Origin of the sequence: Polaribacter vadi (assembly GCF_018861005.1) — a bacterium.
GTDB lineage: Bacteria > Bacteroidota > Bacteroidia > Flavobacteriales > Flavobacteriaceae > Polaribacter > Polaribacter vadi_A.
Genome location: NZ_JAHKQL010000022.1, coordinates 96,978 through 154,648 on the forward strand (window position 1 = coordinate 96,978; position 57,671 = coordinate 154,648).

A 57,671-nucleotide genomic window follows, 5' to 3' on the forward strand; every position below is an offset into this window, starting at 1 on the left:
GGAGATATGCCTATTTATTTAAACAAAACTACATTAACGAGTTTAGAGAAACGTTTTGACTATATTTTTAGTAAAGAAAACAGATATCCAGGAGCACCAAGTGTAACTCCATTTTTAGTAGATAGCAAAAGTTTTTTGGTTGATGGATTAGAAGTTACTCCAATAAATGTAAAGCATGGTAAATTACCAATTACAGCTTTTAGGTTTCAAGATTTTGCTTATTTAACAGATGTAAAAACTATTGATGAAACTGAAAAACAAAAATTAAAAAACTTAGATGTTTTAGTCGTTAATGCTTTAAGAATTCAAGAACACCCAACTCATTTTAACTTAAAAGAAGCTTTAGATTTTGTTGATGAAATACAACCTAAAAAAACTTATTTTACCCATATAAGTCATAAACTAGGTTTTCATAAGGAGATTTCTAAGAAATTGCCTGAAAATGTATTTTTAGCTTTTGATGGTTTAAAAATAACAGTATAGGTTTTTATAATTTGTTTTTTAGTGTATATTTGTCTACAAGGCTATTGTTTTCAGAACTTTAGTCATCAACATTAAAAAGATTTAATAGTTATAAAAAACTAAATAATAGCATGGCTAAAACTCCCGAACAAAATAATGAAACAGCACCTAATCAACAAGTTGATACTAGGATTGCAGCAGTAAGAGACTTAATTTTTGGAGAGAATATTCAAAGATATGATTCAGAATTTGCAGACGTTTATGAAAAAATTGAAGCATTAAAAAAACAAAGTAACAATAGCTTAGCTGATGCTGTAACTAACTTAGAAAATAAATTATCTGATTTAGAAAGTTTAGTAGATCATAAATTTCAAGATTTAAATGATGATTTAGATAAGAAGTTAGCAGATTTAGATGATGAAAAAACAGATAGAAGAAAATTAGGGAAAGCTTTAGAGAAGATTGCACAGATGTTGCAAGAGTAGATGAGAAAAACGACTGTAAATCATAATACTGACAACCGTTTTGAAGTACTAAAAGAACTTTTATTAACAGATGATAGGAAAGAATTTGAAGCTTTAAGTGCCAAATTTTTAGAAAAAACTGAAGTTAAAAAAGAAGTAGCCCCAGTAATAGACCAAAAAATAGATGATTTTAAAGATAATTTTTCAGATCATTTTGGTGGCCATATTACAGAAGCTATAAAAGTACAAATTAGAGATTCTCAAGACGAAGTTGTAGAAGCACTTTACCCAATTATAGGTAAATTGATTAAGAAGTTTATTGTCGCAGAAATAGCTAAACTTACAGATACTATTAACGAAACTATTAATGATAAGTTTTCGATTACTCAAATTATAAAACGTTTATTTAAAGGTAAAAGAACAGATGCAGATGATGTGTTACAAGAAGTTTTTGAACCTATAATAGAAGAGATTTTTGTTATAGAAAAAGATTCTGGTTTATTAAGAGGTAGTTTTTCTAGAGGTAGTATTGCAGATAAAGATATGGTTTCTGGTATGTTAACTGCTATAAAATCTTTTGCTGAAGATGCTTTTTCTAAAGAAGGGCAAGATTTAGAAGATATAAAATTCGAAACTTTTCAATTATCTATCCAAAATTTTAAATCTATCTATATTGCAACTGCAGCTTCTGGTATTATAAATAGTGAATTTAAAGAAGAACTTTTAGACGATATTAATATACTAGCAGAAAAAGTTTTAATGGATAGAAGTTTTTTAGCAGAAGAAGAAAGATTAAATGTTTTAATAATGGATATTTTTATAAATAAAGATTAAGTTTTAAATGATAGCAAAAAAAGTTTTACTTGTTGGTAATTTTGGTGTTGGTAAAACCTCACTAATTAGAAGGTTTGTTTTAAATGAATTTTCTGAAGATTACATCAGTACAATTGGTGTAAGAGTTAGTACTAAAATAGTAGAATTAAATTCAGAAAAAATTAAGCTATTAATTTGGGATGTTGCTGGTACTAAAGATGATGAAAAAGTACCAAAAGCTTATTTTTTAGGAGCAAGTGCAGCTATGTATGTTTTTGATATGTCTAGAGATGAAACTTATTTAAATTTAAGCAGTCAAATAGATACAATTAAAGAATTGTCTGGTTTAGAGGATATTACAATTGTAGGTAATAAAAAAGATTTATTAACTAGTTTAGAGATAAATCAAGTAAAAAAAACTGTAAATATTCATATAGATTTAATTACCAGTGCAAAAGATAATGAAAATGTAGAAGATGCTTTTGTATTGTTAGCAAACCAATCTTTAAAATAAAATTTCATTGATACCTCCAAATATAGAAAATGCTTTTATTGAAATTGTAACCAATAAGCAAGGAATTATTACTGCAATTAATGCAGGTAAATTTGCTAAAAAAGAATTTGATTTAAACACTTCAATATTTAATCCTTGCCCTTTTCTTTTTGGTACGTTAGATTTTTTAACAGAAAATGAAACAATTCCTATAAACGGAATGGTTATTTGTTCTGATGAAAAAGAGTACAATGTAGATTTAGAATTGCTAAATAAAAATAATGTAATAACAATTCTTATACAAGAAAGAACCGAGATTTACAAAACTATCACTAAATTAAATCAAAGTAGAAATGATTTGTATTTTTTGAAAAGAGAAATTTCAAAAAAAAATAAAGAACTAATTGTTTTAAGAAAAGCTTCTGATAAAGCTAATGAAGAAAAATCTCGCTTTTTAGCAATGATGAGTCATGAAATAAGGAATCCTTTAAATACCATTTTAGGATATACACAAATGATTTCTGAAGAAGATTTATCGAAAAAAGTAGAAGATTATATAAAATATCTTTCAATAGCTGGTAGAAATTTAAAAGTTATTGTTGATGATATTTTAGATTTATCGAGAATTGAAGCAGGTAAGCTTAAATTGGCTGTTGAGCAGATAAATATTAATGATATAATTGAGGGTATTTATATTAACTACAAGAATCAGAATAGTAATGATAAAGTTAATATAGAACTTTCAAAGTCTGATCTTATACCAGATGTTTTATATGGAGATGGTGTAAGAGTTACTCAAATTATTACTAATTTAATGAGTAATGCTTTAAAGTTTACTAAAAAAGGAATGGTTTCTTTACAAGCAAATCTTATTTTAGACAGTCCAGAAACTACAGAAATACGTTTTAAAATTATTGATACTGGTAGAGGAATGACACCAGAACAAACTGTACTAATATTTGAAGAATATGGTCAAACAGAGTTAGATGATAATAGAATTCATGGTGGTGCAGGTTTAGGGTTGGCAATTGTAAAACGCCTGGTATCTGCAATGCAAGGAACTATATCTGTAGAAAGTGCTATTGATAAAGGAACTGTTTTTTCTGTAGAAATTCCGTTTAAAAAAGTAGATTCTTATATAGAAAACAAAATACAAGAGGTCCCAGAAACAAAAATTATAAGTTTAAATGGTAAAAAAGTTTTACTGGCAGATGATGATCATTTAAATCAAAAAATAACCATTCATTTTTTAGAAAAAGAAGGGGTTAAAGTTACTGTTGTAGACAATGGATTAATGGCTTATAATGTTTTAAATAAAGAAACTTTCGATATTGTTCTTTTAGATATAAATATGCCAGAACTTACAGGAGTAGAGTTGGTTAAAAGAAAAGAACATCTCGATTTTAATACAAAAACACCTTTTTTAGCCTTAACAGGTTTTGCAACTGAAGAAGATAAAAGTCACTATTTAAGTGTAGGTTTTAAAGATGTTATATTTAAGCCTTACAAGCCAGTAGAATTAATAGGAAAGCTTCAAAAATCACTCATAAATATAGATTAAGAGCTCCTTGATATTTAGTTCTATTTTACAACCTATTTTCTATCCAAGATTTAAAACTATAGAAGTTTTGTGGAGCTACTCCATGACCAACAGGGTATTCAGAAAAAACATTTTCTAATCCTAAATTATCTAAAAAGGGTTTACTTTTTCTTGCCCAATCAATAGGTAAAACTTGATCTACAGTTCCATGAGAACAATAATAGTCCGTTTTTACATCCTTAGAAATTGTTGATGGTAATAATTTTGTTTCAATATAACCACTTAATGCAATAATATAATTTACTTTATTTGGGTAAAAGAAACTTAAAGAATAACTTAAAATAGCACCTTGACTAAAGCCTAACAAAAAAGTATTGTTAGTACTTGTGTTGTATTTTGTTTTAATATCATCAATAAAAACTGCAATTTTATCAATAGATTCTTTAGCTTGTTTTAAATCAGAAAATTTACCATTTACTTCATCAAAATTAATTGCATACCAAGCATAACCACCATAACCCATTTCGTAAGGTGCTTGTACACTTACAATAAGTAATTCTTCAGGTAACTCTTCTGCAAACGAAAATAAATCTTGTTCATTACTTCCATAGCCATGTAATAAAATTAATAAAGGCGGATTTTCAGTTTTTTTAGTAGGTTCTTTTACTATGTAATTTAGACTCATAAGTGTTTTTTAGACTGATAATAGTTTAATTTTTTTATTAAATTCCTCTAAACCAATTTTGAAAATGCTCACCAACTACTGGTACTTCTTTTTCCTCTCCTTTAAAAGCTCCTATTATAGAAATAATCCATAGAATAAAAGTTAATGCTCCAATAATATAACTAGCAGAACTACCAAAAAATTTAAGAATAATTGCTCCGTTTAAAAATTGAATAATATTTAAACCAATCATTTGTCTTATATAAAAACTAGCAAAATAATTCTTTTTATTCATGTTCATTACAAATGCAATTACAAGGCCTATAATCCAAAAATGACTTATAATTGCAGCTGTTTTTCCTTCACTTACAGAGGTGTTTTCCATAATATTTATTTTAATATTAATTGATTGTTTGCATAAACTCCGTAAACTTTACCTTTTAACTTTTTGTTGATGAAAGGACTGTTTTTAGAAGTTGATAATATTTGTTGTTTTGTAAAAATAATTTCTTCTTTTGGATTAAATAAAGTGATATCAGCTTTATTACCTTCGTTAATTGTGTAATTTTCTAACCCAAAAATAGCTTTAGGTTTTGTAGTTAATTTCTCTATAAAATCTTCTAATTCTAATACAGAATTGATTGCTCCAAAAGCAGTTTCTAAGCCAATTACACCATCTTTAGCTTCACTGAATTCAACTTTTTTATGTTCTATGTCAATAGGATTATGATCTGAGGTAATAATGTCAATAACATTATTTTTAATCGCTTTTTGTAAAGCTTTAGTATCTGCTTTGGTTCTTAAAGGCGGATTCGTTTTAAAGTTACTATCAAAACCATGTAATTCATCATCAGTCAAAGTTAAATGATGTATAGAAACACTACAAGTAACTTGCAATCCTTTTTTCTTAGCTTCTTTAATTAGGTCAATAGATTTTACTGTAGAAATTGTTGGTATGTGTAATTTACCACCTGTATATTCTAATAAAAATAAATCTCTCGAAATTTGTATATGCTCAGCTAAAGCAGGACTTCCTTTTAAACCTAATTTAGTGCTATTAATACCTTCGTTAGCAATTCCTTCTCCTGCAATCGCATTATTTTTAGGGAAACTCAACACTAAGCCGTCAAAATTTTGAGCATATAAAAGTGCAACTTTCATTAAGTTGTCATTTTCAATTGGTTTGTTGTAATCACCAAAAGCAATGGCTCCAGATTGTTGCATATCATATAATTCAGCCATTTCAATTCCATTGCTTTTTTGTGTTAAAGCAGCAATAGGAAATAATTTTGTTGCAGAATTATTGGCTTTGTTAATTAGGTATTCAACATCAGATTTAGAATCTATTATTGGGTTTGTATTTGCGTTTACAGCAATTGCAGTAAAACCACTTTTGGCAGCAACTTGCAAACCATTTTGTATTGTTTCTCTTTCTTCAAAGCCAGGTTCTCCTAAAGAAACACTAGTATCAAACCAACCACAAGAAACGTGCAAGTCTTCTAAATCTACTAAATTTGTGTTTTCTTTAAGTTGAATGGTGTCTGCAATCTTTTTAATTTTTCCATTACTAATTAAAATGTCCTTTTTTTGAAGATGATAAGGACTTGATGCATCTATAATTGTTGCGTTTCTAAGAAGCGTACTCATGGTTTATAGAACTTTAAAATAAAAATTTCTAAAAGCAAAGATACAATTGCCAAGGCTAAAAACCATTTCCAAAGCCATTGAACTTCATTTTTTTTGTTTAAATCGTTAAAAACCTCTGCAATAGAAGAATTAAAATTGATGTTTTTATTTTCTTTTCTTAAAGAATTTAAATCTAAAAAGTTTAATGAACTCTCTTCTTTTGGGTTATTAAAAGCAATAGTTTGTAACGTGTCTTTTTTACTGATGATATTATAGAAACCAACTTTTGTAGGATTGTCTTTTGTAGAAATACTTACTTTATTTTGATAAGTTTGTTGAGATGGAATAAAAGATGAATTTTGATTAACAATGGTTAAAATTTCATCTTTTTCTAAATTGGTTTCTACATCAATTTTATTTTCTTTATTTAGATAATAATATAATTTTTGATGTTGAAAACTTAGTTTTCCAAAATTGTAAAATGTAGGTACAACTAGAGGTGAATTTAAAAAATTGCTATTGTTTTTTGATAAAGAACTAGAGACCCAATACACTTTATTTTTCGAAGAATTAATCTCACTTATAAAACTTGAATTGTTCTCAAAAGAGATGATGTTACTTTTGTTTTTAGATAAAATAGGGTAGTAGCTTTTAACAACTGGATATTGAAAATTCAATACTTTTTTAGAGAAAACATTTTTAAATAAAGGGTGATTAAAATTGATGTTTGTAATTTTTAAAGTATCAGAAATTTTAGATTTTATTTTTGATCCCGCAATTTTATTTAAGAATAAATTATAAGATTGTACTTCAGATTTTATATTTGGTATAATTACAATTGTGCCTCCTTTTTTAGAAAAATTAACGATACTTTTTGATAGCGTTTCAGGGATTTTTTTTAATTCATTTAAGATGATAATTTGCTGTTTTGGAATGGCATTATAATTTATGTTTTGTAGGGTAGAAGTAGAGAAGTTAAATTCGTCTTTTGTGTAGATTTTAGATAAGAAATTTGTGTCATTACCAATACTTAGAATATTGATTTTTTTACTAGTGTTTATGCTAAAATAAAAACTATTGTCAAACAAAAAAGTGTCGCTAAAAGTAATGTCTAATTTCCCTAAGAATTCAGTAACATTTTGTAATGTAAAAGTTATTGTTTTATTTTCATTTTCGTTAATAGAGAAAGACTGTTTACTTACTAGTTTTTCTTTATTATAAATGGCTATTGGAATGTTGTTTTTTGCATCACCTTGATTTTTAACTACTACATTTACAGTTAAGTTTGTTGTATTAGTGGTGGTAGTAAAAACACTGTCTATAGAAATGTTGTTTTTTTTGCTGCTCTCTAGTTTTATACCTGAAAAACCTTTGGTTACATTTGTAAACTCGTTGTTGTAAGTATTCTGAAAATCAGAAATAAAAATACTTTTATATAAAGTATTAGTTTTATTTTTTTGAGAGCTGTTTATTTTAAGAAAAATGTTCTTAATTTCTACTTTTTTAGCAGAATTCTCTATGTTTAGTAAGTTGTTTTTTAAATCTTGGTAAGAAATATCTTTGTAAAAATCTGTATTTGTTTGTAAAGAATATCTATCATTTCTAGAAGTATTTTCAATAATTTCTTGTGCTGCAATTTTTAATAAATTTCCTTTTTCTCCTGTACTATTTGTACTTAAAGAATTGTCTAAATAAATAAATGTATGCTGTTTTGTTTCTGTTTTTTTACTGCTAAAATAAGGTTGAGAAAAAGCAATAATTATCGCTGAAAGTAAAAGTAGTCTTGTTGCTAAAATTAACCACTTTTTTATACGAGAACTCTTACGTGTTTGTTGTACTAATTTCTGTAAAAAAGCAACGTTAGTAAATGGTGTTTTTACAAATTTTTGTAATTGAAAAAGATGCACTAAAATGGGTATAATGAGTAGTGCTAAAAAGTATAAAATTTCAGGATTTTGAAATTGCATTTTTGTGATTAAAGTTCTCTCAAAAATAGGGAAATTAATCCATATTATAGCACTGAGTTTTTAATAGAAATCACAAAGTTTTATAAACATGTATTCTTTAAAATTTTTCAAAAACACCTAATCCAAAAAGGGAAAAATCATATTTTACAGGATCGTTTTTATCTAGTTTTCTTAAACTTTTGTCTAACTCAGAAAGTGCTTTCCAGTCGTTTTGTTTTCTGTTTAACAGTTTTAATTTTCTTGCAACATTACCAGAATGTACATCTAATGGACAAGATAAATTTGTAGGATTATGAGTTTGCCAAATTCCAAAATCTACACCAGAATTATCGTTTCTAACCATCCAACGTAAAAACATATTTATACGTTTTGCAGCCGAATTTTTAAGAGGATCAGAAACGTGCTTTTGTGTTCTTTGTTGATGGTCAACTTCAAAAAATATAGTTTTAAATTGATGTATTGCTGTTTTGTAATTTTTAGAATTGTCTTTTATGTTTAGTACGTTTTCTAACCCAAAATGGTTTTTATATATGTGTTGTAAAGACTTTATAAATTGTTGAAAATCGATGTAATTAAAAGTTCTATGGACAAAGTTTTCGAATGTTTTTAAGTCTTTTTCTTGATGGTTTAAGACAAAATCATAAGGAGAATTGTCTAGTAATTCCATCATCCTATATGCATTTTTGATAATCATTTTTCGATTACCCCAAGAAATGGTTGCTGTTAAAAAAGCAGCAATTTCTATATCTTCTTTTAAAGTAAATATATGTGGAATTTGAATAGGATCTGATTCAATAAATTTTGGATTATTGTATAAGATAACTTTCTCGTCCAAAAATTCTTTAAGTTCAGTTTTATTCATCTATCAACTAAAGAATTTTACCATCTTTCATTGTTAATTTTCTGTCTGCCATATCTGCTAACTCTAAATTATGGGTAACCAAAACAAAAGTTTGACCAAATTCATCACGCAGTTTAAAAAATAATTCGTGCAGATTTTTAGCAGATTCACTATCTAAATTTCCACTAGGTTCATCTGCAAGAATAACAGATGGGTTGTTAATTAAAGCTCTAGCAACTGCAACTCTTTGTTGTTCACCACCAGAAAGTTCGCTTGGTCTATGATTTATTCTATGAGATAATCCTAAAAATTCAAGTAATTCTTTGGCCTTTTTCTCGGATTCTTTTTTAGATTTCTTTGCAATAAATGCAGGGATACAAACATTTTCTAACGCTGTAAATTCTGGTAGTAATTGATGAAACTGAAAAATAAAACCAATATGTTTATTTCTAAATTCTGATAATTGTTTGTCAGTTAAGTTTTTAAGAGATTTATTGTTGATGTTAATTTCGAAATCTTGCTCTTTTAAAGGTTTGTCTAACGTACCTAGTATTTGTAAAAGTGTAGTTTTTCCAGCCCCAGAAGGACCAACAATAGCTACAATTTCTCCTTTTTTTATTTCTAAATCTAACCCTTTTAAAACTTCTACATCACCATAATATTTATGGATATTTTTTGTAACAATCATAGTTTTTATATCTGATTACGAATGTATAAAAAAACGGATATACTTTTTAAATATATCCGTTATTATTAAAAGTTGGGAGAGTTCTAAACTTAAAAAATGTTCTTAATCTTATTGTAATCTATAAAATATACAAACCTTACAGAAAATGTATGACTATGAGATTGGGCGAATAAATTATCCAAATTTTTGAAAAAATTCAAATTCGAGTTTGTGTCAGAGTTGTAGATTGAATTTCTATAAAATGCAATTAATTGGCTTCCAGGCGCAAATTGCCAAATATAATTTAAGTCTAAATTCCAGCTATTAAAATTCACGTTTTCTCCTTCATAGGTATCATTTTTATTTAATCCACCATCAGAAGTTAGATTATAATAGTCATTATAATTTACTGCACCCCAATAATGCCTAAAAGTTAAGGAAAGTGAAGATTTTGTACTAAAACTATATTTTCCAGATATAGAATTGGTGTAATTTTTACGATCTCTCATACCAAAAATAATGTTGGTGTCATCTTCATCTACATAACCTTGATCATCATAAAATTGATTGTAATTTAAGCTGTATTGTAAAGAAAATTGATTTGTAAATCGATAACGAGGTGAAATGCTAAATCCGTAACCAACTTTCGGATTGTTAGAATAGGCAGTATGCCAAATATCTGCATTTACTTGAAACTTTTTTTGTGAGTTTGTAGATATCCAAGCATTGATGTTTTTTCTTTCGGGTTGTAAAAAGTAAACGCCACTAGTTGTACCTTGTCTTGGTTCAAAAAAATCTTTGTTTTCTGTTTCATAATTTAAGTTACCACCAAAATAGAAGCGTTTTCTTGTTTGTGCACTTGCTCCAAAACTGGCTGAATAACCTGTAAATATTCCAGAAAAATGTTGGAATTCTGCATTGTTGTAAAAATAGAAATTGTAAGAATTAAATTTTTTGGTAGGTTGTAAAGTTCGCCAACCAGCACTACCATAAATTGTTTGTTGGTTATTGCTAAAAAGAATCCCCAAATCATTTGGATCAAAATCTTTGTTTTCGAAGTTATAACCCAACTCCCAGTTCCAATGGCCAGAATTATAACCAAAACTATTATCAAAATAATAACCTAAACCATTGTTATTTACATCATCTGTAATTGAACTCATTTTTACAGAACCATCTGCATTATACTTGCTGTCTTTGGTTTCTATATGCCAATCTAAAGCTGTAACATTTGCATCTCTAAATCTGCCATCTCTGGTAACATTTGTGTTTATAAGAGATATGGTTGAATTTTGATTAAATTGTTGATCTAGAACTAAAATATTATAGTTTGTAAAAGGATCAATTACTTCTTTTCTTTCAGTATTTGTTAGATTATTTTTTATAGTAGCTTCAGTTTTTTCTGTAATAGCGTTAAAAAAACCAATTCCTAAACCCTTTTGGGTTCTTCCAGAAATTTTAACAGCATTTAGCATGGTTACTTTTCCTGGGTAATCAGTAATTTCTTCATCTTCGGATATAGAACTTTCAACATCAAATTGATCTATAGGTTGTGCGCCTATTCTTCTAGAATAAAATAAATTGGCAATATTAAACAATTCTGTACCTTCTGTAAAAAACTGTCTTTGCTCTGTGAATTGTTGCTCAAAAGGGCCTAAATTTAATTCTACGTCATCGAAACCAACTTGACTAAAGTCAGGAATTAAAGTAGCATCCAAAGTAAAATTTTCTGTTAAACCATATTTAATATCCATACCAAGACTGTAGTTAAAATCGGTATTGCCTTCAAAAGTTGTAGTTGTTGCTGAAGCGTAAGGATATAAGTTTAATCTTGTTGGTGGTTTTATATCTCTAAAATCGGTGATTAAACCATCATATTGCGTCCATCTTCCTACAGTATTATCAATATGTGTCCAAGTGTGTTGTTGGTTTAATTTTTCTAATCTTCTATGAAAATTAAAACCCCAAGATTGTACAGGTCTATTTGCAAAACGTAATGCTCTATATGGTATTTCCATTTCTACATTCCATCCTTTATCAGTAATTTTTGCAGCACTATCCCAAACAGCGCTCCAATTAAAATCTTCATTTCCATTAGATACTTTTGCATCACCTTGGTTTCCTGTAGATTGTACAATAAATTCAAATGGGTTTTGGCCATCATCATTTGGGTTTATGGTAACTAAAAAGAAATCTGCAATACCAAAATTATCTCTTACAGCAAATTCTTGAGGAATTCCTTCAGGATCTGGATCTAACATTTCTGCTGATATGTAAATAGCATCATCATTATAAATTACCTTAACAGTAGTTTGATATTCTTTAGATACTGGCTTACCATTGTCTGGTCTAAGAATAACAAAATCAGAACAAATTTCTGCATCTTTCCAAGCTTCATCATTTAAAATACCATCAATTTTTGGTGTTTTTGATATACGGGTTGTTTTAATTGTTTTTCTATTCTCTTGGTTTTGTGAAGATGAATGGTGAATGCCTAAAAAAGCAATCATTATCATTGAGATTTTTTTTAACATTTGGTTTTGGTTGATTTTTTGTTAAAACAATTTACGAATATATTTGACTCCTTACAGTAGCAATCATAAAATGTTGTTAATTCATATGAAAGACACCATATTTTTTAATGCGTTACAGTAATCAAGTGTTAATTAAATCTTAAAAAAGATTTAATTAAAATTAAAGTAAGTTTTACTGTAAAAAATAAGCCTTAAGAACTTAAGATGTTTTTTAGTAGGTCATTTTTTTGTTTAGCTATAATTTTTATAAAAAAAATATCAAAAATCATCATTGAATTTGTATTTTTGTTTCCGTTTTAAAATCACGACACAGATGAACTTACACGAATATCAAGGAAAAGAAATTTTAAACAGTTTTGGAGTTAGAATTCAACGAGGAATTGTTGCAAGCACTCCAGCTGAAGCTGTAGAAGCTGCAAAAAAACTAACGGAAGATACTGGTACAGGTTGGCACGTAATAAAAGCCCAAGTTCACGCAGGTGGTCGTGGAAAAGGTGGTGGAGTTAAGTTAGCTAAAAACTTAGACGAAGTTCAGTCTATTTCTGATGATATTTTAGGTATGATGTTAATTACACCTCAAACATCTGCAGAAGGTAAATTAGTAAACCAAGTTTTAGTTGCAGAAGATGTTTATTATCCTGGAGATGAAGAACCAGATGAATACTATATGTCTGTTTTATTAAACAGAGCAACAGGTAAAAATATGATTATGTATTCTACTGAAGGTGGTATGGATATAGAAACTGTTGCAGAAGAAACTCCGCACTTAATATTTACAGAAGAAGTAGATCCATTATTAGGTTTAATGCCTTTTCAAGCACGTAAAGTAGCATTTAACTTAGGCTTATCTGGTGTTGCATTTAAAGAAATGACAAAATTTGTTTCAGCTCTTTATACTGCATACATTAAGTCTGATTCTTCTATGTTTGAAATTAACCCAGTGTTAAAAACATCAGACTCTAAGATAATGGCTGTAGATGCAAAAGTGTCTTTAGATGAAAATGCTTTATATAGACATAAAGATTATGCAGCAATGCGTGATTTAAGAGAAGAAAACCCAATTGAAGTTGAAGCTAAAGCTGCTGGTTTAAACTATGTAGACTTAGATGGAAACGTTGGTTGTATGGTAAACGGAGCTGGTTTAGCAATGGGAACAATGGATTTAATAAAAGAATCTGGTGGTGAACCAGCTAACTTTTTAGATGTTGGTGGTACTGCAGATGCTGCAAGAGTAGAAACTGCTTTTGGTATTATTTTAAAAGACCCTAATGTAAAAGCTATTTTAGTAAATATTTTTGGAGGTATTGTACGTTGTGACAGAGTTGCACAAGGTGTAGTTGATGCTTACCAAAGTATGGGAGATAAAATTACAGTACCAATTATTTGTAGATTACAAGGTACAAATGCAGTAGAAGCTAAAGAATTAATTGATAATTCTGGGATGGAAATTATTTCTGCTACAGAATTTCAAGAAGCAGCAGATAAGGTTGCAGAAGTTTTAGGAGCTTAAGCTTTTAGTTTAAATATATTTTTAAAAAGCCTCACAAGAAATTGTGAGGCTTTTTTATTTTCTTAATTTATTAAAATAGCATTGTTTAAATAATTTCAAACTTGTAAATTATCTTATATCCTTAAAATTCTGTTAAACAGTTTAAAATAATGTAACTTAATTACAAATGATGCGTCTAACGTTATATAGCTAATGTCTTAAAAAGATATTTAGTAAATGTTAGTTAGTTTTTAATAGTTGATTAGAGTCAAAAGCTGTAAAACGTTTTTGACTCTTTTTTTGTTGATATGTTTTAGTTTTTAGAAGGAATTTTATCACGCTCTATTTTACCATTTTTAATGGCTTTGTAGTTTTCGTAACAACTAAGAACAGCTTCAATCATTTGTAAATCAGATGCTTTTTTAATAAAATATTCAGAATAATTACAGTCTGTTAATAGTTCAGTTAACTCTTGTCTATCCATTTGTAAGTATTCCATCATTACTTCTCTATCAAATTTACCTGCTAACATTTTACGTAAGTCATCTTCTTTTTTTAGCTTTTGTAATTTCTTTAGTTGTTTCGGTTTTTTACCAAACAAGTTGTATAAGAAATCTACTGGCTGAAATAAAGCAGCAACAGGAGAAGAGAAGTCTCTTTTATTAGCTTTACCAACTTCGTAAGTCTGTGGTAATCCATTAATATGAATTCTAGTAAATTTATCTTTAGGTACTTGTTTTACATCAATTTCTAAAACTCCAATTAATTTGGTAGATTTTATAATAACTTCTCTAATTTCTTCAGGCTTTTCGTACAAAGCAATCTCTAATTCATTTCCTTTCAATAAATCATTTGTAACTTTTACTTTTATTGATGAAAACCCTAAATAAGAAACTAAAATTGTATCGTTAGCTTGAGTTGGTATTTCAAAAAAACCTTTATCGTTAGTAATGGTACCTTGTACAGTGTTTAAATTTAAAATGTGTGCAGCACTTAAAGCTTGCTTATTTACAGCGTGAATAATTTGTCCTTTTAAAGTTGTATTCGGAATACTGTCTTGCTGAGAAAATGCGCCTAAACTTAAAAATAAGCACAGAATAATTAGAGTTTTTTGCATAAAAACAAAATTAATGATAAAAGTGATTAGAATGGTTAATATTTTGTGAAGATGTAAAATATTTCAATAAAAAGTGCGCACGAGAAGATTCGAACTTCCACTTTCTTGCGAAAACAGCCCCCTCAACTATATAAGTTAAAAATTTGTTATTGTAAATCATTGATATTTAGTTATTTGTGTTTTTGTGTTATTCTCATTTAGATACAAAACTGGTACGAAAAACGGTACGAGTTATTAATAATTTAGTTTAAAAATTAAATCCAAATAATGTACCAGATTCATCTTTATCATTAAGATTAAGTATAATTTCTTGATCAGAAAAATTTATAGGTTTTTCGGTTTTTTCATCAACTGGTAAATCATCTTTAATAACAGAAAAAATATACTGAAAATTTTTAATAGAAGTTAATTGATAAATTTGATTTAAAAATCTATGTTTTACACCATTGTCTTCGTTTGCTAAAACGTCATCATGATAAACAAATCTAAAATATGATTTATTTATATAATTTGTAACTATTGCCAAGTCAAATGTTACACAAAATAACTTTGTGTACGTATATCCGTCACCTTGAGAAGTTCCTCTTTTCAATTCTCCTTGAATTCTTTCAATTGATGGTGATAAGAAATCAACATTATTCTCTTTATTTAATGACCAGGATATTATTGCTGTCTCGTTTATAATTTCTTTATAATATTGTGAAAAACTATTCCTAATACTATTGTACAATATGTTTTTTTCAGTAGAATTAGCTAATTTCTTTATTCTACTTATATATTTATCTAAATCATCATTCTTTTCTTTTTTGTCCTCTTCTTTTTTAATAATTAAATCTATTTTTTTTAATTTTTCATTTAATGATACTAAATTACTTTCTAATTTTGCTAATCGTTTTTGATAAGTTTTAAATTTATTAAAAGTGTCCGTACCTTTTAGAACTGATAATAAATCTTCTTTTTCCTTATTCAACTCTTCAAGAGTTTCATTAACTTCTTCAAGGTCTTTTATTTTTCCTAAAACTGTCTTTTTTAAAAGTTTATTTCTCTCAATTGTTAATTTAGAATTAAATTCTAACAATTCATTATAATCTTTCTTCAACTGCTTGGGAAAGAATATCTTCATTTCTTCAAAAACTTTATTTACTTTTTTTAGATCGAAAGCAAATTTATTCTTAATTGATTTTTTTAATTGATTTACATCAAACTGAATATTATAAGAAACTGTATTTAGCTTGCTTATTTTTGATTCAATATGATCAATTCCATCTTTAATGAGTTTTTTATCTTCATTATAAAAGTTAAACTTATCAATGTTTTTTGTTATACTAATTAAATTGTTTTTCTTAATATGAATTTGACCAACTAACTCATCTCTCTTTTTCTCATCAACTTCAAATTCTCGTCTTAAATTATTAGCAAAATGATTTAACTCTTCTATTTGACTTTCTACAATGTATTTGTCAAATAATAATTTCCCATCAAAACCAAGTAAATCAAACATAAATGGTTTCCAATCACGATGTTTTCCGCTTGAAAATTTATTTAGTTTATATATATCAGAATAATCTCCTTGTCTTCTTAAAGAATAATTAATAGCCTTTCTATAACTGTAATTTTTATTTTTAAAAAAATTATAATTTAGATATTCATTTAATTGGGATATAGCTTTTTTAATAGATAAGTCCACGATATCCCAATTTTCTGGTGGGTTAAATCCTTCGCTTTGAGATTTAGATATTTTAAATGAAATTTTTGTATTGACAGATACACTTCTTTTTATAGTTAAAAAGACTCCTGAATTTAAAAGAATTTCAAGATAAAAAATGTACTCATTGAATATTTGAGAACTACTAGGTTCTTTATAAAAGAAATGCTTTTTTTTATTATCAATCCTCTTTAATAATAGAAAATCTATTAAATCTGCAAATAAAGTTTTTCCTAAATTATGTGCATTATTTTTATCTGAAATACTAGTTTTTACATCTGCGTAAACCACATTAAGCCCATTCAAATTAAATTGAATATTCTTAAATTTTTCTTTGTTACAATATAATTTACTTAGCTTCATTTTAGTTCAAAAGTATCAGTTTTTTCATTGTAAATTACTTTATTTAAAAGGAATAGAAAATTTAAAGCATATGGATAATTTGTAGATGCTCTTTCTCCAATTTCATTTAAAACATCGTCAAGTAAAGCATCATATTTAGTAGCGCCCTTATAAGTAAGTTTTTTAATTAAAAAAGCACTAATATTGATTACTGAATAGTCTAAATTACTATGTTTATCTAATTTTATCATTTTATTCCAATTGAGCAAGAATAATACATATAATGCAGTAGAAATCTAATATATCTTTTTTTTCCTTTATAATCAGAGTCTGAAGATATTCTATTATAAATAAAATCAAAAACTTCTTCGAATGCACCAAATTTATCTCTTTTCAATATAATTAGATCATTTAATTCATTAACAATATCAAAGTAAATTTCTTTTACTGTATCATTTTTCTCTAACTCCAAAAAATATTCAATTTTATTAAAATATGGTAATGACGTGTTTAAAATTACTTGCTCATAATATAATTTACTTAAATTATTTTTTTTGTTTTTCTCAGTTTTTGATATTAGCTTAAAATTATATTGAGTTTCTATAACTTTTTCTTTAATGTCTTCATTAATCTTAAATAGTTGATCTTTAAATTCTATAACAATATCTTTAATGTCTTGTTCTGAAAAATCAAAAGGAACCTGGTAGCTTTCTAATTTAAAGCGTGAAACAATATCTTTATTAATTTTAAGTGAAAGCCATTCATTGAGAGTTTCGATACCAATAATTTCAATATTATCAAAATCGACTCCAGAATTTTTGCTGATATATTTTCTTATTTTCGAATCTACACCCCCAGAATATTTTCTGTTAGTAAATAATATATAATATTCAAGCTCTCCATTTTCGTATAATTTTTTAACCCTAACAGTTTCCTCAGCTATTATGCTTTTTGTGTTTCCAAAAAAACTCTTTTCAGAACAACTTCCTACTGGGTTACTTGTATGCTTTGCTTGAATAATAAATTTGCTTCCAGAGTTTTTCCATTTATCTAAGTCTTTAAAAAAACCAATACGTCTCCCATCTTTGCCACCATCTTTGCCAGAAGAAAAATAAATGGATTCACTTCCTTTTATCCTCTCTGAAATATTGTTAGAGATAACCTCAAAATCATCATTATTAATATTGAAAGCTAGATTAAAGGTGAAGTCCATTTAACAAAAATATAAAATTTAAAAAGTAATTTATAAGCCTTGGTATTATAATTTTAAAATTAAAAATTTTAATTGGAAAAAACAGTTAATTAGTATAAAAATTGGTACGAATACAGGTACGAGAACCGGTACGAATGATAGGTGTTAGAAATTTATAAAAAAACGGTGTAATGAGTTTATTGTCAGTTCATTAAAAGTGCGCACGAGAAGATTCGAACTTCCACTTTCTTGCGAAAACAGCCCCCTCAAGGCTGCGCGTCTACCAATTTCGCCACGTGCGCTAAATTTAAAAATAAAAAAAAGTTAAGCATTGGCTTAACTTTTTTTTCTGTGACCGGGCTGGGGCTCGAACCCAGGACCCTCTCCTTAAAAGGGAGATGCTCTACCAACTGAGCTACCAGGTCAAAAATTTTACGAGGTGCAAATATACTATCAATCATTTAAATCTGAAACATAAAATTGAAGAAATTTTTCGATATTTGCTAAAAATATAAATAAATGAAAATAGTTTTATTAGGTTATATGGCTTCTGGAAAATCTAGTATTGGTAAAAAGCTTTCTAAAAGTTTAGAAATGAGTTTTATAGATCTAGATGATTATATTATCGAAAAAGAAAACAAAACTATATCAGAAATTTTTAAAGAGAAAGGAGAAATCTATTTTAGATTGATTGAAACCAAATGTTTGAAAGAAATCTTATCTAAAGATGGTAATTTTATACTTTCTTTAGGTGGAGGAACACCTTGTTATGCAAATAATATGGAAATTGTTAATGATGGAGAAACAAAATCTATCTATTTACAAGGGAGTGTGCCAACAATGGTAGAAAGGTTAATAAGAAAAAAAGCAAAAAGACCTTTAATTGCTTCTTTAGGTGATGATAAAATTCCTGAATTTGTAGCAAAACATCTTTTTGAAAGACGTCCTTATTACGAAAAAGCAAAAATGACTATTAAAATTGATAACAAAAAGAAAAGCGAAGTAGCAGAAGAGTTATTTAAACTGTTAAACTAAATATGCTTTAGAATCGTTCTCTAAAAAGTCAATTTGAATATGTTCTTTTATTGATGTTGATAAAGAAATTCCTTTAAAATCTGCTTTTACAGGGTATTTTTTATGATTTCTATTTACTAAAACAGCTGTTTTAAATCTTTTTAGAGGTACATCTAAAAAATGTTTTACACCATAAATTAAGGTAGTCCCAGAGTTTAAAACATCATCAACTAAAACTAAAGATTTATTCTTGTAATCATCAACATTTAAAGTAGTTGTAATAGGTTCTAATGGTTTTTTCTTATTAATTGTTACCTTGCAAATACTTATTTTAAGTGTAGCAATTTCGTTTAAAATTTCAACTAATTTTTCAGCAAAAACATATCCATTACCAATAATACCAGCAATAATCACTTCTTTTTCGTTACTATTACTTTCGTAAATTTGATAAGCAATTCTTCTAATTTTTTGATTTATTTGAACTGTATCTAATATAATATTTCCTTCTGTTATCATAAGTTTTCTGTAGTATCTTCTGTATATCCTTCAATATCCCTTCTATCTTTTTTTGTAGGTCTTCCAGTACCTTTTTTACGATAATAATCTTTAGCGTATTTTAAAAGTTCATTTTTTTGAAACTCTTCTTTAGGTGTAATATCTTTTCTGTACAAATCTGCTAATTTTGCACCAACACGACTTTCTGGTAAATCTAAAACTTTTATTTGATAATTAATTTGATTTTTTCTAACTAAAATCAATTCATTACCAAACACCTCTTTAGAAGGTTTTACATTTTTATTATCAATCTTAACTTGCCCTTTTTTACAAGCATTAGTAGCTATACTTCTAGTTTTAAAAGTACGTATACACCATAAGTATTTATCAATTCTCATAAAAACAGTTAAAATACATAATTTGTCTTTTTACAAAGGTATAAAAATGGTAAATTGCGCCCACAAAATTTATGATTAAATGAGTAAAATAAAAAACGCACTTGTTATAATAATTTTATCTACTATTATTTATGCTTGTAATGATGATAATTTTTTTACTAATCCTTTTGATGATGTAGATCATGAAGCATTAGCAATTTCTGATAATGATTCTTTAGTTAAGTTTTTGAGTAATCATTATTACGATTTTAGTTTAGATTCAGTTAAAGCGATTACTGCTAGCGAAACTGCATTAATAAACGATACTAATTTAAAAACTTTACCTGTTACAGAAAACGATATTGATTATAATTTATATGTTTATGTTACTAGATCTGGAGATCCAAGCCCAGATGCAGATAAAGGAAACCCAACAAAAGTAGATTCTGTTTTTGTAAAATATTCTGGTAAAACAATTTCTGGCACTACATTTAGCGAATCAGATTTTGATAGTAATACAACAGGTCTTTGGCTTAGTTTATTGTCTACAGTAAGAGGTTGGTCTCATGGTTTTCAGTATTTTAAAGGTGGTTCTTTAAAGAAAGATCCAGATACAGGAGGTGCTTTTAATGGCCCAATAACTTATTTAAATGGAGGTAAAGGTGTTTTATTTATACCTTCAGGTTTAGCATACCCATCATCTTTAACTGCAAATCAAACTAATTCTTTAGTAGATACAAATTTACTTTTTTATATAGATTTATTAGATCTAGTACCAGATACAGATCATGATAATGATAATGTAAGTACAATTTCTGAAGATATAGATGGTGATGGTGATTTATCTAATGATGATACAGATGAAAATGGTTTGCCTAATTATTTAGATACAGATGATGATGGTGATGGAGTTTTAACGAAAGACGAAGATGCTAATAATGATGGAGATCCAACAAATGATTTTAGTGATCCTAATAATTCTACATTACCAGATTATTTAAATCCTGATATTGTTTAATAACAACAATTTAAAATATAAAAAAAACTCTTTCTAATTTAGAAAGAGTTTTTTTGTAAAATATATTGTCTAAAATATTTTTTTAGTTTTTTCTTTTACACGCTAATAAAGTGTTTTTAAGAAGCATAGCAATTGTCATTGGGCCAACTCCACCAGGTACAGGAGTAATGAAATTTGATTTTTCTGACACTTCTTTAAAAGCAACGTCACCTACTAATCTAAAGCCACTTTTTTTACTAGGATCTGCTAATCTTGTAATACCAACATCTATTACAGTTACATTATCTTTAACCATATCAGCTTTTAAAAACTCAGGAATACCAATTGCAGCTATAACAATATCTGCCTGTAAAGTAATTTCTTTTAGGTTTTTAGTTCTACTATGACACATAGTTACTGTTGCATTACCTACTTTTCTTTTTTGTGATAATAGAATACTCATAGGACTACCAACAATATGACTTCTACCTAGAACAACAACGTGTTTACCAGAAGTTTCTACATTATATCTGTCTAGCAATTCTAAAATTCCGAAAGGAGTAGCAGAAATAAAAGTTGGTAAATTAAGTGCCATTTTTCCAACATTAGTTGGATGAAACCCGTCTACATCTTTATCAGGATGAACAGCCATTAAAACTTTTTGTTCATTTATGTGTTTTGGTAAAGGCAACTGTACAATAAAACCATCAATATCATTATCAATATTTAAAATGGCAATTTCATTTAATAATTCTTCTTCTGAAATATCTTCAGAAAGTCTTATTAAAGTAGATTCAAAACCAACTCTTTCGCAAGCTTTAACTTTTGCATTAACATAAGTTACACTTGCACCATCATTACCCACAATAATTGCAGCTAAATGTGGAGTTTTATACTCGTTATTTTTTAAACCTCTAACTTCTAAAGCAATTTCTTCTTTAATGTCAGCTGATGTCTTTTTTCCGTCTAATAAAATCATTGTTCTTTTAAAATATAAATATTGGTAGCGATGTTAAAATTATTGAATTCTTTTAATATAATATAATCATTTTTTAAACTTTTTAATTCATCATCAGATAAATTAAAAACTGTAGCGTAAAAAACATATTTATTTTTTCCATTAAATTTTTGAAAAGATCTTTTATCACCTTTAAAATCAATATAATCTAATGTATTATAATTAGGGAAAAAACTAGCAACTTCTTCTATATTGATTTTTTCTTGATTTAAGTAATCTATAGTTTTTAAACGCAAAGAATGGTAAGGTATATGTGCTAAAGAAGCATCCCAGCCTTGAGAAATTTCTTTTGGATAAATCCATAAATTACCAGTTATAAGACCTATAAAAAGTAACGAATAAATTATTTTCTTTTTTATATAATGGTCATTTAAAATTTTAAATGAAAATACAATAAACAGAATATAAGAAGCTATAAAATAACGATGACCAAAAGTGTTTGTAGAAATCAGTGAAACTAAAATTATAAAAAACACAGAAGAAATAGCTAATAAAAGTAGTTGTTTATTTTCTATATGTTTTATTATTTTTTTACCAAAAAGGAAAAAAGAAATAATTAGAAACATAAAAATAAAAATTCTTCCAAAATCTGAGTATCTGTGAACAAAGAAAAAGCAGTTTTTAAGAAACCCTTTAAAATCTACATACTTCCATAAACTAGACCAAGGAGATTCTGGATGTGTTTGTAACCAACCTTTTGTAATTAATCTCCAAATCACAAAAGAAATACCAGACAAACTACCTAAAAAATAAATGGCTAGAAATTTAAAGTTAAGTATAGAGTTTATTTTCTTTTTTTCAAGATATAAATTATTTAAGATTTCAAAAAGAAATATCCCTGCTACTAACAACATACTTCTGTATGATATTATGCTTAAAAAAAGTAATCCTATTACCTTGAGAAAAATATTCTTATAAAGAATTGAGTTTATCACCAGGAAAAAGAAAAATAGAATTATAATTTCTGGATTTACGATAACAAATGTAGTAGCTAAAGTTGGTTCTGCAATTATTAGAATAAATAAATAGAAATGCTTTTTGGTATCTTTAATAAAATAGGATATAAATTTACTAATTTGAAAAAAGAATCCTATTGTAAATGGTATTATTAATAGGTGAGAAACCCATAATTGATGGCCAAAAATTCTCCAAAAAATAGCTAATAGAAAACCTAAAAAGGGTGGGTGACCAGGATCAAAACCTATTGGTATGTTCCAGTTAAAAATGGAGTTTTCATATAAGTGATTTCCCATTTTAGAAGCAAACAAAACATTATCCCAAAACATTCCGTTTTTATAGGATAATATAAAAATTAGTACACCAAGAGAAATAAAAAAAAGAGCTCTTTTAAATCCTGACTTAAAAAATGTTTGCAAAAAACTATACATTTAATAATTAAAAAAAGCTGCAAAATTGCAGCTTAAATTTATTTCATTCCTTTCATCATTTGCATCATCTTTCTACTACCTCCACCTTGCATCATTTTCATCATCTTACTCATTTGATTAAACTGCTTCATTAACTGATTTACTTCTTGTATCGAAGTTCCAGAACCTTTTGCAATTCGTTTTTTTCTACTTGAGTTTATAGTTGTTGGCGTGCTTCTTTCTAAAGGAGTCATTGAGTGAATTATTGCTTCAATACCTTTAAAAGCATCATCATCAATATCAACATCTTTCATTGCTTTTCCTGCTCCAGGAATCATACCAACTAAATCTTTCATGCTCCCCATCTTTTTGATTTGCTGAATCTGACTTAAAAAGTCGTCGAAACCAAATTGATTTTTAGCAATCTTCTTTTGTAGTTTTCTTGCCTCTTCTTCGTCATATTGATCTTGGGCTCTTTCTACAAGAGAAATAACATCTCCCATACCCAAAATACGATCTGCCATTCTATCAGGATGAAAAACATCAATAGCTTCCATTTTTTCTCCTGTACCAATAAATTTAATTGGTTTATCAACCACAGATTTAATAGATAAAGCAGCACCACCTCTGGTATCACCATCTAATTTTGTAAGTACAACACCTTCAAAATTTAAAATATCATTAAATGCTTTTGCAGTATTTACAGCATCTTGCCCAGTCATAGAATCTACCACAAATAAAGTTTCTTGTGGATTTACGGTTTTATGAATGTTAGAAATCTCTGTCATCATTTCTTGATCTACAGCCAAACGACCAGCAGTATCTATAATAACAACATTTTTACCATTTGCTTTGGCATGTTTTATAGCATTCTGAGAAATTTCTACAGGATTTTGATTACCAACTTCTGCATAAACTTCTACACCAATTTGCTCACCTACAACTTGTAATTGATTTATAGCAGCAGGTCTGTAAACGTCACAACCTACTAATAAAACTTGTTTAGATTTTTTTGTTTTAAGGTAATTTGCCAATTTTCCAGAAAAGGTAGTTTTACCAGAACCTTGTAAACCAGACATTAAAATTACAGTTGGTGATCCACCAAGGTTTACACCTACAGTTTCTCCTCCCATTAATTCAGTTAGTTCATCTTTAACTAACTTTACCATTAATTGCCCAGGATTTAATGTAGTTAATACATCTTGCCCAATGGCTTTTTGCTGAACTTTTTTGGTAAAATCTTTGGCAATCTTAAAGTTAACATCGGCATCTAAAAGGGCTCTTCTAACTTCTTTTAAAGTCTCTGCAACATTTATTTCTGTAATTTGCCCATGACCTTTTAAGGTGTGTAAAGCTTTATCTAATTTATCACTTAAATTATTGAACATAATTTGTATTCATTTTTTTCGAAACACAAATATAAATATAACTACTCTCTTATAAAAAATTAAAAGACTTATTCTCTTTTTAAAAGTAAACTTATAAAAAAGTTAATGATGTGGATAAAAATAGAAACTAGAAAAACTACAAATGATAATATTAAAAAAAGGTTATTATAATCTTCTATCCAACTTTTGTTATTTGAAATGATTAATAGTGTTAAAGCTACTATTTGAAATATAAAATGAAGAACTGTAAGCCATTTTTTTGGTGTTTTTTTTAACCAAATTAAAGCAAAATAGTTAATAGAAATCATTACAAAAAAGATGGCACAAAATTGTAGAAAGTGACTAAATGAAATTATAAAATAAGTGTCGTAAATTGGGAAGTCTAAAGCTAAATTATTTAGAAAAAAACTACTAATTAGGCTTAAAAGAGCTAAACCTATAAAGAAAAAATATGGTTTTGAAATCATTTATAATATTGTTTCTGTAATTTTTAGTCAATGTTTTTTTTGAAAATCAATTTCTTAAACTTTCTCCTAATAAAAATACTATAATTTATCTTTTTCAACAAATTCTAAAGCAGCTCCATTTATACAATGACGTTTTCCTGTAGTTTTCCTTGGCCCATCATCAAAAGAATGCCCTAAATGACCACCACAAGTATTGCATTTTAGTTCAGTTCTTGCGTAACCAATTTTATAATCTACATCTAATTCTACATTTTCTTTTATGGCTCTATCAAAAGAAGGCCATCCAGAACCAGAATCATATTTATGCTCTGATTTATAAAGAGGTGTTTTACAAGCAGCACAAACAAATGTACCATCTTTATGATTGTTGTTTAAAGGGCTTGTAAATGCTCTTTCTGTGCCAGCTTCTCGTAAAACATAATATGCTAAAGGAGAAAGTTGTGCTTTCCATTCAGCATTTGTTTTTTCTATTTTATATGTTTTATTTTTTTCTTTTGATGTGTTTTGGGCATTACCTGTACAACTAAACATCAATATTAATATAAAAAGACTTGCTATTTTTTTCATACATATAAATTTAATCAACAATCATTTATGAGTGTTTTTCTATAAAATTGGACGAATTATTATGTAATATCTTACAATAAAATTAAAAACAATTTTTCAGTTTTAAATAGAATACTTAATTTTAAGGAAATAAATTCTGATAATAGTGACTATTTTTTTGCAAAAGTGTCATAATTAAAGAACCAAAAAGTATAAAAATGAAAAAAATAATAGTTTTAGTAATCACAGTTTTCCTTTTTTCTGAATGTAGTACAGTGCCAATTACTGGTAGAAAAAGAGTAAACTTTGTGAGTGATTCGCAAGTTTTACCTGCAAGTTTTGCACAATATAGTAGTTTTTTAGAAGAGAATAAGTTGTCTACAAATAGAACAATGTCTAATCAAATAAAAGATGTTGGTAAAAATATTTCTGCAGCTGTAGATCGTTTTATGAGAGCAAATAATATGGTTTCTGAAGCAAATTCTTACAAATGGGAATTCAATTTAATAGAAGATAAAACTGTAAATGCTTGGTGTATGCCAGGAGGTAAAGTTGTTTTTTACACAGGTATAATGCCAATTTGTGATAATGAAAATGGAGTAGCAGCAGTTATGGGGCATGAGGTTGCACATGCATTTGCAAAACACGGTCAAGAAAGAATGTCTCAAGGGCAATTACAACAAATAGGTGGTTTAGCAGTTGCTTTAGGAACGTCTGGTAAAGATTCTGAAAGTCAGCAAATTTGGAATACTGCTTTTGGTATTGGTTCTGGATTAGGAATGTTAAAATTTAGTAGAGTACATGAACAAGAAGCAGATAGATTGGGTTTAGTCTTTATGCTAATGGCTGGTTATGATGGAACTGAAGCAGCTGAAGTTTGGGTTAGAATGAGTGAAAATTCTGGAGGAGGATCTACACCAGAAATTTTAAGTACACACCCATCTAATGCATCAAGAATTCAAGATCTTAGAACTTATTTACCAACTGCAAAAAAATATGCAGCTCAATATAATGCAAATGGAGTTGTAAAATAAAATAGAAACAAATAGATTTCCTATATTGTAACCGTTCAAAATTTAATTTTGAACGGTTTTTTTGTTTTAAATGAATACTAAACAGTAAAAGAAATTTTATGTTAAAAATAGGAGATAAAAAATTAATTAATGCTTGGGCTTTTTATGATTGGGCAAATTCAGTTTATTCTTTAGTGATAAGCACAGCTGTTTTTCCTTTGTATTATAGCGCAGTTACAGAAGGTAAAATAGTTACTTTTTTGGGTATGGAATGGGATCATCCAGATAGTTTGTACAGTTATGCTTTATCTTTTTCCTTTTTGGTAGTTGCAATAATTTCACCAATATTATCTGGTATTGCAGATTATACAGGTAGTAAGAAAAAGTTTATGAAGTTTTTCTGTTTTTTAGGTAGTTTATCTGTAATGAGTTTATATTTTTTTGATGGAATTGATACAGTTTGGATTGGTATTGTTTTTACCATTTTAGCAAGTATAGGTTTTTGGGCAAGTTTGGTTTTCTACAATGCTTATTTGCCAGAAGTTGCTCATCCAAATCAACAAGATAGAGCTAGTGCCAAAGGATTTATTTATGGTTATATTGGTTCTATAATCTTGCTAGTTATCAATTTAGTTATGATTCAAATGCCAGATTTATTTGGTATAGATTCAGGAATGGCTTCTCGAATTTCTTTTGTTATGGTAGGGTTATGGTGGCTAGGTTTTGCACAAGTTACTTTTAAACGCTTACCTAATGATTTATATGATAAAAAACCGGAAAAAGATTATATCTGGAAAGGTTTTAAAGAGTTAAAAATTGTTGCTAAAGAAATAGCAAATTACCCTACTTTAAAAAAGTTTTTAATTGCTTTCTTTCTATTAAGTGTTGGTGTGCAAACTATTATTTTATTGGCTACTATTTTTGGATCTACAGAATTGGGTTTAGAAACAATCGATTTAATTATTACAGTATTATTAATACAAGTTGTGGCTATTTTAGGTGCATTTCTGTTTTCTAGATTGTCAGGAAAAAAAGGAAATTTTTACGCTTTAAAATTAACCATTGTTATATGGATGATTGTATGCTTTTGTGCTTTTTTATTGCATAAAGAATTACCTAATGTTTCTATTTATTTTTATGGATTAGGTGCAGTCTTAGGTTTGGTTTTAGGAGCTATACAATCTTTAACACGTTCTACTTATTCTAAATTATTACCAGATACAGAAGATCATGCCACTTATTTTAGTTTTTATGATGTTACAGAAAAAATTGCAATTGTATTAGGTACAGCTGTTTATGGTGTTTTATATGCCATTACAGATTCTATGCAATGGAGTGTTTTGTGTTTGGCTTTTTTCTTTTTAGCAGCTTTAATAATTTTAAGCACTTTAAAGAAAACAAAATATGTGCGATAAAAAAAAGTGCTGTAAAACAGCACTTTTTTAAATATTTGTAAGTTCTTGTATTATTGAACAGAAATTGCAAAAGTAACTTCAACATCAGTGCTACCTCCTGCATTGTCAGCAGTACCATCATTTGGCTTTGTTGGTTCGTGTTTTAAAATAATTGTTAAAGTACCAATTCCAGTATCTCCTGTTGTAAGCGTAGTTTCAATTCCAATTGGGTTTCCATCACCATCTGTATCTGTTTTTGCAACAGAAACTCCTGTAATATTAGAAGAATAAAAGAATTCGTGCTCATCAGCTTCATCTTTAACTTCAACAGTAATATCTTCAGCAGGGTCTTCAGTTTCATTTAGTAATTCTATAGCTCCTGTGTAAGTAGTGTTTGCAGATAAACTTCCAGAAACAGAGTAAGTTCCATCAGAACCACCTTCACCATCTAAATCTACGAAAGACAAAGTAATAACATCATTTCCATTAGTTAATGTGTAATTAACAGTTGTAATTAATTCTTCTTCATGATCGTGGTCATCATCATCATGATCGTCATCAGAACAGCTAGAAAGTGTTAAAGCTGAAATAAATAATATTGCTAATAATTTGATTGTTTTCATTGTTGTTGTTTTTGAATTTTTCATAATTGAGTGTTCTAGTATTTTATTTTTATTTTAAAATTAAAATTCCTACCTAATTCATCAGCAAAATATCTTAATCTGTTTAAGTGTTCTCTGTAAGAAACATCAAACAAGTTTTCGATATTAAATTCTAATTCTAAACTTCCTTTGTTAAATGCTTTAAAAACAGCAGAAGTGTTTAAATTGAATAATGAATAAGCAGGTGGTGTAGAGCTAATGTCTACAAATACATTTTCTTGCGCAATAGCATTAAATGTATAAAAATTGTAATCTGGGTATCGTTTTTGTTGTAAAACCGATTTATGTGTTAAACTAATTTTTAGTTTGTTTAACGCATTGTTTGTATAAGAAATACGATTACTAAAATTGGCAGCAGGCATATGAATTAAAGGGATGTCTTCAGAAGTATTATCACCTCTTAATAAGCTTAAACTTCCTTTATAATCGAACTTGCTGTTAATTTTCTTGTTTACATCTAAATCAACTCCAAAAATCTGTGCATTAATCTGGTTGTATTGCCAAACAGGAAATGCACCTCTAATTGTTGTTGTAATTCCTACAGGGATTAATTGAATATAATTACGAATATGTTTAAAATATGGGCTAACTGAAAATCCGAAATTATCTGAATTTTTCTCTAAAGAAATGGCAAATTTATTTGCAGTTTCTTTTTCCATAGTTAATAAACCTATTTCTATTCTAGCAGCACTATGATGCAAACCATCACTAAATAATTCTGATGGATTTGGCACTCTTGAGGCTAAACCATAATTCACTAATAAAGACATATTATTTTCAAATTGTTTAGATAAACCTAAACTTGCAGAAATATTGTGGTATGAAAAATTTGGATTAGTTGGAATGTCTGTTCCATCAACTTCACCAGCTTCAAATTCAGGGAATAATTCGTCGTAGTTATATGTTTCTCGCCAATCTGTAACATTATATTCTTTTTGGGCATCTATTCTAGAAAAATCATAACGAACTCCTGCACTTACCTCAGTAGATTCGTTAATATCATAATTTCCTATAATATATGTACCAAAAACATATTTGTCATAATCAGGAATTAAAGGACTTGTACCTGTGCCAGCGACAGCATCATTTTGTTGATAACGTGCTAAAATACCAGTGTTAATTTTTAAATTATCTGAATAATCTATTCGTAAATCTGTTTGTAAACTATTTGTAAATAATCGTAAATCTATAACAGGAGTATTACTTAAATCTCCTCTTCGTAAATCAAATTCTTTACGTCTATTAATTTGAAAATCGTATTGAACAGTTAATTTTCCAAAACCTTTAAAACGTTTATATGCTTCTATTTTTCCTAAATGATGTAAAATAGATTGTTTTGGAAAAGTAATTTCATAAGAAAAGTCTTCAATAACTCTTGGTTCTTGGCTGTTTATAGCATTTACTAGATCATTTACGTTACCAATATGCGACGATTGTAAAATGGCAAATTCATTATCTACATAACTATAATAAGCGTCAAAACCTTTTTCGAAACTATTGTAACCAAATCTAAACGATGCGTTCTTGCTGATGGTTCCACTATTTGTAAGGTAATAATCAGGAGCTTTAAAATCTCCAAATTGTTTGTAATTCATCTGTATTTTTCCATAAAAACCAGATTTATAGGTTTTAACAATTTCTGAATTTATATTACCACCTAAGCCATTAGAATTAAATGAAACTAAAGTGCTCCCAAAAAGGCTATCTTTAATAGCATATTTTTTAGGTTTAATTAATATCATACCACCAATAGCATCACTACCAAACTTTAACGTATTTGCACCTTTTATAACTTCTATGCTGTTATTAGCATTAATATCTATATTTGGTGCGTGTTCATCTCCCCATTCTTGGTCAAACATTCTTACATTATTGTTGATAATTAAGAGTCTGCTACTATGTAAACCATGTATCATTGGTTTAACAATAGTGTTACCAGTGTTTAATGAAGATACTCCACTTACGTTTTTTAAAGCATCACCTAAAGACTTATCAGAATAACCTTCTAATACATTTTTTTTGATAGATTGTTCAATACTAGTAGCTTCTGTCTTAAAATTTGTTTTTACAACTACCTCATTTAGTTCTTCTAGATGATGCTCTAACAAAATTTCTTTGTATAAATTTTGATTGATGGTAATTGTTGAATTTTTAGTTTCACAAGCTATGTGTTGTACTTCAATTACCAATTCTCCTTTACATAAATTTTTAAACTCAAACTCACCTTTTTGATTTGTAGATGTGTATTTGTTTAAATTTTTAATTTGAACAGATGCACCATAAATAGGTGTATTGTTGTGAAAATCAATAATTTTTCCCTTAAAAGTATATGTACAATCTTGTGCCATTACATTTGTGGTAAAACAAATAGCAATAACACAATAACAAAATAATTTTATCATTGTTTATTCTTAAAATTTAAATTAATAGCGTTTAATTTAAATAGATAAAGGTGGCCCTCTTAAAGAAAATGATAATTGATGATGATTTTTTAAGTAATAATATTTTTCGCTATTATTATCTAGAATAACAACTTTTGAAAGAATCTGAGGTGTATCTACATATATTAAAGCACTACTATGCTTAATTAAATGTAGTTTACAATCAATATCTTTTTTATGAACATGTTGTTCAACTTTAGAATTACAAACAGCATGTTCGTGATTCATAAAATCGTGCAATGAATCAACAGCTATTGGTAATAAGAATATTACCAATAAAAAAATACCTATATGTTTTTTTATTTGCTTGATATTAATTGTTCTTTTTACGTGCTTTTAAATTTAACATTTCTACACCTAATGAAAAAGCGATCGCAAAGTACAAATAACCTTTAGGAATAGCACCTACAGTTCTGTTAAAAAATATAGTATGCGATAAATGTGCGCCTTCTGTAATTAGCATAAACCCAATTAATATAAGAAAAGATAGTGCTAACATTTGAATTGTTGGATTTCTATTAACAAATTTATTAATAGGTTGCGAAAATAGCATCATAATAATAATTGAAATAATAACAGCAATTATCATAATAATTAATGCGCCATTTATTCCGTTTGTCATACCAACAGCTGTAAGAATACTATCAAAAGAAAAAACGATATCGATTAAAATAATTTGAAAAATTACACTTTTAAAAGAAACTACTTTTGGTGATTTTAGTACTTGTTCTTCATTAGTGTGTTCTACTTTTTCTCTTATTTCTTTAGTGCTTTTGTAAAGTAAAAAAATACCTCCTAAAAATAAAATTATACTTTGACCTGTTAAACCAGTTTTAAACCAACCAAGATCTACAGTATAAAAAGGGTCTTTTAAAGCAATTAAATAAGATACACTAAAAAGCAATGCAATTCTGGTAATCATGGCTAATGCTAAACCCAATAGAGTCGCTTTTTTAACTTGATTTTCTGGTAATTTATTAGCGGAAATAGAAATAAATATAATGTTATCTATACCTAAAACAATTTCTAAAAAAGTTAATGTTAGCAAAGAAACCCAAGTTTCAGCAAGTAAAAAGATTTCCATTTATTTAACTTTAATTACAGTACCTGTTTTTTTAAATTTAGAAAAACCAATTTTTACAGTAAAATCGTAAGAATTTTCTCTAAACTTATTTATTTGAATAAACATTGGGTCTTCTTGTAAACTGTTTTTTGGGTTGATATACTTTAAAGTATAAAAGAAATTATTTTTCCATTTTATAGATAAAGTATCAATTTGATCTCCATATTTACTTATCTGAATGCTATCTTTTCTGATAATAGTTTCTTTTACAAAATCTTTACCAGCAGGAATCTCGAAAACACCTTCTTTAAATCGATTTGAACTGTCTTTTACTGCAGGTTTACAGGATAAAAAAAACACAGATGCAAGAATAAAGAGAAAAGAGAACAATCCTTTTTTAACTTTTAACTTAAAGAAGTTTAAACTACTAACAACTATTTTCTTATTACTTTTTTCTTGCATTATAAAATTTATATACCTGTATAATTAGATGGTGTAATTGCTTTTAATTCTACTTTAATTTCATCAGAAACCTCTAAAGTATCTATAAAATTAGCAATTGAATTTTGGTTGATTTTTGCATTAGTTCTGGTTAATCCTTTTAAGGCTTCATAAGGATTTGGATAAGCTTCACGTCTTAAAATTGTTTGAATAGCTTCTGCAACAACAGCCCAATTATTTTCTAAATCTTGTTCAAACTTTTCTTTGTTTAACAATAATTTATTTAAACCTTTTAAGGTAGATGTAAACGCAATAATTGTATGCCCAAATGGTACACCAACATTTCTTAAAACAGTACTATCTGTTAAATCTCTTTGTAAACGAGAAATTGGTAATTTTGCAGATAAGTGTTCAAAAATAGCATTTGCAATTCCTAAGTTTCCTTCAGAATTTTCAAAATCTATAGGGTTTACTTTGTGTGGCATTGCAGAAGAACCAACTTCACCTGCTTTAATTTTTTGCTTAAAATAATCCATAGAAACATAGGTCCAGAAATCTCTGTCTAAATCTATGATAATTGTGTTAATACGTTTTAAAGTATCAAACAAAGCAGCCATATGATCGTAATGTTCTATTTGTGTTGTTGGAAAAGAGTGTTGCAATCCTAATTTTTCTTGTACAAATTCACCTCCAAAAGCTTTCCAATCTATAGAAGGATAAGCAACTTTATGAGCGTTATAATTACCAGTAGCACCTCCAAATTTAGCTGCACTTGGTATATCATTTAATAAATTGAATTGTTCTTTTAAACGAACCACAAAAACATCAATCTCTTTACCTAGTCTTGTTGGTGATGCTGGTTGTCCATGCGTTCTTGCCAACATAGAAATGTCTTTCCATTCAATTACTAATTCTTGTAATTTTTCTACAACTTCAAAATAATGAGGCACAAAAACATCGTTCATTGCTTCCTTAATAGATAAAGGAATTGCAGTGTTATTAATGTCTTGTGATGTTAATCCAAAATGGATAAATTCTTTATCTTTTTGTAAACCTAAAGCATCGAATTTTTCTTTAATAAAATACTCAACCGCTTTTACATCATGATTGGTAACTTTTTCAATGTCTTTAATTTTTTGAGCATCTTCAGCTGTAAAATCAGTATAAATTTTACGTAAATCTGAAAATAAATCTTGATTAAAATCAGCTAACTGTGGTAAAGGAATTTCGCATAATGCTATAAAATATTCAATTTCTACTCTAACTCTGTATTTTATTAAAGCTTCTTCAGAAAAATAATTAGCTAATTTTGATATTTTACCTCTGTAACGTCCATCAATAGGAGAGATGGCATTTAATTGTGATAATTCCATTTTTTAGTTCTGTTGTTAACTGCAAAAATAGACAATTCAACAGATTTATAAAGTAGATTTTGGATGTTTTTTAGAAGCTAATTATAATAATGATTGTTATAAATTGATAGTTTTAATATTGATGTAAATTCATTAATTTTAAATAAAAAAACAAAATTTAAAGATTTTTTTATGTGAAATTTCTAAACTTAATGTCTTGATTTTTTATCAATCAAATTTAAAATATATTTTCCACGTGCTTTGCAACCTTTGCTTTCATGAATAATTTTAGTTTCTATTAAATGTTTTAATTCAGGATGTACCCAATCATTTTCTAATCCAAACAAGTATAAAGTATTCATTGTATAAGCTCTAACTGCTATTTTTTGAGGAGTAATGAGCCAGTCAAAACCAGTTTCTATTATTTTATTTATATGGTTTTCAGTTAAACTGACTTTAATTTCATTTGTTGTTTTAGAATAATAAGCATTTGCCAAATGCTCACAAATTTTTGCACAAGGCCTTGTTGCGCTATCAAAAATTACATTGCTAATGTTTTTAGTAAACTCATCTAAATGAGGAATTATCCAATTTAAATGATGGTGTGTGCAAATCCATTCTAAAATCCAAGCTGCTTTTATTGATATTCTATCATCAACCTTAAAAGCGATTGTTACCAAATCTTTGAATAAATTTTGATTTTCTAACACTATATCAGCCACTCTTTGTCGGTTTTCCCTTTTAGGGTTTTCCATATTATTGAGTTGCTCTGTTAAAAAAATAATACTCATTTTTGTTTTGATTAATGTATATTTACTCTAAAATTTTTGGAATGCTAAATATAAAAAGATTGGGTTTTGTTTTTGTGTTTTTAACTTGTTTTTTTTCAAGTGAAACTATTAATGCACAGAAAATTAATCAGTTTGATGCTAATAAGAAAAGAACTGGAATTTGGAAAAAATACCACCCAAACAAAAGAATTCGTTACACAGGTCAGTTTATTAACGGAAAAGAGGTAGGTGTTTTTAAGTTTTACGATATTACTGACTCTAGAAATCCAACAATTATTAAAACTTTTTCTGCTACAAGTGATTCTGTTGCTGTTTCTTTTTACTCAATAAATGGTGTTTTAAAAAGTAAGGGGATTTTTATTGGTAAAAAAAGAGTAGGAGTATGGAAATACTTTTTTGCTGATGGTAAATTAATGTCTGAAGAGTTTTATGTTGATGGAAAGTTAGATGGTAAATTGGTTAACTATTATCCGAATGGAAAACCAGCAGAAATATCAATTTATAAAACAGGTTTAAAAAACGGACTATCTCAAAAATACACAAGCAAAGGTATTTTAATAGAGGAGTTAATGTACCAAAATAATAAACCTAATGGAGTTGCCAAATACTTTGAATTAACAGGTATTTTAAAAGAAAAAGGAGTTTATAAAGACGGAAAAAGATTTGGGAAATGGGAATTTTATTTGGATGGTGAAATGGCTTCTGATGAAGATAATAAAAAGAAAAAAACGTTTATCAAAACAAAAAAAAATAAATAGCTATGAAATATTTTTTAACACTTACTTTAACAATTTTCTTTTTTTCTTGTAATGAAAAAAACACTCAAGAAGATGATAATATAGAGGGGCTTTGGCTTGTTAAAAAAGTAAATGTAGACAATAAAGATTTAACTCCTATTGCAAAATGGGTTCGTTTTAATGCTGATGGATCTCAAGCTTCTGGCAATGGTTGGTTGCAACATTCTGTGGGGATTTATAACCTAAATATTGAAAACCAATTAACAGTTACCAATACATTTGGGATAAAAGATGATGCAGAATCGTTTAAAGTAAATATTGATAAAAACAATATGACTTGGCAAAGAAAAGAAAATGATTTAGACATTATTATCAGCTTAGAAAAAACAGATAAATTACCAACATCAGAAGCAAATAAACTATTTGGTTTATGGAAATTTGATTCTATTATAAAAGATGGTAAAGAAGTATCAGAAAGTTTAAATCCATCAAAAAAGGCAATGCTTTTTTTAAGATGGGACAATACTTATGAACTTCGTAATTATCCTTTAGGCGAAAAATATGGAATGTTTAAAACACATAGCCATAAAGCACAAATAGATATGGTAAGTTATGCTAAAGAATCCATATTTCAATTTTATACTTTTAGTTTAGTTAATGATAAATTATTACTAAAAGCAACAAATAACGACACTGAAATAAAATTGACAAGAATCCATCAATTTTTACAATAAATCCATCAATTCTTTCAATTTATAGTTCACTTACAAAGTCGTAACTTTGCAACCTCAAAATTTAAAAATGAAACGAGTAGTTGTTGGTCTTTCTGGTGGAGTAGATTCTAGTGTAACAGCACATTTATTAAAAGAACAAGGGTATGAAGTTATTGGGCTTTTTATGAAAAATTGGCACGATGATTCTGTTACTATTTCTAATGAATGTCCTTGGTTAGAAGATTCTAATGATGCAATGATTGTTGCAGAAAAATTAGGTATTCCTTTTCAAGTTGTAGATTTAAGTGCACAATACAAAGAACGTATTGTAGATTATATGTTCGACGAATATTCTAAAGGTAGAACTCCAAATCCTGATGTTCTTTGTAACAGAGAAATTAAATTCGATGTTTTTATGGACATTGCTCTAAAATTAGGAGCAGATTATGTGGCTACTGGTCATTATTGTAGAAAAGGCGAAGAAATTATAGATGGTAAACCTGTTTATAAATTATTAGCAGGTAAAGACAATAATAAAGATCAATCTTATTTTTTATGTCAATTATCGCAAGAACAATTGGTAAAAGCTTTGTTTCCAATAGGCGAATTAACAAAGCCAGAAGTTAGAGAAATTGCAAAAGAAGCCGATTTAATTACAGCAGAAAAGAAAGATTCGCAAGGTTTATGTTTTATAGGTAAAGTACGTTTACCAGAATTTTTACAGCAAAAATTACAACCAAAAGAAGGTGAAATAGTTACAATTCCTGCGGATTTTACAGCGTATGTAAAAGAACATCCGAAGTTTGAGAATAAAGAAGATAAACTCAAATATTTATCAACTAAATTTTCTTACAACAAAGAAGATGGCAAAGTTGTAGGTAAACATCAAGGAGCACATTATTTTACCAAAGGACAACGTAAAGGATTAAATGTTGGTGGTACAAAAGAAGCTTTATACGTAATTGAAACTGATGTAAATGAAAATGTAATTTACACTGGTGAAGGTAAAAATCACGCTGGTTTGTATAGAAATGTATTGTTCGTTTCTAATGATGAAATGCATTGGATTCGTGAAGATTTAATTTTAAAATCTGGAGAAACAATGCAAGTTGATGCTAGAATTAGATATAGACAACAATTAGAAAATGCTACTCTGCACAAAGTGGATACTGGTTTGTATGTAGAATTTGATAACAAACAATCTGCCATTCAAGAAGGACAATTTGTAGCTTGGTACAAAAATGAAGAATTGTTAGGTTCTGGAGTTATTTCGTAACTTCGTTTTCATAAATATTTTGCTATGAAAATAAAATTCTCCATTCTATTTTTTTCTCTTGTTATTCAATCGGTTTTTTCTCAAAAAGATTCAATTGTTAGTTATTTAAACAGAAAGTTTGAAATTAATAATAATAGTAACAATAAAAACGATGTTGCTTATTTAAAAACCCAAGTAAAAAAAGATGCACTTTGGGAAAATATTATTTATTACAGAAAAGGGAATATTTTTAGAAAATATTATTCTAAAAACCTTAATGAGGATATTTATGTAGGTAAATTTTTAGAATATCATAGAAATGGTAAACTAAAAAAAAGGGTTTTTTATGATAACTCTGGTTATGAAAATGAAAGTATAATTACTTTATTTGACAATGGAAAAAGAAATTATACAGGTCAATTTTTAAAAGGAGTTGACATAAACTTATGGAAATACTACCATTATAATGGACAAGTAGCTGCTAAGTTTTATAAAGATAAAAAAGGGAATATTACAAAATCTGTGTTTTTTGATGAAAATGGACATGATGTACCTGAAGATGAGTATATAAAATTCAAAAAAGCTACATTTAAAGGCGGAATTGAAAAGTTTAATGAGAAAGTAAAGGTTTTACCTTATAGAATTAGGTATTATGTAAATACAACCATTTATGTAAATTATACTATAAATGTTGACGGAGATATTACAGATGTTTATGTAATAAATAATGTACCTAAAGATTTAGAAGAACAAATTAAATTATATTTAGAATCTATTAAGGGTTGGTCTCCTGAAATTGATTTTAACAGAAAAATACCTACAAATTATACTGTTAAATTAAATTTTTCTGTAATTGATGAATAATAAAATTACACAACTTTTTAATATAAAATACCCAATTATTCAAGGAGGAATGGTTTGGGTTTCTGGTTATAAACTAGCTTCTGCAGTTTCTAATGCAGGTGGTTTAGGCTTAATTGGTGCAGGTTCTATGTATCCTGATGTTTTAAGAGAACATATTCAAAAATGTAAAAAGGCAACAGACAAACCTTTTGGTGTAAATGTACCAATGTTGTATCCTCAAATTGAGGAAATCATGAATATTATTGTTGAAGAAGAAGTCAAAATTGTATTTACATCAGCAGGAAACCCAAAAACATGGACTTCCTTTTTAAAAGAAAAAGGGATTACAGTTGTGCATGTAGTAAGTTCTGTGAAATTTGCTTTAAAAGCAGAAGCTGCAGGTGTAGATGCCATTGTTTGCGAAGGTTTTGAAGCTGGAGGTCATAATGGTCGTGAAGAAACAACAACGTTTACTTTAATACCAATGGTTAAGGAAGCTGTAAAAATTCCTGTAATTGCTGCTGGCGGAATTGCAACAGGAAAAGGAATGCTAGCTGCTATGGTTTTAGGTGCAGATGGAGTGCAAATAGGTAGTAGATTTGCAGCCACAGAAGAATCTTCGGCTCACATCAATTTTAAAAATATTATTGTTGATGTAAAAGATGGTGATACACATTTAACTTTAAAAGAATTGGCTCCTGTACGTTTGATAAAAAATAAATTTTACCAAGAAGTACAAGAATTATATCAGCAAAACCCTACCAAAGAACAATTAATAGCATTGTTAGGTAGAGCTAGAGCCAAAAAAGGAATTTTTGAAGGAGATTTAGAAAATGGTGAGCTAGAAATAGGACAAATTGCGGGTTTAATTCATGAAATAAAATCAGCAAAACAGGTTTTAGAAGAGGTTATTGGTGAGTTTAATGCTGTTAAAACCACTGTTAATCAGCTATAAGAAGTTAATTAAAAGAAAATCAATAAATTATGCCTTTCTAAATTTATTGGCACTATATTTGCAACTTAAATAAACGTTGTTAGGAATTAATTTAACAACACAATAATTTTTTATAATGAATAAAGGTACCGTAAAATTTTTCAATGAATCTAAAGGATTTGGATTTATCACTGAAGAAGGAACAAACAAAGAACATTTTGTACATGTGTCAGGATTAGTTGACGAAATTCGTGAAAACGATGAAGTTGAATTCGACTTACAAGATGGAAGAAAAGGATTAAACGCAGTAAACGTAAGAGTTTTATAATTATATATTGCTAGTTAAATTTTTATCTAAAAGCCTATCAAAATTTTGATAGGCTTTTTTATTTTTATAATTAAATATTATTTATGATTGATTGCAGGCAAAGAAAAAATATTAAAGTCGGTTTGTTTGTAGAAATCGTTCAAAAACCACATCAAAAAACAGGCGAATTAACAGAAGGTATTGTTGCAAGGTTACTAACAAATTCACCTAATCATCCTTATGGAATTAAAGTACAATTAGAATCTGGTTTAGTTGGTAGAGTTAAAAATATAAATGAATAGAACTTTTTCTTAATTTACAGGTATTTTAATTGTGTACAATTTTCTGCTCTTATTATTTAAGTGATGTTCTCTTAACCAAGGATTTAAAATTTTAAATTCTTTGTAATTCATCCCAAACTTTTTTGCAAAAGCAGTAATATTTGTAATTGCAGTATCTACTTTTACAGTTGTCGTTTTTTCAATTGTATATAAATCTTCTTTTTCAAAAACAAAACCATATTTTTCAGAATTATTAATAATCTCTTTTAAAGCTAAAATTCTAAAAACGTAACGTTCAGTTTCATCAGCAAGTTTTGCATCATAATAATTATCTACATCCTGTGCCTCTAATCTTCTGGAAATCCCATAATTGCCAGCATTATAAGCTGCTGCTGCCAATGTCCAAGAATTAAAACGTTCTTTAGATTTAATTAAATACTCTGCAGCAACTTTAGTAGATTTTTCAATATCGTACCTTTCATCAACATTTTTATTAATTTCTAGGCCAAATTCTTTACCAGTTTGTTTCATAAAATGCCACATACCAGCTGCACCAACATTAGAGGTTTCATCTATAAAACCACTTTCTGCTAAAGCTAAAAATTTAAAATCATCAGGTAAGCCATATTTTCTTAAAAGTGGCTCTAAAACAGGAAAATATTTATGAGCTCTTTTTATCAATAATAAACCATTAGATTGCCAATATGTATTTACTAACAATTCTCTTTCCATTCTTTCCCTAACATCAGGTATTTCTAAAGGAACTCTTTCACCTGCCAAATTTAAATTGTTAGGTAATTTTAAAGATTTAATTTTATAATATTTATGAGTGCTTACAATAGGGTCTATTTCTTCTTTATTTATGGCATTAATAAAGATAGAGGTAATAAAAACGATACTTAATATAGATAAAATTCTTAATGGTTTTTTCATAATCAAATTAATTTAAAGTATAAAAATACTTAATACTACTTGTTTAAAAAAGTTAAAGTATCCTCAATTATTTTAGATATTTGCTTAGCTTTTATAATTATCATAGAATGATTTCCGTTTTCAATTTCAATAGCATTTTTAATATTTTTTATCGGAAAAATCTCATCTTTTGTTCCGTGAATATGCCTAATGTTTTCTAAAACTATTTGCTGTTTCCAATTAAGAACATTTTCAATAGACCATTTCAAATAGTTTTCTCCTCTAACAGAAAGGTATTTTTTATACATTTTGGCTTTCTTTTCTAAGGTTTTGCCAATAAAATATTTAGAATAAGTCTCAAAATTGGTTACAATTTGAGTTGGGAATAATTTGTAAATTTTACTTTTGCTAGCAAATTGAAAAGTAGTTGGGAATTCAGTTTGAGATTTAACACTAGATATAATAATTACCTTTTTAACATCGATAAACTTTGTAATTTCTTGTACTATAATCCCACCAAAAGAAACACCAACCAAAACAGGGTTTTTGTGTTTAATTTCTTCGGATAATCTTTTAGTGTAACTATTTAAACTTTCATCTAAAGTAAGTGGTTCTTTCCAAGTTAAATAATGCAATTCATATAACTCATTAGAAAGGGTTAAGTTTTCAAAAATTTCAGGTCCAGCAGCTAAACCAGGCATAAAATAAATATGAGTTTTAGACATAACAATTAATTTAAAATATACAATTCAGTTTACTAAGCACAAGTTTAATGCCAAGTTATAAGGCTACTTTATCTTCTACAAAATCGAAACGCACCAAACCATCATCATCAATATTTGTTAAAGTAATGGTGTGCAAAGTGTTTATTAATTCAGGATTCCAAGGTGTTTTTACTTTTACGTAATTTTCTGTAAATCCGTTAATATAGCCTTCTTTGTTTTCATTTTCAAACAAAACAGTTACAGTATTACCTAATTGAGCTTCATAAAAAGCACGTCTTTTTTTAACAGACAAACCACGTAACATTTTACTACGTTTTGCTCTTGTTTTTTTAGGTACAACACCATCAAAATCTACAGCCTCTGTATTTGGTCTTTCAGAATATGTAAAAACGTGTAAATAAGAAATATTTAATTCGTTTAAATAATTATAGGTTTCTAAAAATAATTCATCAGTTTCACCAGGAAAACCAACAATAACATCAACACCAATACAAGCATTTGGCATTACTTCTTTAATTTTAGCAACTCTATTTGTATAGGTATTTCTTAAATATCTACGTTTCATTTTCTTCAATAACTCATCACTACCAGATTGTAAAGGAATATGAAAATGAGGTACAAAAGAGTCGGATTTAGAAACAAAATCAATCGTTTCATCCTTTAGTAAATTAGGTTCAATAGAAGAAATTCGTAAACGATGAATACCATTAACCTTATCCAATTCTTTTACCAATTCTAAAAAAGTATGTTCGTGTTTTTTGTTACCAAATTCACCTTTTCCATAATCGCCAATATTAACACCTGTTAAAACAATTTCTTTAATGCCTTTTGATGATATTTCTTTGGCATTGTTTATTACATTCTGTAAAGTATCGCTTCTAGAAATTCCGCGAGCTAAAGGAATTGTGCAATACGTACATTTGTAATCACAACCATCTTGTACTTTTAAAAAAGCACGAGTTCTATCGCCTATAGAATAAGAACCAACATAAAAATCGGCATCAACAATTTCGCAAGAATGTACTTCACCAACATCATTTTTAGTTAAATCGTTAATATAACTGGTAACGTTAAACTTTTCTGTAGCACCTAAAACCAAATCTACACCATCAACAGCAGCCAATTCTTCTGGTTTTAATTGCGCATAACAACCCACAGCAATTAAAAAAGCATCTTCATTTTTCTTTAATGCATTTTTTACAATCGATTTAAAACGCTTATCTGCATTATCTGTAACTGAGCAAGTGTTAATTACGTAAATATCTGCTTCTTCAGTAAAATCTACACGTTCAAAGCCTTCATTTACAAAATTTCTTGCAATTGTAGATGTTTCCGAAAAATTTAGTTTGCAACCTAAAGTATAAAATGCTACTTTTTTATCTGCCATCATTCCTGTACATTTATAGATTGCAAATTTACAAATTTAATTATGATAGTAGCCCATCTAAAACCACCTTACTATGCTGTTATTTTTACAACAATTTTAGAAAATAATTTACAAGATTATCTAGAAACAGCTGAAAGAATGGAAGCTCTAGCAAAACAACAAAATGGTTTTTTAGGTATTGAATCTGCAAGAAAAGAAATTGGAATTACAGTTTCTTATTGGCAAACTGAAGATGATATTATTTCTTGGAAAAATAATATAGAACATACAGAAGTAAGAAATTTAGGCAGAGAAAAATGGTATAAACAATACCAATTAAGAATCTGTAGAGTGGAACGTGAATATGGTTTTAAGAAATAAAGATGTACGCACAAATTCAGAAAGTATTAGAAAAATTTATGAGTAAAAGCAGTATTTATAAATACGGTTTTAACTTATCGCCTATGTATAGAAGATCTACAGGAAGAGTAATAAAAGTTTCTAAGGATTTATTAAACATAGAAATACAAATTAAATTAAGTTACAAAAACAGCAATTATGTAGGTTCTATTTTTGGCGGAAGTTTATTTTCGGCAACAGATCCAATTTTTATGATTCAGTTGTTAAATATTTTAGACACCAATTTTGTGGTCTGGGATAAAGCAGCTTCTATAAAGTTTAAAAGACCAGCAAAAGAAACTTGTTATGTAGATTTTATTTTTACTTCGGATGAAATTGAACAAATAAGAAAAGATGTGTCTGAGAAAAAAGAAATTGATTTAATTAAAAATATACAATTAACCAATAAGGATAAAACTGTTGTTTTTGCTGAAGTTTCTAAAACAATTTATATAGCTGATAAAAGGTATTATAAAGAGAAAAGAAAGCTTAAAGCAAAGCAAAAGTAATCATCAAAGTTATTTTGAAGATGTAGTGTTTGTTGTTAGATTTTCTATTGATTTAATACGTTCCTAACTCAGAAATACATTTAATTAAAAAATCTTCTCTTTAATTTTATTTTTAAGTTTTTCTGAAACATTTGTAGGAAAAGGACGATCTCCATGTAAAATATCAACCATAATATTATTAAAATATTGGCCGTATTTATTCAATAAATACTTTCTCACAGGATTATTGTGATAAAAGAATTTAGATAAAAAAGCGCCAGATTTTAACTCAGGTAACAATTTAATATTTAGTTTTTCTAGGTAAAGTTTTTCAGCAATTTTTAAATCTAAATTGCTTTCAATAATCGCTTCAGTAACATATTTTCCGCTTAAAATTGCATTAGAAATTCCTTCTGCAGTAATTGGTTCTGCAAAACCTGCAGCATCTCCAATTAAAAAGATATTGTTCTTTACAAAACCATCTGTTCTTGGTGCTAAAGGAATCTGAAAACCATGAGCATCTTCTTTTACTATTTCTTTAATTCCTAAAGTTTCTAAATACTTTTTGTAATATTCTTTTAAATTGATTTTTCCTTTTTTAGTAGTTAAAACTCCTAATGATAAATGATTTTTTTTAGGAAAACACCATGCATAACCATAAGGTACTGCATCAATATCAAAACGTACAGTTTTAGAAAGTCTTTCAAAATCTTCTGTAGAAACTTCTACTTCATACTCTAAAGCAGGTATTAAATTTCTAGTATCATTTTTATAACCCGCCATTTTTGCAGTCGGGCTCAAAACTCCATCAGCAGCAATAATAAAATCAGCAGAAATATCACCTTGAGAAGTTTTTAAAATTGATTTATCATCAGTAAAATCAATACTTATCAATTTATGATCTTGTAATAAAGTAACTCCAAATTCTGTTGCTTTGTTAACAATTAAATTGTCGAAAGCATCACGCATAATCATTGTAATTATGGGTTCTTCTTTGTTAGAATAGTAGCATTTTTCGTGATTGTTAAAGTAAGTATCAACTTGGCAAAATTCACGTTCTACAACCTCAGAAATATCAAAAGGCATGTCTTTTTTACCTCTGTTAACAAAGCCACCACCACAAGTTTTATATCTTGGTAAGGTTTCTTTTTCTATAATAACTGTGTTAATACCTTGTTTGCCTAAATAAAATGCGGTTGATGCTCCAGAAGGACCACTACCAATAATTGCAACTGTAAAATGTTTCATAGCACTAAAAAGCTTTACGCGAATATAGAGATTCTTACCAATTTATTTTAGCTTGAATAGGGAAGTGATCTGAATTTTTTTCTGTAAATGATGTAAATTGATTAATTTCTGCGTTTTCATCCGTTAAAATAAAATCGATTCGCATAGGAAACCAATAATTAAAAGATTTACCAAAACCTTTACCAGCCTCAATAAATGCATCTTTTTTATCTTCGGATATTTGATTATACACCCAAGAATAGGAAGTGTTATTAAAATCACCAGCAACTATCTTTTTGCCTTTCCATTTTTTTTCGTGTTCTAAAAATAAAGAAGTTTGTTCTGCTTGTTTTTTAAAGCCTTCTTTTAATCTTGCTACTAATTTTTCTGAATTTTCTTGTCCAAAGTTTTCTTTATCTGTGTTTAAACCTAAAGATTGTAAGTGAATGTTGTAAATTCTAATGGTGTCTTTCTTTTTTAAAATGTCAGCAAAAATGATATTGTTAGACGTGTTTTTAAAATCAAAAGAACCTTTATTAATTATCGGAAATTTAGAGTAAATAACTAATCCAACATTAGTATTTAATTTGCTCGGTTTTAGGTATTTGTATTTATAGTTAAAATTTAATCCTTTCTGATTATAATATTCTTGAAAAAGTAGAATATCTGGCGATTCATTTTTTATAAAATTATTGATGTTTTCTGGTATTTTTTTGTCATCAATCCAATTCCAATAATTAAACATTCTAACATTATAACTCATTACTTTTAAATCTTCTTTGTTAGAAATCTCTTTTTCAGAAAATTTATAAATATTAGGTATTATAAACCAACCAAGTAATAAAATTAAGGTTGATAAAAGGAATTGTTTTTTTATGTTGATAAGCCAATAGAGTACAAAAACTAAGTTAATTACAATTAAAATAGGGGCTAATAAGCTTAGTATTGCAAATATAGGAAAAGACTCAGGAGAAACATAAGGCAATAAATATGAAAATAACAAACAAGTAGCCATCAATGAATTGATGATATAAATAAGCTTATTTATAAAAGATAATTTTTTCACGTTGGGGAGTTAAAAAATGAACTATTTTTTGCCTTGTCTAAACAAAAAATCTTTTTCTGCTTTGGTTAAAGTATCGTAACCAGATTTACTAATTTTATCTAAAATATCATCAATCTGTTGTTGATTTAAATTGGTATTCGTTTTCTTTTTTACTTTTGATTTATGCACCGTTTTTAATGGTGATTTCTTTTTCTTTTTAAAAAGATTTGCAATTTTATCGAATATTTTAATTTCTGTATTACTCGCTTTTTTAACGTATAAAAAACCAAATAAAGCACCACCTAAATGTGCAAAATGACCTCCAGCATTATTACCAATTAATGCCATAACATCTAAACCAATCCAAATTGCAGCTAAATGCCAAAGTTTTACAAAACCTATAAAACGTAATTTTAATTGATAATTAGGTATGTATGCAGCTATACCAATAAAAATTGCAGAAATACCTGCAGAAGCACCAATTAATATAGATGTTTCACCATCAAACAAAGGAAAATAATTCTGACTAAAAATAAATAAAATTCCACCGAAAAAAGTACCTAATAAATAGAAACTCAGCAATTGTTTTTGAGTAAAATATTCAAGAAATAAATTACCTATAAAATACAAAACCATAAGATTCATTAAAATATGAAGAAAATCGGCATGTAAAAAACCATAAGAAATAATAGACCAGGGTTTTGTAAATAAAGATTTTATTTCATCATCTAATGAAAACCATTCAACTAACCAGTTTATTTGTCCTTCATATAAACCTTGAAAAACACTTACTAAAATGGTAATAACGAATACAGCAATATTTATAAAAATTAGTTTTTCTACAATATTACCAGTAATATATCTTCTTTTTATTTCGTCTATTACACTCATTAATTTACTTTAAATTGATTTTTTTTCCAGTACCAAGCAATTAAAAAACCTATTAATGCACCACCAACGTGTGCAAAATGAGCAACATTTCCAATATAATACTTTGTCATTCCAAAGAATAAATCACCTAAAATCATAACAGGAATAAAGTACTTTGCTGCAATAGGAACAGGAAAAAATATTAATGCTAATTTTGCATCTTTAAAATATAACCCAAAAGCAACTAAAATTCCGTAAACAGCTCCAGAAGCTCCAACTGCAGGTGTGTTATATAAAGACCAAATTTTATTAAACTGATCTTGATTAATTACTTCTGCTAATCTAGGATCATTTGTGCTACCAATTTCTAAGATTGAGATTACTTCTGAATCAGTTAAACCAGCATTTATAAAAATTTCATAAATACCATTAAACTGATAGTAATTAACCAATGTATAGATTAAACCTGCACCAATTCCTGCAGAAAAATAGAAAAAGAAAAACTTTTTCTTGCCCCACATTTGTTCTAAAGGAGTACCAAAAGCCCATAAACCATACATATTAAATAAAATATGAGAAAAGCTTCCGTGCATAAAAATATGTGTGACATATTGCCAAAATCCAAAGTGTTCATTTCTTGGAAAATGTAAAGCCAAAATATTTGTAAAATCTAATTGTAATATTTGTGGTGCAATAAAAAATATTACATTTATAATAATTAGATGTTTTATAGCGTCTGTAATTCTATTCATTTTTAACTGTTAAATAGATTATCTATTTCGTTTAATGTAAGCGTTTTAAAAGTTGCTTTACCTGTTGGAGAAACTGTTGGCTCTTTACAAGAAAATAAATTATTTACTAAACTTTCTTGTTCTTGTTCAGAGAGTTGAGTTCCAGTTTTAATCGATAATGTTTTAGCAAATGATTTGGCCATAACATCAAAATGACTAAAACTTGTATCTGGTACTTCTAAATTTATATCATTTAAAAGTTCCTCTAATATAATAGTAATTTTACTTTCTGTAACAGAAACCGGAATTCCTTTAATAGTAACACTGTCTTTGGTAAATTCATCAAAAGAAAAACCTGCATTTTCTAATTCGGTTTTTATGGTGTATATCATTTCTATTTCTTGTGATGAAAAAGAAATTTTAACAGGAAACAATAATTGCTGACTATTAGCTTCTTTTACAGTGATACTTTCTAAAAAATCTTCGTACAAAATACGTTGATGTGCCAAAGATTGATGAATTAAAACTACACCAGATTTTATTAAACTCATTACATATTTACGCTGAATTTGAAATGTTTTTTGTGTTTTAGTTTCTGGTTGATGTTCAAATAATTCCTCTTGTCTTTCTGTTTGATGATTAGAAACAGAAGTATATAAACTTTCCCAGCTTTGTGTATTTTGCTCTCTTTTGTAAGGAAAACTAGTTTCTTTCTGTTTTACATCTTCTTTAAAAGGGTTAAAATCAGGATCTACAGTAATTTTTGGTGTAGATGTTTTTGTGTTATTTTTATTTAAATGATAAGGTATGTCTAAATTTGAATCCCTATTAAAATCTAAAACAGGAGCCACATTATATTGTCCTAAACTATGTTTAACAGTCGCCCTTAACATCGAGTATAAAGCCTTTTCGTTATCGAACTTTATTTCTGTTTTTGTAGGATGAATGTTAATATCTATAGTGTTTGCAGGTACTGTTAAATATAAAAAATAGGAGGGATGTGATCCTTGTTCTAACAAACCATCAAAAGCATTTACTACTGCGTGATTTAAGTAAGAACTTTTTATAAATCTGTCATTTACAAAAAAGAATTGTTCGCCTCTTTTTCTTTTAGAAAATTCTGGTTTTGCTACAAATCCGTTAATATTTAAAATATCTGTTTGTTCATTTATTGGCACTAATTTTTCATTCATTTTTGTACCAAAAACAGCTACAATTCGTTGTCTTAAATTGCCATTTTTTAAATGATAAACCTCATTGTTATTATGGTGCAATAAAAAAGTAATATCTGGATGTGCTAAAGCAACTCGTTGAAATTCATCTATAATATGTCTGGTTTCAACAGTATCAGATTTTAAGAAATTTCTACGAGCAGGAATGTTGTAAAATAAATTTTTTACTGCCAAACTTGTTCCTTTAGAAGTTGAGATAAAATCTTGAGAAACTACTTTACTGCCTTCAATTTTTAGGCAAGAACCTAATTCCTCATTTTCTTGTTTTGTTTTTAATTCTACGTGTGCAATTGCTGCAATAGATGCTAAAGCTTCGCCTCTAAAACCTTTTGTACAAAGATTAAATAAATCTTCTGCTTTTTGAATTTTAGAAGTTGCGTGTCTTTCAAAACACATTCTGGCATCTGTGGCACTCATTCCTTTGCCATCGTCAATAACCTGAATTAAAGTTTTACCAGCGTCTTTTAGTAATAATTTTATACTAGTTGCACCAGCATCTATAGCGTTTTCTAACAATTCTTTTACCACAGAAGCAGGTCTTTGCACTACTTCTCCTGCAGCAATTTGGTTCGCTACATGATCTGGTAAAAGTTGAATGATGTCTGACATTAATTATTAATGAATATGGATAAATCGAAATCTATAATATACAAGAAAGTTAAAACTAAAATTAAAACAATGTAAACAATTGTCTTATTAAACTTGTTTTCTGAATCTTTTAATTCGTTTATGGCTGCAGAAAATTTAGATTTTAAGCCTTTGTTTTTTCCTGTTGTAGTTCTAAATTTATCTAGTTTATGTTCTATTTTAAAAGGACTTCCTTCTCCTTTATAATAACGAGGTTGGTAATCAAATTTTTTATTTGTTCTTTTTAAAAATCCCATAATTTTAGATAATAATTGGTGAATAATGGTTTAGAAATCTCAAATATTGTACCAAATTTAAGGATATCAAAATTAAAGAATTAAAAGGAATACTTCAAGGAATGATGTTAAAAGTATTCTTAAAAATCCTGCATGATTTTTAAACCACTTTAGGTTTGTATATTCTTTTAAATTAAGAGAATTCCTAAAAGGTTAAAGAAATTTTGTATTAGAATTAAAAAAAAAATGATTTGTATTTTAAACCTCTATTTAATTAAAAACCAATGCTATCAGAAGTTCTATCTATATTTTTAAGAGCTGCCATTTTTACAGCTGCAACAGCACATTCTATACCTTTATTACCTAATTTACCTCCAGATCTATCTATTGATTGCTGTTTGTTATTATCTGTTAAAACACAGAAAATTATTGGAACATCATATTTAATATTTAAATCTACAATACCTTGTGTAACTCCTTCACAAACAAAATCGAAATGTTTTGTTTCTCCTTGTATTACATTACCAATAGCAATGATAGCATCTAAATTTTGAGACTGTATCATTTTTTTGCAACCGTAAACAAGTTCAAAACTACCAGGCACATCCCAAGAAATTATATTTTCTTCAGTTGCACCACAGTCTAAAAAAGCTTCAATAGCTCCTTTTTTTAGGTTTTGTGTAATTTCTGGATTCCATTCAGAAACAACAATCCCAAATCGAAAAGTCTTCGCATTTGGGATTGTTGTTTTATCGTAATATGATAAATTGGTTGTAGCCATTTGTTGGTTTTTGGTTTATTGTTGTTGATTTTTAGTAATATTTGTAACTAAAAACTAAAAACCAAGAACTAAAAACTATTGAGCATATTTTGCTGCATTGATAAATTTTTCTACATCTCTACCTTGATCAGATTTTGGGTAGCTTTCTTTAATTTTAGAAAATAAATTTTCTGCTTTACTGTATTCTTTTAAATTCATAGCAGTTTGCCCTGCTTTGTATAAAAATAAAGGAGTTGTAAAATCGTTCGTTTTTTTGTTAGCTGCTTTTTCATAGTATTCTAAAGCCTCTTCTTCTTGTTCAATATCAGAAAAAGCATCACCAATTGCACCTAAAGCAACAGGACCCAACATTTCATCATCAGAATCAAATTTGCTTAAAAATTCGATAGCTTTATCATATTGTTTCATTTGTAAATAAGAAACACCAGCGTAATAATTTGCCATATTTCCTGCATCTGTACCACTATAAGAATCAGCAATATCTAAGAAACCGTATTTACCATCTGCACCTTCTAAACCTAAAGTTAAAAGAGAATCTATACCAGAACCAGCAGTTGCTGCTTCATCAAAATATTTTCTAGGAAAAGCCAATTCGTTAGACGCATCTAATTCATTTGGTTCTACTATATATTTATTATATCCTAAAAATGCTAAGAAAATAACAACAATTGCTACTAAAGCACCAAATAAAACTTTACTATTTTTCTCAATCCATTGTTCAGATTTAGAAGCAGTTTCATCTAAAGTATTAAATACTTCAGCAGTTGTACTGTCCATATTTTCTACTTGTTGTTCTTCTTGTTTATTCTTAGGTTTGTATCCTCTCTTCTTGTATGTTGCCATATTTCCTTAAAAATTAGTGGCGCAAAAATAGTTTTTTTAATTGGATTTTAAAAGAGGTTATTTCGCAAAATTTTCAATAATTTGCAATCCTTTTTTAATCTAGTTTTTTACAAATGTATTTACAGAAAATTTCTATTGTAAATTTTAAAAATATCGAATCGCAAACTTTTGATTTTCAGGAGAAAATAAATTGTTTTGTGGGTAATAATGGTGTAGGTAAAACTAATGTTTTAGATGCAATTTATTACTTGTCTTTTACAAAAAGCTACTTTAATTCAGTGGCTGTGCAGAATATTAAACATGGTGAAGGTTTTTTTATGATAGAAGGTAATTACCTTTTAAATGATAGAAATGAAAAAATTGTATGCAGTTTAAAAAAAGGACAGAAAAAGGTTTTAAAGAGAAATGAAAAAGCTTATGGAAAATTTTCTGAACATATAGGTCAGTTTCCTTTGGTAATCATTTCGCCTGCAGATCGTGATTTGGTTACAGAAGGTAGTGATACTCGTAGAAAATTTATAGATGGTGTAATTTCTCAACAAAATAAAGCCTATTTACAAGATTTAATTGCTTATAATAAAGTGCTAAGCCAGAGAAATGCATTATTAAAATATTTTGCAGCAAACAGAACTTTTGATGCTTTAAATTTAAGTGTTTATGATGAGCAATTAGCTAATTATGCAAGCAAAATATATAAAGTAAGAAAGACCTTTTTAGGAGAGTTTATTCCGATTTTTAATGAAAAATATCAGATTATATCTGGTGATAAAGAGCAAGTAAATCTTAATTATAAAAGTCAGTTACTTGATTTTAATATGGATGATTTGTTAAAAAAATCTTTAGAAAAAGATAGGGTAATTCAATATACCACATCAGGAATTCACAAGGATGATTTAAGTTTTGAAATTGGAGATTATCCTATTAAAAAATTTGGTTCTCAAGGTCAGCAAAAATCATATTTAATTTCTTTAAAATTGGCGCAATTTCAATTTATAAAGCAACAATCTAATGTTACTCCTATATTATTATTAGATGATATTTTTGATAAGTTAGATGAAAATCGTGTTGCGCAAATTATAGATTTAGTGAATAATGATGAGTTTGGACAGATTTTTATTACTGATACTCATTCTGAAAGAACAGAGAATATTTTAAAACAAGGTGATAAAGAATATCAAATTTTTAAGTTGTAGTGTATTGAAAGTAGTAAGTTTATTTTTAAAAGTTTAATTCATTTTAAAAAAATAGATTGCACATCAATAAAAAAGATTTGTAAGAATAAAAATATGGCAAAGAGAGAAAATGATTCCTTTTCGATAGAAGATTTAATGAAAACCTTTATCAAAGAAAATAATTTGAGCAAAGGAATGCAAAAAATGAAAGTTGAAGAAACTTGGCTCAAAATGATGGGGCCAGGAGTTGCCACGCATACTACTTCTGTAAAATTGCAAAATAAAACTTTAATTATTCAATTAAAATCGTCTGTATTAAGAGAAGAATTAAGTTATGGAAAAGACAAAATCATTAAAATGATGAATGAAGAATTAGGAGAACAAGTAATTACAAAATTGATGTTAGTTTAAATGAAAAATTATTGCCATAAATTTATGAGAACAATGATCATTTTATTGAGTCTATTTTGGGTGTATCAGAATATAAACCTTTATTAACTTTATCATTTTACAAATGTTCTTTTTGCTTTTAGATATTCTAATTGGGCTTTATTTTTTTAAGTTTTTTTTGGTGTTTTTAAATTAAGATAATTTATAAATAAAAAGTAATTTTAATTACAGAGAAAGTAAATAACAAATGTTTTTTTTTAATTGTATTTAGGGTAATTTAGGTGTTGATTAATTTTTTTTTAAGAGAAGTATTTATTTGATTTTTAAAAAAGAAAACTCGCAACCAAAAAGGTTGCGAGTTTTTAAAAATATTTTTTTGAACTTAAATTCTAAATTAGAATTGCTCTCTACCAGAAAAGTGAAAGTTTCCTTCGATTTCAGCATTTTCATCAGAATCAGAACCATGAACTGCATTTTCTCCCATAGAAGTTGCATATAATTTTCTGATTGTTCCTTCAGCTGCATCAGCAGGATTTGTTGCTCCTATTAAAGTCCTAAAATCACTAACTGCATTTTCTTTTTCTAAGATTGCTGCAATTATTGGTCCTCTTGTCATAAACTCAACTAATTCTCCAAAAAACGGACGCTCATTATGCACAGCATAAAAAGTTTCAGCATCAGCTTTTGTCATTTGAGTTTTCTTTAACGCTACAATTCTAAATCCTGCAGCATTAATTTTTTCTAAAATTGCACCAGTGTGTCCGTTTTCTACAGCATCTGGTTTTAGCATTGTAAATGTTCTATTTGTTGCCATTTTCTATAATTTTCGGCAAAAGTACATCTTTTATTGTTAATAACAAGTTAATGATATACTTGTGTTAATTCTAACTGTATTATATGGTGTTTACTATTATTAAAAGAGTGTTTTTATTTTCTTAAATATTAAACTTTAACTCACTAAAATTGTCCTTATATTTATATGTATAAGAAAATATATTTTAATCAATGTTATTAAATTGTATATTCGCAAATTATGATTTTGAAAGGATTTGAAGATTTAAAAGAGTTTTTAGAAGAACCAAAAAAAATAGTAATTGTAGGACATAGAAATCCTGATGGTGATGCTATGGGTTCTACTTTAGCGTTAAAGCAATATTTAAATAAAAAAGGCCATAAAAGTACAGTTGTTGTTCCTAATGATTATCCAGATTTTTTAAAATGGTTGCCAGATTCAGACTCAACTTATTTATTCGATTGGCAAAATAAACAAGCTAAAAGAGCAATAAATAATTCTGATATTATTTTCTTATTAGATTTTAATGCATTGCATAGAGTAGGTAGTGATATGCAGAATACATTAGAGGCTTATGAGAACGATTTTGCAATGATAGATCATCATCAACAACCAGATGATGTAAAATATATGTATTCTGATACAGAGATCTGTTCTACTTGTCAAATGGTGTATCAGTTTATTGAAATGAATAACGATTTAGATTTAATTGATGCCAATATTGCAACTTGTTTATACACTGGTATAATGACAGATACAGGTTCTTTTCGATTTAGATCTACCACAAGTACAACCCACAGAATTATTGCTGATTTAATTGATAAAGGCGCAGAAAACGATAGAATACATAATAACGTTTATGATGCCAATTCTTACAATAGGTTGCTATTATTAGGTAAAGCTTTAAGTAATTTACAGATTTTACCTAATTATAATACAGCTTATATTACTCTAACAGACGAAGAAAAAAAACGTTTCGACTTTCAAAAAGGAGATACAGAAGGTGTTGTAAATTATGCATTATCATTAAAAGGTATAATTTTTGCAGCTATTTTTATTGAAGACAAAGAACAAGGTATTATTAAAATTTCTTTTAGATCAAAAGGGAAATTTTCTGTAAATCAATTTGCGAGAAACCATTTTGATGGTGGAGGACATGATAATGCTGCAGGTGGTAGGTCAGATTTACCAATGGCAAAAACAGTAACAAAATTCACATCATTAGTTTCAGAATATCAACAAGAATTAGAAACCTCTTATGAAGCATAGTTTTTTGTTTTTTTTGATGATAGTTTGCTTTTCGTGTTCAAAAATTGAGCCTAGAAAACCTATTAATCCCAAACCTTCTACCACACTTTATTTTGAAGCAATGCAACAAAATAAAATTTTAAATAAACAAGAAGAGAGTAAGATTTTAAACTTAATAGAGAACGATTCTTTAAATACTTATTACCAATCTTCAAATGGGTTTTGGTATAAATACATCAACAAAATTACTGAAGATTTGCCAACTCCTATAAAAGGAAATGAAGTTACCTTTCAATATAATATTACAGATTTAAAAGATTCAATAATTTATAGCAAAGAGGAATTAGGAATTAAAACTTATGCAATAGATAAACAAGACATTATTTCTGGCTTACAAAAAGGAATAAAGTTGATGAAAATAGGAGAAACCATTACATTTGTAATTCCATCTTACAGTGCTTATGGTGTTGCAGGCGATGGAAAAAAAATTGGAATAAATCAATCAATAAAAAGTACAGTAACATTAACAAATATTAAATAAACAAATAAAATGAGAGTATTAAAAAGTTTAGCAATTATTACAGTTTTAGGAACAATGGTTTCTTGTGGAAATCAAGTAAAAAACGCAAGTTCTTTAGAAACTGAATTAGATTCAGCTAGTTATGCTTTAGGTTTAGATATGGCTTTAAAAGTAAAAGCTAATTTTGATGAAGCAGATACAGATTTATTTTTACAAGGTTATAGAAACGGAATTGATTCTACAAACTTGTTAATAGAAGAAAAAGACTTAAGTAATTTTTTAAGAGCTTTCTTTCAAAAACAACAAGCAGAAAAAATGAAAGAACAGCAAGCTAAAGCAGAAAAAGATGCTTTAATTAAATTTGCTGATGTTAAAAATGCGGGTGAAGAATTTTTAACGCTAAATAAAGTAAAAGATGGTGTAGAAACTACTGCAAGTGGTTTACAGTATATTGTACTAAAAAATGGTAAAGGAGATAATGTAAAGCCTACAGATAAAGTTAAAATCCATTATCATGGAACTACAATTGATGGTGAAGTTTTTGATAGTACTGTAGATAGAAAATCTCCATATACATCAAATGCAAATGTTTTTGTACCAGGTTTTAACGAAGCATTAACTTTAATGAATGTTGGTTCAAAATATAAATTTTTCATTCCTCAAGAAATTGCTTATGGAGCACAACAAAGAGGGCAATTAATTAAACCTTTTTCAGCTTTAGTTTTTGAAATTGAAATATTAGAAATTGTTAAGTAATAGATGAAAAAATCAATCTATATTTTAGTTTGTTTCTTTTTAATTATTGGTTGTCAATCTCCAAAATATAAAGATTTACAAGATGGTTTGTATGCAGAAATACAAACGAATAAAGGAGATATCTTATTAGAACTATACCCAGAAACTGCACCAATGACAGTTGCTAATTTAGTGTCTTTAGTAGAAGGAACTAATAATAAAGTTGCAGATTCTTTAGAAGGTAAAAAATTTTATGATGGTATTCGTTTTCATAGAGTTGTAGATAATTTTGTAATACAAGGAGGTGACCCAACAGAAACAGGAAGAGGAACTCCTGGTTATAGGTTTGGTAGCGAGTTTACTAAAGATGAAAATGGAAATTTGCTTTATAAACATGATGATGCAGGCGTATTTTCTATGGCAAATGGAGGTCCAGAATCTAATGGAAGTCAGTTTTTTATAACACATAGAGCAATTCCTCATTTAGATGGTAAACATACTGTTTTTGGTAAAACAATTGTTAATTCAATTCAGTTAGCAGATTTAATAACAAAAGCTAAAGACTCTTTAAGTTTAGAAAGAGCAATAGATTCTTTAAGAATGGCTGTTGTTTTTAATATAGAGCAATTTGATACTATTAATACAATAGAAATTGTTAGAATTGGTAGTAAAGCAAAATCTTTTGATGCAGCAGAAATTTTTGATGCAGAATTAATTAAATATGCAGAAGGTAAAAAAGATAGAGAAAAAGATCTTTTAAATGCAGAGGCTGTTAGGTATTCTAAGTATTTAGAAGATAAGGTTACTTTTTTAGCTAAAATGGATGAAGATAAAGCAACAAAGACAAGCTCTGGCTTACGTATTTTAAAGCTTAAAAATAATCCTTCAGGAGAAAAAGTTGTTACTAATAAACCTATTAAGGCACACTTTACATTATATACTGCAGATGGTAAAAAAATACAATCTACAGAAGATTCTGGTCAGCCTTTTGTTTTTCAGTTAGATGATGCAGAAAGACCAATGATAACAGGTTTTAAAGAAGGTGTTGCAGATATGAGAGTAGGTGAAAAAGTACGTCTTTTTATACCTTATTATATTGGTTTTGGTGAAGCAAAATTTGGACCTTTTCCAGCAAAATCTGATTTAGTTTTTGAAGTAGAAATTTTAGAAATAAATAAATAATTTGTTCGATTTTATAATTAAAAAAGATCAAGAATTATTAATATTCTTAAATAGTTTAGGAAGTGAACAATGGGACCCTTTTTGGTTGGCAATAACCAAACAATTTAACTGGGCACCATTGTTCCTTTTTGTTATTATCTTAATATTTAAATTTTTTGGTTTAAAACGTGGAGGTTTTGTAATATTATCTCTAATAATTTTAGTAGCCTTTTCTGATCAGTTTGTAAATTTAATTAAGAATTCTGTAGAAAGATTAAGACCAAATAACAATCCAGAAATAAATCATATCATAAGAACTTTTACTTATTCTCCTGGTGGTTTTAGTTTTGTATCTGGT

The 57,671-nt window shown here is 27.7% G+C and carries 62 protein-coding genes and 2 tRNA genes (2 of these 64 cut by a window edge); 26 read left to right on the forward strand and 38 right to left on the reverse strand.

Features of this window, described 5'->3' with window-relative positions:
- From KO506_RS11215 to KO506_RS11235, 5 genes are all read left to right on the forward strand, one after another.
- Positions 1 to 483: the 3' portion of an MBL fold metallo-hydrolase gene (locus KO506_RS11215; protein WP_215995003.1), read on the forward strand. Its footprint begins 300 nt before the window's first position; only the last 483 of its 783 coding nucleotides appear in the window; its start codon lies beyond the left edge, outside the window; the stop codon is at positions 481 to 483.
- A 110-nt stretch (positions 484 to 593) separates the two neighbouring features.
- Positions 594 to 947, forward strand: a complete 354-nt coding sequence (locus KO506_RS11220) for a hypothetical protein (protein ID WP_215995004.1) — start codon at positions 594 to 596, stop codon at positions 945 to 947.
- Complete coding sequence (locus KO506_RS11225) at positions 948 to 1,760, forward strand: cell envelope biogenesis protein OmpA (protein ID WP_215995005.1); 813 nt, start codon at positions 948 to 950, stop codon at positions 1,758 to 1,760.
- Positions 1,761 to 1,767: 7 nt separating this feature from the next.
- A complete protein-coding gene (locus KO506_RS11230; protein WP_215995006.1) occupies positions 1,768 to 2,253 on the forward strand; it encodes a Rab family GTPase in 486 nt (161 codons plus the stop codon).
- Between the two features lie 7 nt (positions 2,254 to 2,260).
- Complete coding sequence (locus tag KO506_RS11235) at positions 2,261 to 3,793, forward strand: ATP-binding response regulator (protein ID WP_215995007.1); 1,533 nt, start codon at positions 2,261 to 2,263, stop codon at positions 3,791 to 3,793.
- Positions 3,794 to 3,818: 25 nt separating this feature from the next.
- Here KO506_RS11235 and KO506_RS11240 read toward each other — a convergent pair whose 3' ends face one another.
- From KO506_RS11240 to KO506_RS11270, 7 genes are all read right to left on the reverse strand, one after another.
- On the reverse strand, positions 3,819 to 4,457 hold the full coding sequence (locus tag KO506_RS11240; RefSeq protein ID WP_215995008.1) for an alpha/beta hydrolase: 639 nt from the start codon (positions 4,455 to 4,457) through the stop codon (positions 3,819 to 3,821).
- 37 nt (positions 4,458 to 4,494) lie between these two features.
- On the reverse strand, positions 4,495 to 4,821 hold the full coding sequence (locus tag KO506_RS11245) for a DUF4870 domain-containing protein (protein WP_215995009.1): 327 nt from the start codon (positions 4,819 to 4,821) through the stop codon (positions 4,495 to 4,497).
- Positions 4,822 to 4,826: 5 nt separating this feature from the next.
- Positions 4,827 to 6,083 carry a dihydroorotase gene (locus KO506_RS11250; RefSeq protein WP_215995010.1) on the reverse strand — a complete coding sequence of 419 codons (1,257 nt, stop codon included), beginning with the start codon at positions 6,081 to 6,083 and terminating at the stop codon, positions 4,827 to 4,829.
- Positions 6,080 to 8,029, reverse strand: a complete 1,950-nt coding sequence (locus KO506_RS11255) for a BatA domain-containing protein (protein ID WP_215995011.1) — start codon at positions 8,027 to 8,029, stop codon at positions 6,080 to 6,082. Before KO506_RS11255 ends, KO506_RS11250 begins: the two co-directional genes overlap by 4 nt.
- A gap of 97 nt (positions 8,030 to 8,126) precedes the next feature.
- Positions 8,127 to 8,891 carry a TIGR02757 family protein gene (locus tag KO506_RS11260; protein WP_215995012.1) on the reverse strand — a complete coding sequence of 255 codons (765 nt, stop codon included), beginning with the start codon at positions 8,889 to 8,891 and terminating at the stop codon, positions 8,127 to 8,129.
- A gap of 7 nt (positions 8,892 to 8,898) precedes the next feature.
- The gene (locus tag KO506_RS11265; RefSeq protein WP_215995013.1) at positions 8,899 to 9,558 is read right to left on the reverse strand and encodes an ABC transporter ATP-binding protein; all 660 of its coding nucleotides are present in this window, start codon (positions 9,556 to 9,558) and stop codon (positions 8,899 to 8,901) included.
- Between the two features lie 89 nt (positions 9,559 to 9,647).
- Positions 9,648 to 12,071 (reverse strand): DUF5916 domain-containing protein, encoded by a 2,424-nt coding sequence (locus KO506_RS11270; protein WP_215995014.1) that lies wholly within the window; start codon positions 12,069 to 12,071, stop codon positions 9,648 to 9,650.
- Between the two features lie 313 nt (positions 12,072 to 12,384).
- Here KO506_RS11270 and sucC point away from each other — a divergent pair, with 313 nt between their 5' ends.
- Positions 12,385 to 13,581 (forward strand): ADP-forming succinate--CoA ligase subunit beta, encoded by a 1,197-nt coding sequence (gene sucC / locus KO506_RS11275; RefSeq protein WP_215995015.1) that lies wholly within the window; start codon positions 12,385 to 12,387, stop codon positions 13,579 to 13,581.
- Positions 13,582 to 13,873: 292 nt separating this feature from the next.
- Here sucC and KO506_RS11280 read toward each other — a convergent pair whose 3' ends face one another.
- The 6 genes from KO506_RS11280 to KO506_RS11305 form a co-directional block, all read right to left on the reverse strand.
- Positions 13,874 to 14,677, reverse strand: coding sequence for a carboxypeptidase-like regulatory domain-containing protein (locus KO506_RS11280; protein WP_215995016.1), 804 nt, complete (start codon positions 14,675 to 14,677; stop codon positions 13,874 to 13,876).
- Positions 14,678 to 14,924: 247 nt separating this feature from the next.
- Positions 14,925 to 16,745 (reverse strand): DUF2326 domain-containing protein, encoded by a 1,821-nt coding sequence (locus tag KO506_RS11285; protein ID WP_215995017.1) that lies wholly within the window; start codon positions 16,743 to 16,745, stop codon positions 14,925 to 14,927.
- Positions 16,742 to 16,975: an ABC-three component system middle component 8 gene (locus KO506_RS11290; RefSeq protein WP_215995018.1), complete on the reverse strand. Its 234-nt coding sequence runs from the start codon at positions 16,973 to 16,975 to the stop codon at positions 16,742 to 16,744. Before KO506_RS11290 ends, KO506_RS11285 begins: the two co-directional genes overlap by 4 nt.
- A complete protein-coding gene (locus KO506_RS11295) occupies positions 16,972 to 17,937 on the reverse strand; it encodes an ABC-three component system protein (RefSeq protein WP_215995019.1) in 966 nt (321 codons plus the stop codon). Before KO506_RS11295 ends, KO506_RS11290 begins: the two co-directional genes overlap by 4 nt.
- Positions 17,938 to 18,134: 197 nt before the next feature.
- Positions 18,135 to 18,218, reverse strand: a tRNA-Leu gene (locus KO506_RS11300).
- Between the two features lie 50 nt (positions 18,219 to 18,268).
- Positions 18,269 to 18,341: transfer RNA gene (locus KO506_RS11305), tRNA-Lys, on the reverse strand.
- 94 nt (positions 18,342 to 18,435) lie between these two features.
- Here KO506_RS11305 and KO506_RS11310 point away from each other — a divergent pair.
- The gene (locus KO506_RS11310) at positions 18,436 to 18,951 is read left to right on the forward strand and encodes a shikimate kinase (RefSeq protein ID WP_215995020.1); all 516 of its coding nucleotides are present in this window, start codon (positions 18,436 to 18,438) and stop codon (positions 18,949 to 18,951) included.
- On the opposite strand, the gene KO506_RS11315 is transcribed toward KO506_RS11310, so the two are convergent.
- Together KO506_RS11315 and KO506_RS11320 are read right to left on the reverse strand one after the other, a co-directional pair.
- The gene (locus KO506_RS11315) at positions 18,943 to 19,446 is read right to left on the reverse strand and encodes a phosphoribosyltransferase family protein (RefSeq protein ID WP_215995021.1); all 504 of its coding nucleotides are present in this window, start codon (positions 19,444 to 19,446) and stop codon (positions 18,943 to 18,945) included. The two genes, KO506_RS11310 and KO506_RS11315, sit on opposite strands and share 9 nt — an antisense overlap.
- Entirely contained in the window at positions 19,443 to 19,823 is a 381-nt protein-coding gene (locus tag KO506_RS11320; protein WP_215995022.1) for an RNA-binding S4 domain-containing protein, read from the reverse strand. The genes KO506_RS11315 and KO506_RS11320 overlap by 4 nt, the downstream gene beginning before the upstream one ends.
- Before the next feature lie 79 nt (positions 19,824 to 19,902).
- Between KO506_RS11320 and KO506_RS11325 the strand changes: the two genes are divergently transcribed.
- On the forward strand, positions 19,903 to 20,820 hold the full coding sequence (locus KO506_RS11325; protein ID WP_215995023.1) for an FKBP-type peptidyl-prolyl cis-trans isomerase: 918 nt from the start codon (positions 19,903 to 19,905) through the stop codon (positions 20,818 to 20,820).
- 82 nt (positions 20,821 to 20,902) lie between these two features.
- Here the strand turns inward: KO506_RS11325 and KO506_RS11330 are convergent, their stop codons facing one another.
- From KO506_RS11330 to msrB, 4 genes are all read right to left on the reverse strand, one after another.
- Entirely contained in the window at positions 20,903 to 21,778 is an 876-nt protein-coding gene (locus KO506_RS11330; RefSeq protein WP_215995024.1) for a bifunctional 5,10-methylenetetrahydrofolate dehydrogenase/5,10-methenyltetrahydrofolate cyclohydrolase, read from the reverse strand.
- Positions 21,775 to 23,193, reverse strand: coding sequence for a hypothetical protein (locus KO506_RS11335; RefSeq protein WP_215995025.1), 1,419 nt, complete (start codon positions 23,191 to 23,193; stop codon positions 21,775 to 21,777). The genes KO506_RS11330 and KO506_RS11335 overlap by 4 nt, the downstream gene beginning before the upstream one ends.
- 50 nt (positions 23,194 to 23,243) lie before the next feature.
- Entirely contained in the window at positions 23,244 to 24,572 is a 1,329-nt protein-coding gene (ffh, locus tag KO506_RS11340; protein ID WP_215995026.1) for a signal recognition particle protein, read from the reverse strand.
- A gap of 545 nt (positions 24,573 to 25,117) precedes the next feature.
- Positions 25,118 to 25,606 (reverse strand): peptide-methionine (R)-S-oxide reductase MsrB, encoded by a 489-nt coding sequence (msrB, locus tag KO506_RS11345; protein ID WP_215995027.1) that lies wholly within the window; start codon positions 25,604 to 25,606, stop codon positions 25,118 to 25,120.
- Between the two features lie 197 nt (positions 25,607 to 25,803).
- Between msrB and KO506_RS11350 the strand changes: the two genes are divergently transcribed.
- Positions 25,804 to 26,619: a M48 family metallopeptidase gene (locus KO506_RS11350; protein WP_215995028.1), complete on the forward strand. Its 816-nt coding sequence runs from the start codon at positions 25,804 to 25,806 to the stop codon at positions 26,617 to 26,619.
- Positions 26,620 to 26,717: 98 nt separating this feature from the next.
- On the forward strand, positions 26,718 to 28,013 hold the full coding sequence (locus KO506_RS11355; RefSeq protein WP_215995029.1) for an MFS transporter: 1,296 nt from the start codon (positions 26,718 to 26,720) through the stop codon (positions 28,011 to 28,013).
- A 50-nt stretch (positions 28,014 to 28,063) separates the two neighbouring features.
- Here KO506_RS11355 and KO506_RS11360 read toward each other — a convergent pair whose 3' ends face one another.
- The 7 genes from KO506_RS11360 to KO506_RS11390 form a co-directional block, all read right to left on the reverse strand.
- Positions 28,064 to 28,615, reverse strand: coding sequence for a type 1 periplasmic binding fold superfamily protein (locus KO506_RS11360; RefSeq protein WP_215995030.1), 552 nt, complete (start codon positions 28,613 to 28,615; stop codon positions 28,064 to 28,066).
- A gap of 35 nt (positions 28,616 to 28,650) precedes the next feature.
- Complete coding sequence (locus KO506_RS11365) at positions 28,651 to 31,056, reverse strand: TonB-dependent receptor (RefSeq protein WP_215995031.1); 2,406 nt, start codon at positions 31,054 to 31,056, stop codon at positions 28,651 to 28,653.
- Between the two features lie 36 nt (positions 31,057 to 31,092).
- Entirely contained in the window at positions 31,093 to 31,323 is a 231-nt protein-coding gene (locus KO506_RS11370; protein WP_215995032.1) for a hypothetical protein, read from the reverse strand.
- A gap of 85 nt (positions 31,324 to 31,408) precedes the next feature.
- Positions 31,409 to 32,179: a TerC family protein gene (locus KO506_RS11375; RefSeq protein WP_215995033.1), complete on the reverse strand. Its 771-nt coding sequence runs from the start codon at positions 32,177 to 32,179 to the stop codon at positions 31,409 to 31,411.
- Complete coding sequence (locus KO506_RS11380; RefSeq protein ID WP_252726848.1) at positions 32,180 to 32,620, reverse strand: hypothetical protein; 441 nt, start codon at positions 32,618 to 32,620, stop codon at positions 32,180 to 32,182. It lies immediately after the preceding gene.
- Positions 32,621 to 32,628: 8 nt separating this feature from the next.
- Positions 32,629 to 33,972: an adenylosuccinate lyase gene (gene purB, locus KO506_RS11385; RefSeq protein WP_215995034.1), complete on the reverse strand. Its 1,344-nt coding sequence runs from the start codon at positions 33,970 to 33,972 to the stop codon at positions 32,629 to 32,631.
- A 188-nt stretch (positions 33,973 to 34,160) separates the two neighbouring features.
- On the reverse strand, positions 34,161 to 34,742 hold the full coding sequence (locus tag KO506_RS11390) for an adenylosuccinate lyase (protein WP_215995035.1): 582 nt from the start codon (positions 34,740 to 34,742) through the stop codon (positions 34,161 to 34,163).
- Positions 34,743 to 34,783: 41 nt separating this feature from the next.
- On the opposite strand from KO506_RS11390, the gene KO506_RS11395 reads away from it, so the two are divergent.
- The 7 genes from KO506_RS11395 (at position 34,784) to KO506_RS11425 (ending at position 39,833) form a co-directional block, all read left to right on the forward strand.
- The gene (locus KO506_RS11395; RefSeq protein WP_215995036.1) at positions 34,784 to 35,500 is read left to right on the forward strand and encodes a toxin-antitoxin system YwqK family antitoxin; all 717 of its coding nucleotides are present in this window, start codon (positions 34,784 to 34,786) and stop codon (positions 35,498 to 35,500) included.
- Between the two features lie 2 nt (positions 35,501 to 35,502).
- On the forward strand, positions 35,503 to 36,213 hold the full coding sequence (locus KO506_RS11400) for a hypothetical protein (RefSeq protein ID WP_215995037.1): 711 nt from the start codon (positions 35,503 to 35,505) through the stop codon (positions 36,211 to 36,213).
- A gap of 67 nt (positions 36,214 to 36,280) precedes the next feature.
- The gene (mnmA, locus tag KO506_RS11405; protein WP_215995038.1) at positions 36,281 to 37,468 is read left to right on the forward strand and encodes a tRNA 2-thiouridine(34) synthase MnmA; all 1,188 of its coding nucleotides are present in this window, start codon (positions 36,281 to 36,283) and stop codon (positions 37,466 to 37,468) included.
- Positions 37,469 to 37,492: 24 nt separating this feature from the next.
- Complete coding sequence (locus KO506_RS11410) at positions 37,493 to 38,311, forward strand: hypothetical protein (protein ID WP_215995039.1); 819 nt, start codon at positions 37,493 to 37,495, stop codon at positions 38,309 to 38,311.
- Positions 38,304 to 39,245, forward strand: a complete 942-nt coding sequence (locus KO506_RS11415) for an NAD(P)H-dependent flavin oxidoreductase (RefSeq protein WP_215995040.1) — start codon at positions 38,304 to 38,306, stop codon at positions 39,243 to 39,245. Before KO506_RS11410 ends, KO506_RS11415 begins: the two co-directional genes overlap by 8 nt.
- Before the next feature lie 115 nt (positions 39,246 to 39,360).
- Complete coding sequence (locus KO506_RS11420; protein ID WP_015480027.1) at positions 39,361 to 39,552, forward strand: cold-shock protein; 192 nt, start codon at positions 39,361 to 39,363, stop codon at positions 39,550 to 39,552.
- An 83-nt stretch (positions 39,553 to 39,635) separates the two neighbouring features.
- Complete coding sequence (locus tag KO506_RS11425; RefSeq protein ID WP_252726849.1) at positions 39,636 to 39,833, forward strand: YwbE family protein; 198 nt, start codon at positions 39,636 to 39,638, stop codon at positions 39,831 to 39,833.
- A 9-nt stretch (positions 39,834 to 39,842) separates the two neighbouring features.
- Here KO506_RS11425 and KO506_RS11430 read toward each other — a convergent pair whose 3' ends face one another.
- The 3 genes from KO506_RS11430 to mtaB are packed head-to-tail and all read right to left on the reverse strand — an operon-like array spanning position 39,843 to position 42,839.
- Complete coding sequence (locus KO506_RS11430) at positions 39,843 to 40,745, reverse strand: lytic transglycosylase domain-containing protein (RefSeq protein ID WP_215995041.1); 903 nt, start codon at positions 40,743 to 40,745, stop codon at positions 39,843 to 39,845.
- A 35-nt stretch (positions 40,746 to 40,780) separates the two neighbouring features.
- Positions 40,781 to 41,449, reverse strand: coding sequence for an alpha/beta hydrolase (locus tag KO506_RS11435; protein ID WP_215995042.1), 669 nt, complete (start codon positions 41,447 to 41,449; stop codon positions 40,781 to 40,783).
- Positions 41,450 to 41,504: 55 nt separating this feature from the next.
- Complete coding sequence (mtaB, locus tag KO506_RS11440; RefSeq protein ID WP_215995043.1) at positions 41,505 to 42,839, reverse strand: tRNA (N(6)-L-threonylcarbamoyladenosine(37)-C(2))-methylthiotransferase MtaB; 1,335 nt, start codon at positions 42,837 to 42,839, stop codon at positions 41,505 to 41,507.
- Positions 42,840 to 42,878: 39 nt separating this feature from the next.
- On the opposite strand from mtaB, the gene KO506_RS11445 reads away from it, so the two are divergent.
- Together KO506_RS11445 and KO506_RS11450 are read left to right on the forward strand one after the other, a co-directional pair.
- Positions 42,879 to 43,196, forward strand: coding sequence for an antibiotic biosynthesis monooxygenase family protein (locus tag KO506_RS11445; RefSeq protein WP_215995044.1), 318 nt, complete (start codon positions 42,879 to 42,881; stop codon positions 43,194 to 43,196).
- Between the two features lie 2 nt (positions 43,197 to 43,198).
- A complete protein-coding gene (locus KO506_RS11450; protein ID WP_215995045.1) occupies positions 43,199 to 43,723 on the forward strand; it encodes a DUF4442 domain-containing protein in 525 nt (174 codons plus the stop codon).
- An 84-nt stretch (positions 43,724 to 43,807) separates the two neighbouring features.
- Here the strand turns inward: KO506_RS11450 and KO506_RS11455 are convergent, their stop codons facing one another.
- From KO506_RS11455 to KO506_RS11490, 8 genes are all read right to left on the reverse strand, one after another.
- Complete coding sequence (locus KO506_RS11455) at positions 43,808 to 44,950, reverse strand: geranylgeranyl reductase family protein (RefSeq protein WP_215995046.1); 1,143 nt, start codon at positions 44,948 to 44,950, stop codon at positions 43,808 to 43,810.
- A 34-nt stretch (positions 44,951 to 44,984) separates the two neighbouring features.
- Positions 44,985 to 45,995, reverse strand: a complete 1,011-nt coding sequence (locus KO506_RS11460; RefSeq protein WP_303436690.1) for an endonuclease/exonuclease/phosphatase family protein — start codon at positions 45,993 to 45,995, stop codon at positions 44,985 to 44,987.
- A 21-nt stretch (positions 45,996 to 46,016) separates the two neighbouring features.
- The gene (locus tag KO506_RS11465; protein WP_215995047.1) at positions 46,017 to 46,865 is read right to left on the reverse strand and encodes a rhomboid family intramembrane serine protease; all 849 of its coding nucleotides are present in this window, start codon (positions 46,863 to 46,865) and stop codon (positions 46,017 to 46,019) included.
- Positions 46,865 to 47,596, reverse strand: a complete 732-nt coding sequence (locus tag KO506_RS11470; RefSeq protein ID WP_215995048.1) for a rhomboid family intramembrane serine protease — start codon at positions 47,594 to 47,596, stop codon at positions 46,865 to 46,867. Before KO506_RS11470 ends, KO506_RS11465 begins: the two co-directional genes overlap by 1 nt.
- 2 nt (positions 47,597 to 47,598) lie before the next feature.
- Positions 47,599 to 49,416 carry a DNA mismatch repair endonuclease MutL gene (gene mutL, locus KO506_RS11475; RefSeq protein ID WP_215995049.1) on the reverse strand — a complete coding sequence of 606 codons (1,818 nt, stop codon included), beginning with the start codon at positions 49,414 to 49,416 and terminating at the stop codon, positions 47,599 to 47,601.
- A complete protein-coding gene (locus KO506_RS11480) occupies positions 49,416 to 49,691 on the reverse strand; it encodes a riboflavin synthase subunit beta (RefSeq protein WP_215995050.1) in 276 nt (91 codons plus the stop codon). Before KO506_RS11480 ends, mutL begins: the two co-directional genes overlap by 1 nt.
- A gap of 253 nt (positions 49,692 to 49,944) precedes the next feature.
- Positions 49,945 to 50,451 (reverse strand): 6,7-dimethyl-8-ribityllumazine synthase, encoded by a 507-nt coding sequence (gene ribH / locus KO506_RS11485; protein ID WP_215995051.1) that lies wholly within the window; start codon positions 50,449 to 50,451, stop codon positions 49,945 to 49,947.
- A gap of 75 nt (positions 50,452 to 50,526) precedes the next feature.
- Positions 50,527 to 51,294, reverse strand: a complete 768-nt coding sequence (locus KO506_RS11490) for a tetratricopeptide repeat protein (RefSeq protein ID WP_215995052.1) — start codon at positions 51,292 to 51,294, stop codon at positions 50,527 to 50,529.
- A 113-nt stretch (positions 51,295 to 51,407) separates the two neighbouring features.
- Here KO506_RS11490 and recF point away from each other — a divergent pair, with 113 nt between their 5' ends.
- Entirely contained in the window at positions 51,408 to 52,487 is a 1,080-nt protein-coding gene (gene recF, locus KO506_RS11495; RefSeq protein WP_215995053.1) for a DNA replication/repair protein RecF, read from the forward strand.
- A 93-nt stretch (positions 52,488 to 52,580) separates the two neighbouring features.
- On the forward strand, positions 52,581 to 52,877 hold the full coding sequence (locus KO506_RS11500) for a DUF721 domain-containing protein (protein ID WP_215995054.1): 297 nt from the start codon (positions 52,581 to 52,583) through the stop codon (positions 52,875 to 52,877).
- Between the two features lie 373 nt (positions 52,878 to 53,250).
- On the opposite strand, the gene KO506_RS11505 is transcribed toward KO506_RS11500, so the two are convergent.
- The gene (locus KO506_RS11505) at positions 53,251 to 53,670 is read right to left on the reverse strand and encodes a nucleoside-diphosphate kinase (protein WP_215995055.1); all 420 of its coding nucleotides are present in this window, start codon (positions 53,668 to 53,670) and stop codon (positions 53,251 to 53,253) included.
- 219 nt (positions 53,671 to 53,889) lie between these two features.
- Between KO506_RS11505 and KO506_RS11510 the strand changes: the two genes are divergently transcribed.
- The 5 genes in view from KO506_RS11510 to KO506_RS11530 are tightly spaced (at most 16 nt apart) and all read left to right on the forward strand, a layout consistent with a single transcriptional unit that may run on beyond the window.
- Positions 53,890 to 54,918, forward strand: coding sequence for a DHH family phosphoesterase (locus KO506_RS11510; RefSeq protein ID WP_215995056.1), 1,029 nt, complete (start codon positions 53,890 to 53,892; stop codon positions 54,916 to 54,918).
- Positions 54,919 to 54,934: 16 nt separating this feature from the next.
- Positions 54,935 to 55,438: a gliding motility-associated peptidyl-prolyl isomerase GldI gene (gene gldI, locus KO506_RS11515; protein WP_252726853.1), complete on the forward strand. Its 504-nt coding sequence runs from the start codon at positions 54,935 to 54,937 to the stop codon at positions 55,436 to 55,438.
- Between the two features lie 9 nt (positions 55,439 to 55,447).
- Entirely contained in the window at positions 55,448 to 56,173 is a 726-nt protein-coding gene (locus KO506_RS11520) for an FKBP-type peptidyl-prolyl cis-trans isomerase (RefSeq protein WP_215995058.1), read from the forward strand.
- 3 nt (positions 56,174 to 56,176) lie between these two features.
- Entirely contained in the window at positions 56,177 to 57,334 is a 1,158-nt protein-coding gene (locus KO506_RS11525) for a peptidylprolyl isomerase (RefSeq protein WP_215995059.1), read from the forward strand.
- 1 nt (position 57,335) lies between these two features.
- Positions 57,336 to 57,671, forward strand: partial view of a phosphatase PAP2 family protein gene (locus tag KO506_RS11530; protein WP_215995060.1) — the 5' portion only. The gene runs 246 nt beyond the window's last position; only the first 336 of its 582 coding nucleotides appear in the window; it begins with the start codon at positions 57,336 to 57,338; its stop codon lies beyond the right edge, outside the window.

Coding starts and splice junctions, on each gene's coding strand:
- KO506_RS11230 (WP_215995006.1), top strand. CDS start 1,768: ATGATAGCAAAAAAAGTTTTACTTGTTGGTAATTTTGGTGTTGGTAAA.
- sucC (WP_215995015.1), top strand. CDS start 12,385: ATGAACTTACACGAATATCAAGGAAAAGAAATTTTAAACAGTTTTGGA.
- KO506_RS11270 (WP_215995014.1), bottom strand. CDS start 12,071: ATGTTAAAAAAAATCTCAATGATAATGATTGCTTTTTTAGGCATTCAC.
- KO506_RS11470 (WP_215995048.1), bottom strand. CDS start 47,596: ATGAATAGAATTACAGACGCTATAAAACATCTAATTATTATAAATGTA.
- KO506_RS11525 (WP_215995059.1), top strand. CDS start 56,177: ATGAAAAAATCAATCTATATTTTAGTTTGTTTCTTTTTAATTATTGGT.
- KO506_RS11410 (WP_215995039.1), top strand. CDS start 37,493: ATGAAAATAAAATTCTCCATTCTATTTTTTTCTCTTGTTATTCAATCG.
- purB (WP_215995034.1), bottom strand. CDS start 33,972: ATGGAATTATCACAATTAAATGCCATCTCTCCTATTGATGGACGTTAC.
- mutL (WP_215995049.1), bottom strand. CDS start 49,416: ATGTCAGACATCATTCAACTTTTACCAGATCATGTAGCGAACCAAATT.
- KO506_RS11395 (WP_215995036.1), top strand. CDS start 34,784: ATGCTAAATATAAAAAGATTGGGTTTTGTTTTTGTGTTTTTAACTTGT.
- KO506_RS11310 (WP_215995020.1), top strand. CDS start 18,436: ATGAAAATAGTTTTATTAGGTTATATGGCTTCTGGAAAATCTAGTATT.
- KO506_RS11375 (WP_215995033.1), bottom strand. CDS start 32,179: ATGGAAATCTTTTTACTTGCTGAAACTTGGGTTTCTTTGCTAACATTA.
- KO506_RS11330 (WP_215995024.1), bottom strand. CDS start 21,778: ATGATTTTATTAGACGGAAAAAAGACATCAGCTGACATTAAAGAAGAA.
- KO506_RS11490 (WP_215995052.1), bottom strand. CDS start 51,294: ATGGCAACATACAAGAAGAGAGGATACAAACCTAAGAATAAACAAGAA.
- KO506_RS11285 (WP_215995017.1), bottom strand. CDS start 16,745: ATGAAGCTAAGTAAATTATATTGTAACAAAGAAAAATTTAAGAATATT.
- KO506_RS11420 (WP_015480027.1), top strand. CDS start 39,361: ATGAATAAAGGTACCGTAAAATTTTTCAATGAATCTAAAGGATTTGGA.
- KO506_RS11415 (WP_215995040.1), top strand. CDS start 38,304: ATGAATAATAAAATTACACAACTTTTTAATATAAAATACCCAATTATT.
- recF (WP_215995053.1), top strand. CDS start 51,408: ATGTATTTACAGAAAATTTCTATTGTAAATTTTAAAAATATCGAATCG.
- KO506_RS11480 (WP_215995050.1), bottom strand. CDS start 49,691: ATGGGATTTTTAAAAAGAACAAATAAAAAATTTGATTACCAACCTCGT.
- KO506_RS11355 (WP_215995029.1), top strand. CDS start 26,718: ATGTTAAAAATAGGAGATAAAAAATTAATTAATGCTTGGGCTTTTTAT.
- KO506_RS11280 (WP_215995016.1), bottom strand. CDS start 14,677: ATGCAAAAAACTCTAATTATTCTGTGCTTATTTTTAAGTTTAGGCGCA.
- KO506_RS11450 (WP_215995045.1), top strand. CDS start 43,199: ATGTACGCACAAATTCAGAAAGTATTAGAAAAATTTATGAGTAAAAGC.
- KO506_RS11365 (WP_215995031.1), bottom strand. CDS start 31,056: ATGATAAAATTATTTTGTTATTGTGTTATTGCTATTTGTTTTACCACA.
- msrB (WP_215995027.1), bottom strand. CDS start 25,606: ATGAAAAAAATAGCAAGTCTTTTTATATTAATATTGATGTTTAGTTGT.
- KO506_RS11250 (WP_215995010.1), bottom strand. CDS start 6,083: ATGAGTACGCTTCTTAGAAACGCAACAATTATAGATGCATCAAGTCCT.
- KO506_RS11455 (WP_215995046.1), bottom strand. CDS start 44,950: ATGAAACATTTTACAGTTGCAATTATTGGTAGTGGTCCTTCTGGAGCA.
- KO506_RS11350 (WP_215995028.1), top strand. CDS start 25,804: ATGAAAAAAATAATAGTTTTAGTAATCACAGTTTTCCTTTTTTCTGAA.
- KO506_RS11465 (WP_215995047.1), bottom strand. CDS start 46,865: ATGAGTGTAATAGACGAAATAAAAAGAAGATATATTACTGGTAATATT.
- KO506_RS11425 (WP_252726849.1), top strand. CDS start 39,636: ATGATTGATTGCAGGCAAAGAAAAAATATTAAAGTCGGTTTGTTTGTA.
- KO506_RS11380 (WP_252726848.1), bottom strand. CDS start 32,620: ATGCAAGAAAAAAGTAATAAGAAAATAGTTGTTAGTAGTTTAAACTTC.
- KO506_RS11360 (WP_215995030.1), bottom strand. CDS start 28,615: ATGAAAACAATCAAATTATTAGCAATATTATTTATTTCAGCTTTAACA.
- KO506_RS11225 (WP_215995005.1), top strand. CDS start 948: ATGAGAAAAACGACTGTAAATCATAATACTGACAACCGTTTTGAAGTA.
- KO506_RS11510 (WP_215995056.1), top strand. CDS start 53,890: ATGATTTTGAAAGGATTTGAAGATTTAAAAGAGTTTTTAGAAGAACCA.
- ribH (WP_215995051.1), bottom strand. CDS start 50,451: ATGGCTACAACCAATTTATCATATTACGATAAAACAACAATCCCAAAT.
- KO506_RS11240 (WP_215995008.1), bottom strand. CDS start 4,457: ATGAGTCTAAATTACATAGTAAAAGAACCTACTAAAAAAACTGAAAAT.
- KO506_RS11520 (WP_215995058.1), top strand. CDS start 55,448: ATGAGAGTATTAAAAAGTTTAGCAATTATTACAGTTTTAGGAACAATG.
- KO506_RS11265 (WP_215995013.1), bottom strand. CDS start 9,558: ATGATTGTTACAAAAAATATCCATAAATATTATGGTGATGTAGAAGTT.
- KO506_RS11430 (WP_215995041.1), bottom strand. CDS start 40,745: ATGAAAAAACCATTAAGAATTTTATCTATATTAAGTATCGTTTTTATT.
- KO506_RS11370 (WP_215995032.1), bottom strand. CDS start 31,323: ATGAATCACGAACATGCTGTTTGTAATTCTAAAGTTGAACAACATGTT.
- KO506_RS11390 (WP_215995035.1), bottom strand. CDS start 34,742: ATGAGTATTATTTTTTTAACAGAGCAACTCAATAATATGGAAAACCCT.
- KO506_RS11320 (WP_215995022.1), bottom strand. CDS start 19,823: ATGAGAATTGATAAATACTTATGGTGTATACGTACTTTTAAAACTAGA.
- gldI (WP_252726853.1), top strand. CDS start 54,935: ATGATAGTTTGCTTTTCGTGTTCAAAAATTGAGCCTAGAAAACCTATT.
- KO506_RS11255 (WP_215995011.1), bottom strand. CDS start 8,029: ATGCAATTTCAAAATCCTGAAATTTTATACTTTTTAGCACTACTCATT.
- KO506_RS11220 (WP_215995004.1), top strand. CDS start 594: ATGGCTAAAACTCCCGAACAAAATAATGAAACAGCACCTAATCAACAA.
- mtaB (WP_215995043.1), bottom strand. CDS start 42,839: ATGATGGCAGATAAAAAAGTAGCATTTTATACTTTAGGTTGCAAACTA.
- KO506_RS11295 (WP_215995019.1), bottom strand. CDS start 17,937: ATGGACTTCACCTTTAATCTAGCTTTCAATATTAATAATGATGATTTT.
- KO506_RS11325 (WP_215995023.1), top strand. CDS start 19,903: ATGAGTAAAATAAAAAACGCACTTGTTATAATAATTTTATCTACTATT.
- KO506_RS11290 (WP_215995018.1), bottom strand. CDS start 16,975: ATGATAAAATTAGATAAACATAGTAATTTAGACTATTCAGTAATCAAT.
- KO506_RS11400 (WP_215995037.1), top strand. CDS start 35,503: ATGAAATATTTTTTAACACTTACTTTAACAATTTTCTTTTTTTCTTGT.
- KO506_RS11435 (WP_215995042.1), bottom strand. CDS start 41,449: ATGTCTAAAACTCATATTTATTTTATGCCTGGTTTAGCTGCTGGACCT.
- KO506_RS11445 (WP_215995044.1), top strand. CDS start 42,879: ATGATAGTAGCCCATCTAAAACCACCTTACTATGCTGTTATTTTTACA.
- KO506_RS11505 (WP_215995055.1), bottom strand. CDS start 53,670: ATGGCAACAAATAGAACATTTACAATGCTAAAACCAGATGCTGTAGAA.
- KO506_RS11315 (WP_215995021.1), bottom strand. CDS start 19,446: ATGATAACAGAAGGAAATATTATATTAGATACAGTTCAAATAAATCAA.
- KO506_RS11245 (WP_215995009.1), bottom strand. CDS start 4,821: ATGGAAAACACCTCTGTAAGTGAAGGAAAAACAGCTGCAATTATAAGT.
- ffh (WP_215995026.1), bottom strand. CDS start 24,572: ATGTTCAATAATTTAAGTGATAAATTAGATAAAGCTTTACACACCTTA.
- KO506_RS11260 (WP_215995012.1), bottom strand. CDS start 8,891: ATGAATAAAACTGAACTTAAAGAATTTTTGGACGAGAAAGTTATCTTA.
- KO506_RS11500 (WP_215995054.1), top strand. CDS start 52,581: ATGGCAAAGAGAGAAAATGATTCCTTTTCGATAGAAGATTTAATGAAA.
- mnmA (WP_215995038.1), top strand. CDS start 36,281: ATGAAACGAGTAGTTGTTGGTCTTTCTGGTGGAGTAGATTCTAGTGTA.